Origin of the sequence: Streptacidiphilus sp. MAP12-33 (genome assembly GCF_041261265.1) — a bacterium.
Taxonomy (GTDB): domain Bacteria; phylum Actinomycetota; class Actinomycetes; order Streptomycetales; family Streptomycetaceae; genus Streptacidiphilus.
The window spans coordinates 57,548-113,352 of record NZ_JBGCCA010000025.1; the positions used below are offsets into that span (position 1 = coordinate 57,548).

The 55,805-nt window shown below is 72.6% G+C and carries 57 protein-coding genes (2 of these 57 running past the window's edge); 36 read left to right on the top strand and 21 right to left on the bottom strand.

Translation table 11 applies throughout. The features are described from left to right. From ABH931_RS23930 to ABH931_RS23955, 6 genes are all read left to right on the top strand, one after another. Positions 1-1,599: the 3' portion of a DEAD/DEAH box helicase gene (locus ABH931_RS23930; protein WP_370116757.1), read on the top strand. It extends 1,290 nt beyond the left edge of the window; 1,599 of the gene's 2,889 nt are visible here — the last part of the coding sequence; its start codon lies beyond the left edge, outside the window; the stop codon is at positions 1,597-1,599. A 7-nt stretch (positions 1,600-1,606) separates the two neighbouring features. Beyond that, the gene (locus ABH931_RS23935) at positions 1,607-2,290 is read left to right on the top strand and encodes a lytic transglycosylase domain-containing protein (protein ID WP_370116760.1); all 684 of its coding nucleotides are present in this window, start codon (positions 1,607-1,609) and stop codon (positions 2,288-2,290) included. Between the two features lie 60 nt (positions 2,291-2,350). After that, entirely contained in the window at positions 2,351-3,004 is a 654-nt protein-coding gene (locus tag ABH931_RS23940; protein ID WP_370116763.1) for a PadR family transcriptional regulator, read from the top strand. A 207-nt stretch (positions 3,005-3,211) separates the two neighbouring features. After that, a complete protein-coding gene (locus ABH931_RS23945; protein WP_370116766.1) occupies positions 3,212-4,273 on the top strand; it encodes an ATP-binding cassette domain-containing protein in 1,062 nt (353 codons plus the stop codon). Continuing rightward, positions 4,270-5,049, top strand: coding sequence for an ABC transporter permease (locus tag ABH931_RS23950; protein WP_370116769.1), 780 nt, complete (start codon positions 4,270-4,272; stop codon positions 5,047-5,049). The genes ABH931_RS23945 and ABH931_RS23950 overlap by 4 nt, the downstream gene beginning before the upstream one ends. Positions 5,050-5,087: 38 nt before the next feature. Beyond that, a complete protein-coding gene (locus tag ABH931_RS23955) occupies positions 5,088-5,702 on the top strand; it encodes a TetR/AcrR family transcriptional regulator (protein WP_370116772.1) in 615 nt (204 codons plus the stop codon). Positions 5,703-5,756: 54 nt separating this feature from the next. Here ABH931_RS23955 and ABH931_RS23960 read toward each other — a convergent pair whose 3' ends face one another. Beyond that, positions 5,757-5,885 (bottom strand): hypothetical protein, encoded by a 129-nt coding sequence (locus ABH931_RS23960; protein WP_370116776.1) that lies wholly within the window; start codon positions 5,883-5,885, stop codon positions 5,757-5,759. A gap of 96 nt (positions 5,886-5,981) precedes the next feature. Here ABH931_RS23960 and ABH931_RS23965 point away from each other — a divergent pair, with 96 nt between their 5' ends. Next, on the top strand, positions 5,982-6,878 hold the full coding sequence (locus tag ABH931_RS23965; protein ID WP_370116779.1) for a hypothetical protein: 897 nt from the start codon (positions 5,982-5,984) through the stop codon (positions 6,876-6,878). Here ABH931_RS23965 and ABH931_RS23970 read toward each other — a convergent pair. Next, positions 6,857-8,068, bottom strand: a complete 1,212-nt coding sequence (locus tag ABH931_RS23970; RefSeq protein WP_370116782.1) for a serpin family protein — start codon at positions 8,066-8,068, stop codon at positions 6,857-6,859. The two genes, ABH931_RS23965 and ABH931_RS23970, sit on opposite strands and share 22 nt — an antisense overlap. 92 nt (positions 8,069-8,160) lie before the next feature. Between ABH931_RS23970 and ABH931_RS23975 the strand changes: the two genes are divergently transcribed. Next, positions 8,161-8,757 (top strand): SMI1/KNR4 family protein, encoded by a 597-nt coding sequence (locus ABH931_RS23975; protein WP_370116785.1) that lies wholly within the window; start codon positions 8,161-8,163, stop codon positions 8,755-8,757. Positions 8,758-8,770: 13 nt separating this feature from the next. Here ABH931_RS23975 and ABH931_RS23980 read toward each other — a convergent pair whose 3' ends face one another. Further along, on the bottom strand, positions 8,771-10,042 hold the full coding sequence (locus ABH931_RS23980) for a multidrug effflux MFS transporter (RefSeq protein ID WP_370116788.1): 1,272 nt from the start codon (positions 10,040-10,042) through the stop codon (positions 8,771-8,773). A gap of 188 nt (positions 10,043-10,230) precedes the next feature. On the opposite strand from ABH931_RS23980, the gene ABH931_RS23985 reads away from it, so the two are divergent. After that, positions 10,231-12,288, top strand: coding sequence for a phosphocholine-specific phospholipase C (locus tag ABH931_RS23985; protein WP_370116790.1), 2,058 nt, complete (start codon positions 10,231-10,233; stop codon positions 12,286-12,288). 19 nt (positions 12,289-12,307) lie between these two features. Here ABH931_RS23985 and ABH931_RS23990 read toward each other — a convergent pair whose 3' ends face one another. Further along, complete coding sequence (locus ABH931_RS23990; protein WP_370116793.1) at positions 12,308-13,786, bottom strand: MFS transporter; 1,479 nt, start codon at positions 13,784-13,786, stop codon at positions 12,308-12,310. A 381-nt stretch (positions 13,787-14,167) separates the two neighbouring features. On the opposite strand from ABH931_RS23990, the gene ABH931_RS23995 reads away from it, so the two are divergent. Next, a complete protein-coding gene (locus ABH931_RS23995; protein ID WP_370116795.1) occupies positions 14,168-14,608 on the top strand; it encodes an ATP-binding protein in 441 nt (146 codons plus the stop codon). On the opposite strand, the gene ABH931_RS24000 is transcribed toward ABH931_RS23995, so the two are convergent. The 3 genes from ABH931_RS24000 to ABH931_RS24010 form a co-directional block, all read right to left on the bottom strand. Next, entirely contained in the window at positions 14,598-16,658 is a 2,061-nt protein-coding gene (locus tag ABH931_RS24000; RefSeq protein WP_370116798.1) for a phosphocholine-specific phospholipase C, read from the bottom strand. The genes ABH931_RS23995 and ABH931_RS24000 overlap by 11 nt on opposite strands. A gap of 163 nt (positions 16,659-16,821) precedes the next feature. Then, positions 16,822-17,424: a hypothetical protein gene (locus ABH931_RS24005; RefSeq protein ID WP_370116800.1), complete on the bottom strand. Its 603-nt coding sequence runs from the start codon at positions 17,422-17,424 to the stop codon at positions 16,822-16,824. Positions 17,425-17,583: 159 nt separating this feature from the next. Continuing rightward, on the bottom strand, positions 17,584-18,432 hold the full coding sequence (locus ABH931_RS24010) for a patatin-like phospholipase family protein (protein ID WP_370116802.1): 849 nt from the start codon (positions 18,430-18,432) through the stop codon (positions 17,584-17,586). A gap of 89 nt (positions 18,433-18,521) precedes the next feature. Here ABH931_RS24010 and ABH931_RS24015 point away from each other — a divergent pair, with 89 nt between their 5' ends. The 7 genes from ABH931_RS24015 to ABH931_RS24045 all read left to right on the top strand — a co-directional run bounded on the left by ABH931_RS24015 (position 18,522) and on the right by ABH931_RS24045 (position 23,872). Continuing rightward, positions 18,522-19,199, top strand: coding sequence for a hypothetical protein (locus ABH931_RS24015; RefSeq protein ID WP_370116804.1), 678 nt, complete (start codon positions 18,522-18,524; stop codon positions 19,197-19,199). A gap of 122 nt (positions 19,200-19,321) precedes the next feature. After that, the gene (locus ABH931_RS24020; protein WP_370116807.1) at positions 19,322-20,179 is read left to right on the top strand and encodes a thioredoxin domain-containing protein; all 858 of its coding nucleotides are present in this window, start codon (positions 19,322-19,324) and stop codon (positions 20,177-20,179) included. Next, positions 20,179-20,829, top strand: a complete 651-nt coding sequence (locus ABH931_RS24025) for a vitamin K epoxide reductase family protein (protein WP_370116809.1) — start codon at positions 20,179-20,181, stop codon at positions 20,827-20,829. The genes ABH931_RS24020 and ABH931_RS24025 overlap by 1 nt, the downstream gene beginning before the upstream one ends. Positions 20,830-21,040: 211 nt before the next feature. Beyond that, positions 21,041-21,409: a hypothetical protein gene (locus tag ABH931_RS24030; protein WP_370116812.1), complete on the top strand. Its 369-nt coding sequence runs from the start codon at positions 21,041-21,043 to the stop codon at positions 21,407-21,409. A 213-nt stretch (positions 21,410-21,622) separates the two neighbouring features. Further along, on the top strand, positions 21,623-22,378 hold the full coding sequence (locus tag ABH931_RS24035) for a formylglycine-generating enzyme family protein (protein ID WP_370116814.1): 756 nt from the start codon (positions 21,623-21,625) through the stop codon (positions 22,376-22,378). A 14-nt stretch (positions 22,379-22,392) separates the two neighbouring features. Continuing rightward, entirely contained in the window at positions 22,393-22,776 is a 384-nt protein-coding gene (locus ABH931_RS24040) for a DUF6221 family protein (protein WP_370116817.1), read from the top strand. Positions 22,777-23,032: 256 nt separating this feature from the next. Further along, positions 23,033-23,872 carry an SAM-dependent methyltransferase gene (locus ABH931_RS24045; RefSeq protein WP_370116819.1) on the top strand — a complete coding sequence of 280 codons (840 nt, stop codon included), beginning with the start codon at positions 23,033-23,035 and terminating at the stop codon, positions 23,870-23,872. 13 nt (positions 23,873-23,885) lie between these two features. Here ABH931_RS24045 and ABH931_RS24050 read toward each other — a convergent pair whose 3' ends face one another. Further along, positions 23,886-24,671, bottom strand: coding sequence for an alpha/beta fold hydrolase (locus ABH931_RS24050; protein WP_370116822.1), 786 nt, complete (start codon positions 24,669-24,671; stop codon positions 23,886-23,888). Positions 24,672-24,692: 21 nt separating this feature from the next. Next, a complete protein-coding gene (locus ABH931_RS24055) occupies positions 24,693-25,064 on the bottom strand; it encodes an antibiotic biosynthesis monooxygenase (RefSeq protein ID WP_370116824.1) in 372 nt (123 codons plus the stop codon). Between the two features lie 172 nt (positions 25,065-25,236). Between ABH931_RS24055 and ABH931_RS24060 the strand changes: the two genes are divergently transcribed. Further along, entirely contained in the window at positions 25,237-25,977 is a 741-nt protein-coding gene (locus ABH931_RS24060) for a maleylpyruvate isomerase family mycothiol-dependent enzyme (protein WP_370116827.1), read from the top strand. Between the two features lie 135 nt (positions 25,978-26,112). Here ABH931_RS24060 and ABH931_RS24065 read toward each other — a convergent pair whose 3' ends face one another. The 4 genes from ABH931_RS24065 to ABH931_RS24080 form a co-directional block, all read right to left on the bottom strand. Beyond that, the gene (locus ABH931_RS24065; protein WP_370116830.1) at positions 26,113-27,189 is read right to left on the bottom strand and encodes a UbiA family prenyltransferase; all 1,077 of its coding nucleotides are present in this window, start codon (positions 27,187-27,189) and stop codon (positions 26,113-26,115) included. Further along, complete coding sequence (locus ABH931_RS24070) at positions 27,186-27,419, bottom strand: hypothetical protein (RefSeq protein ID WP_370116833.1); 234 nt, start codon at positions 27,417-27,419, stop codon at positions 27,186-27,188. The genes ABH931_RS24065 and ABH931_RS24070 overlap by 4 nt, the downstream gene beginning before the upstream one ends. A 73-nt stretch (positions 27,420-27,492) precedes the next feature. After that, positions 27,493-29,130 carry an amidohydrolase gene (locus ABH931_RS24075; RefSeq protein WP_370116835.1) on the bottom strand — a complete coding sequence of 546 codons (1,638 nt, stop codon included), beginning with the start codon at positions 29,128-29,130 and terminating at the stop codon, positions 27,493-27,495. 69 nt (positions 29,131-29,199) lie between these two features. Further along, positions 29,200-29,952, bottom strand: coding sequence for a TetR/AcrR family transcriptional regulator (locus ABH931_RS24080; protein WP_370116838.1), 753 nt, complete (start codon positions 29,950-29,952; stop codon positions 29,200-29,202). 297 nt (positions 29,953-30,249) lie between these two features. Between ABH931_RS24080 and ABH931_RS24085 the strand changes: the two genes are divergently transcribed. Further along, entirely contained in the window at positions 30,250-30,789 is a 540-nt protein-coding gene (locus tag ABH931_RS24085; RefSeq protein ID WP_370116960.1) for a hypothetical protein, read from the top strand. A 32-nt stretch (positions 30,790-30,821) separates the two neighbouring features. Here the strand turns inward: ABH931_RS24085 and ABH931_RS24090 are convergent, their stop codons facing one another. The 3 genes from ABH931_RS24090 to ABH931_RS24100 form a co-directional block, all read right to left on the bottom strand. Beyond that, positions 30,822-31,973, bottom strand: coding sequence for an acyl-CoA dehydrogenase family protein (locus ABH931_RS24090; protein WP_370116841.1), 1,152 nt, complete (start codon positions 31,971-31,973; stop codon positions 30,822-30,824). Between the two features lie 11 nt (positions 31,974-31,984). Further along, entirely contained in the window at positions 31,985-33,031 is a 1,047-nt protein-coding gene (locus ABH931_RS24095) for a sensor histidine kinase (RefSeq protein WP_370116963.1), read from the bottom strand. 67 nt (positions 33,032-33,098) lie between these two features. Then, the gene (locus ABH931_RS24100; RefSeq protein WP_370116844.1) at positions 33,099-33,797 is read right to left on the bottom strand and encodes a response regulator transcription factor; all 699 of its coding nucleotides are present in this window, start codon (positions 33,795-33,797) and stop codon (positions 33,099-33,101) included. 86 nt (positions 33,798-33,883) lie between these two features. Here ABH931_RS24100 and ABH931_RS24105 point away from each other — a divergent pair, with 86 nt between their 5' ends. The 4 genes from ABH931_RS24105 (at position 33,884) to ABH931_RS24120 (ending at position 37,855) form a co-directional block, all read left to right on the top strand. After that, positions 33,884-34,924, top strand: a complete 1,041-nt coding sequence (locus tag ABH931_RS24105) for an endonuclease/exonuclease/phosphatase family protein (protein WP_370116847.1) — start codon at positions 33,884-33,886, stop codon at positions 34,922-34,924. Positions 34,925-35,063: 139 nt separating this feature from the next. Further along, positions 35,064-36,527 carry an MFS transporter gene (locus tag ABH931_RS24110; protein WP_370116849.1) on the top strand — a complete coding sequence of 488 codons (1,464 nt, stop codon included), beginning with the start codon at positions 35,064-35,066 and terminating at the stop codon, positions 36,525-36,527. A 2-nt stretch (positions 36,528-36,529) separates the two neighbouring features. Further along, positions 36,530-37,249 carry a TetR/AcrR family transcriptional regulator gene (locus ABH931_RS24115; RefSeq protein WP_370116852.1) on the top strand — a complete coding sequence of 240 codons (720 nt, stop codon included), beginning with the start codon at positions 36,530-36,532 and terminating at the stop codon, positions 37,247-37,249. 408 nt (positions 37,250-37,657) lie between these two features. Beyond that, positions 37,658-37,855, top strand: coding sequence for a hypothetical protein (locus ABH931_RS24120; RefSeq protein WP_370116855.1), 198 nt, complete (start codon positions 37,658-37,660; stop codon positions 37,853-37,855). Positions 37,856-37,870: 15 nt separating this feature from the next. On the opposite strand, the gene ABH931_RS24125 is transcribed toward ABH931_RS24120, so the two are convergent. Further along, on the bottom strand, positions 37,871-38,797 hold the full coding sequence (locus ABH931_RS24125; protein ID WP_370116966.1) for a 5'-3' exonuclease H3TH domain-containing protein: 927 nt from the start codon (positions 38,795-38,797) through the stop codon (positions 37,871-37,873). Between the two features lie 208 nt (positions 38,798-39,005). On the opposite strand from ABH931_RS24125, the gene ABH931_RS24130 reads away from it, so the two are divergent. Further along, on the top strand, positions 39,006-39,917 hold the full coding sequence (locus tag ABH931_RS24130) for an oxidoreductase (RefSeq protein WP_370116858.1): 912 nt from the start codon (positions 39,006-39,008) through the stop codon (positions 39,915-39,917). Between the two features lie 18 nt (positions 39,918-39,935). On the opposite strand, the gene ABH931_RS24135 is transcribed toward ABH931_RS24130, so the two are convergent. From ABH931_RS24135 to ABH931_RS24145, 3 genes are all read right to left on the bottom strand, one after another. Further along, positions 39,936-42,020: a prolyl oligopeptidase family serine peptidase gene (locus ABH931_RS24135; RefSeq protein WP_370116861.1), complete on the bottom strand. Its 2,085-nt coding sequence runs from the start codon at positions 42,018-42,020 to the stop codon at positions 39,936-39,938. A gap of 84 nt (positions 42,021-42,104) precedes the next feature. Beyond that, entirely contained in the window at positions 42,105-42,836 is a 732-nt protein-coding gene (locus ABH931_RS24140; RefSeq protein ID WP_370116863.1) for a gamma-glutamyl-gamma-aminobutyrate hydrolase family protein, read from the bottom strand. 260 nt (positions 42,837-43,096) lie between these two features. Then, a complete protein-coding gene (locus tag ABH931_RS24145; protein ID WP_370116865.1) occupies positions 43,097-43,873 on the bottom strand; it encodes a FadR/GntR family transcriptional regulator in 777 nt (258 codons plus the stop codon). Positions 43,874-43,955: 82 nt separating this feature from the next. Between ABH931_RS24145 and ABH931_RS24150 the strand changes: the two genes are divergently transcribed. From ABH931_RS24150 to ABH931_RS24170, 5 genes are all read left to right on the top strand, one after another. Continuing rightward, a complete protein-coding gene (locus tag ABH931_RS24150; RefSeq protein ID WP_370116868.1) occupies positions 43,956-45,329 on the top strand; it encodes a glutamine synthetase family protein in 1,374 nt (457 codons plus the stop codon). Positions 45,330-45,338: 9 nt separating this feature from the next. Next, complete coding sequence (locus ABH931_RS24155; RefSeq protein WP_370116871.1) at positions 45,339-46,718, top strand: aldehyde dehydrogenase; 1,380 nt, start codon at positions 45,339-45,341, stop codon at positions 46,716-46,718. Between the two features lie 8 nt (positions 46,719-46,726). Then, a complete protein-coding gene (locus ABH931_RS24160) occupies positions 46,727-47,518 on the top strand; it encodes a 3-oxoacyl-ACP reductase (RefSeq protein WP_370116873.1) in 792 nt (263 codons plus the stop codon). A gap of 127 nt (positions 47,519-47,645) precedes the next feature. Then, on the top strand, positions 47,646-48,668 hold the full coding sequence (locus ABH931_RS24165) for a DUF2510 domain-containing protein (RefSeq protein WP_370116876.1): 1,023 nt from the start codon (positions 47,646-47,648) through the stop codon (positions 48,666-48,668). A 29-nt stretch (positions 48,669-48,697) separates the two neighbouring features. Beyond that, the gene (locus ABH931_RS24170; protein ID WP_370116878.1) at positions 48,698-49,438 is read left to right on the top strand and encodes an SseB family protein; all 741 of its coding nucleotides are present in this window, start codon (positions 48,698-48,700) and stop codon (positions 49,436-49,438) included. A gap of 216 nt (positions 49,439-49,654) precedes the next feature. On the opposite strand, the gene ABH931_RS24175 is transcribed toward ABH931_RS24170, so the two are convergent. Then, the gene (locus tag ABH931_RS24175) at positions 49,655-50,014 is read right to left on the bottom strand and encodes a DUF1844 domain-containing protein (RefSeq protein WP_370116881.1); all 360 of its coding nucleotides are present in this window, start codon (positions 50,012-50,014) and stop codon (positions 49,655-49,657) included. A 419-nt stretch (positions 50,015-50,433) separates the two neighbouring features. Here ABH931_RS24175 and infC point away from each other — a divergent pair, with 419 nt between their 5' ends. The 7 genes from infC to pheT form a co-directional block, all read left to right on the top strand. Further along, entirely contained in the window at positions 50,434-51,216 is a 783-nt protein-coding gene (gene infC / locus ABH931_RS24180; protein WP_370116968.1) for a translation initiation factor IF-3, read from the top strand. Between the two features lie 133 nt (positions 51,217-51,349). Continuing rightward, positions 51,350-51,544: a 50S ribosomal protein L35 gene (gene rpmI, locus ABH931_RS24185; protein WP_370116883.1), complete on the top strand. Its 195-nt coding sequence runs from the start codon at positions 51,350-51,352 to the stop codon at positions 51,542-51,544. Positions 51,545-51,637: 93 nt separating this feature from the next. Next, positions 51,638-52,030: a 50S ribosomal protein L20 gene (gene rplT / locus ABH931_RS24190; protein WP_042418653.1), complete on the top strand. Its 393-nt coding sequence runs from the start codon at positions 51,638-51,640 to the stop codon at positions 52,028-52,030. 135 nt (positions 52,031-52,165) lie between these two features. Further along, on the top strand, positions 52,166-53,032 hold the full coding sequence (locus ABH931_RS24195; protein ID WP_370116887.1) for a TrmH family RNA methyltransferase: 867 nt from the start codon (positions 52,166-52,168) through the stop codon (positions 53,030-53,032). Positions 53,033-53,099: 67 nt separating this feature from the next. Further along, a complete protein-coding gene (locus tag ABH931_RS24200; RefSeq protein WP_370116890.1) occupies positions 53,100-54,233 on the top strand; it encodes an ATP-binding protein in 1,134 nt (377 codons plus the stop codon). Positions 54,234-54,525: 292 nt separating this feature from the next. Further along, entirely contained in the window at positions 54,526-55,635 is a 1,110-nt protein-coding gene (pheS, locus tag ABH931_RS24205) for a phenylalanine--tRNA ligase subunit alpha (RefSeq protein WP_370116893.1), read from the top strand. Continuing rightward, on the top strand, positions 55,635-55,805 hold the 5' end (the start) of the coding sequence (gene pheT, locus ABH931_RS24210) for a phenylalanine--tRNA ligase subunit beta (RefSeq protein WP_370116896.1). Its footprint extends 2,349 nt past the window's final position; the window shows 171 of its 2,520 coding nt (coding positions 1-171); the start codon lies at positions 55,635-55,637; the stop codon falls past the right edge of the window. The genes pheS and pheT overlap by 1 nt, the downstream gene beginning before the upstream one ends.

A 55,805-nucleotide genomic window follows, 5' to 3' on the forward strand; every position in this document is an offset into this window, starting at 1 on the left:
ATGGAGAAGCTCGTCAAGTGGAACGGGGAGACCCACGCCGACGTCACGCCGGGTGAGTACACCCAGCTGACCGGCCGGGCCGGGCGCCGCGGCATCGACGTCGAGGGCCACGCCGTGGTGCTGTGGCAGTCGAACCTGGACCCGTCCGCCCTCGCGGGTCTGGCGGGCACGCGTACCTATCCGCTGCGCTCCTCGTTCAAGCCGTCCTACAACATGGCCGTCAACCTCGTCTCCCAGTTCGGCCGGCACACCGCCCGCGAGCTGCTGGAGACCTCCTTCGCGCAGTTCCAGGCGGACCGCTCCGTCGTCGGTATCGCGCGGCAGGTGCAGCGCAACGAGGAGGGCCTGGCCGGCTACCGCGAGGCGGTCACCTGCCACCTGGGCGACTTCGACGCGTACATGGGCCTGCGCCGGGCCCTGAAGGACCGCGAGCAGTCGCTGGCCCGCGAGGGCCAGGCGCAGCGCCGGGCCAGCGCGTCCGACTCGCTGGAGAAGCTGCGCCCCGGCGACATCATCCACGTGCCGAGCGGCCGGTTCGCCGGGCTCGCGCTGGTGCTGGACCCGGGTCTGCCGCCGGTCTCCCGGCACGGCACCCGCGGCTACGGCAACGGCCGCGGCCACGACTACCAGGACGGGCCGCGCCCGGTCGTGCTGACCGCCGAGCGGCAGGTCAAGCGCCTCGCGATGATCGACTTCCCGGTGCCCGTCGAGCCGATCGAGCGCCTGCGGATCCCCAAGTCCTTCAACCCGCGCAGCCCGCAGTCCCGGCGGGATCTTGCCTCGGCGCTGCGCCAGAAGGCCGGGCACATCGATCCGGAGCGTACGCGCCGGGGTCGCGCGGCGGCGGCGGACGATCCCGAGATCGCCCGGCTGCGGGCCGAGCTGCGGGCACACCCCTGCCACGGCTGCGACGAGCGTGAGGACCACGCCCGCTGGGGCGAGCGCTACGACCGGCTCAAGCGCGACACCGAGCAGCTCGAGCGCCGGATGCGCTCGCGCACCCACACCATCGCCCGCACCTTCGACCGGGTCTGCGCCCTGCTCGCCGACCTGGACTACCTGGAGGGCGACTCGGTCACCGAGCACGGCAAGCGCCTGGGCCGCCTCTACGGCGACCTGGACCTGCTGGCCTCGGAGTGCCTGCGCGAGGGCGTCTGGGAGGGGCTGAGCCCCGCCGAGCTCGCGGCCTGCGCCTCGGCACTGGTCTTCGAGTCGCGCGGCGACGACGACCCGAGCGCGGTCAAGCTGCCGGAGGGCAAGGCCCGTCCGGCGCTTGACACGATGCGGCAGATCTGGGGCCACCTGGACGCCCTGGAGGAGCAGCACAAGCTCTCCACCATGGAGGGCTGGGTGCGGCGCGAGCCCGATCTCGGCTTCGCCTTCACGGCCTTCCGCTGGGCCTCGGGCGACTCGCTCGACAAGGTGCTGCGCGAGGCCGACCTGCCGGCCGGCGACTTCGTGCGCTGGACGCGCCAGCTGATCGACGTGCTGGGCCAGATCCAGAACGCGGCCCCGGCCGACGGCGAGGTGCGCGCGGCCGCGCGCAAGGCCGTCGACGCGGTCCGGCGCGGCATCATCGCCTACTCGTCGGTGGGGTGAGCCGGCGGTGGCACGGCGGGGACGTTCGGCCTGGGGTGCGTGGGCGGTCGTCGCGCTGGCGGGCGTGCTCGTCTGGGCGGTGATGCACGGTCACGACGGCGGCGCCTCGGCCGACGCGACGGCCTCGCCGTCCGCGTCGGGCGCGCACGCCGTCGCCGGCCACCCGTCACCGAGCGCCTCCGCGTCGGGCAGCTGGTACACGGGCAGCTACGACCCGTCCCAGTTCGCCGCCCAGGTGCGGGCCCGGGCGCACGAGGCGGGGGTGGATCCGCAGCTGGTGATGGCCGTGCTCTACAACGAGGACTACAAGCCGCACGACCCGGCCTTCGAGCGGTCCTGGCTGAAGCTGAAGCCGACCGCCTCCCTCGGCGTCGCCAACATGCACGAGGCCACCTTCGACCAGGTGAAGCAGGGTCGTCCGTTCGCCTCCCGCTCCTGGCTGGAGCTGCCCGACGACCCGGACCTGGCGATCCGCGCCGAGGCCTGGTACCTGCACGACCTCGCCGCGCAGCTCCCGGCGCACCATGTCCCGGCACTGACCACGGACGAGCTGCTGGCCCTCGGCTACAACACCGGCCCCGGCAACATGCGCGCCTTCGCGCGCGGTGTCGCGCTCGGGCCGCAGGCGCAGCAGTACCTCGACACGACGCGCTCCAACTGGGAGAAGGCCGGGAAGGCTATCGCGATATAGCGTATTGACACGCGCTATACCCGTGCTCATATACTCGTCTACGAGTAAGGAGGTGGCGCGATGGCGAAGCGCAAGCTGAGCAACCCGCTGGCACTGGCGGTGCTCTCCATGTGCGCCGAGACGCCGCGTCACCCGTACGAGATGGCCCAGGTGCTCCGCCAGCGTGGCAAGCAGGCAAGCATCAAGATCAATTTTGGGTCGCTCTACACCGTGGTCCAGAACCTGGAGAAGCACGGCTTCATCGAGGCCGCAGGCACCGAGCGGGACGGCCGCAGGCCCGAGCGCACGGTCTACGGCATCACCGAGGCCGGCCGCGCCGAGCTGCACGACTGGCTTTCGGAGCTGCTCAGCGTCCCGGTCAAGGAGTATCCGCAGTTCGAGGCGGGCCTCTCGCTGGCGGGCTCGCTCCCGCCGGACGAGGTCGAGGCGCTGTTGCGCAAGCGGCTCGCCACGCTGGATGACGGCGTGTCAGTGGCGGCTGCCACCCTGGAGGAGTGCCGGGCCGTGCTGCCCGACGTCTTCCTGGTGGAGGCCGAGTACGCGCTGGCCATGCAGCGGGCCGAGGCCGAGTGGCTGCGCGGACTGCTGCGGCGGATGGAGACCAACACCCTGAGCGGGCTGGACGGCTGGCGTGCCTACCACGCCACCGGCGCGCCGCCGCAGGAGTGGACGGACCTGGAGGAGCGCGCGAGCCGTCTTTCGCGCCCCGACTGACGCGAGCCGTCTTTCGAGCCCCGACTGACTCACGACACAACAGAAAGGGCCCCCGCCCGGTGCGGCAACACCGAACGGGGGCCGGAACCTCGCGACCGGCCTGCGGCAACAGGTGATTCGGTGCATACGAGGAACACGCATCCCCATCGTAGCTCCGGATCCCCCGTCGTAGATCGGCATCGCCGTCACGACCGGAGGAATCCCGTCATGAACACCGAAACCCGGAGGGCGTCGCTCGGCGCCGTCCCCGACCGGGCCGAGGGCGCAGCCGCCGTGCACGCCGTCGACCTGGTCAAGACCTACCACCCCAAGGGTCGTGGCAAGGCGCGGCCGGAGGGCGTGCGCGCGCTGGACGGGCTCAGCATCAGCGTCGAGCCCGGCATCGTCTTCGGCCTGCTCGGCCCGAACGGCGCCGGCAAGTCCACCACCGTCAAGATCCTCACCACCCTCGCCGCCGCCGACTCCGGCAGCGCCACGGTGGCCGGCTACGACGTCCGGCGCGAGCCGGACCGGGTGCGCCGCGCCATCGGCGTCGTCGCCCAGAAGTCCGGGGCCGATCCTGTCGCCACGGGCCGGGACAACCTCGTTCTCCAGGGCCGCCTCTACGGCATGCGCGGCACCGAACTGACCTGCCGGGTCGACGCGCTGCTGGAGCGGTTCGACCTCGCCGACGCCGCCGGGCGGCAGGTCAAGACGTACTCCGGCGGCATGCTGCGCCGCCTCGACGTCGCCATCGGGCTGGTCCACCGTCCGCAGGTGCTCTTCCTCGACGAGCCGACCACCGGCCTGGACCCGGAGGCCCGTACCGCGATGTGGGAGGAGATCGAGCGCCTGGCCGGGGCCGACGGCCTGACCATCCTGCTCACCACCCACTACCTGGAGGAGGCGGACAAGCTCGCCACCCGCCTCGCCATCGTCGACCGCGGTCGCGTGGTGGTCCAGGGCACGCCCGACGAGCTCAAGGGCGAGCTGCGCGGCGACGCGATCGCCGTCGAGCTGGCCACCCCCGTCGCCGACGAACTGCCCGTCATCGGCGCCATCGGCTCCGTCGAGGGCGTTCGCGACATCACCCTGGCCGGCCGCCGGGTCTCCGCCCGCGCGGAGAACGGTGCCGCCGCCGTCCCCGCCGTGCTCTCGGCGCTCGACCGGATCGGCCTCGCCGTCGCCGCTGTCACCGTCGCCCGGCCCTCGCTGGACGACGTCTACCTCCGCTACGCCGGCCGCAGCTTCTCCTCCGCGGAGAGCACCCTGGAAGGAGCGGGTCGATGAGCACCACCGTCGTCAGCGACACCTGGTTCATGACGCAGCGCCAGTTCATGGCGTTCCTGCGGCAGCCCGCCTACCTGATCATCACCCTGATCCAGCCGGTGATCTGGCTGTTCCTGTTCGGGGCGCTGTTCCGCAAGGTCGTGGAGATTCCCGGCTTCGGCTCCGGCTCCTACCTCGACTACCTGGTCCCCGGCGTCATCGTGATGAGCGCCGTCTCCTCCAACATGTGGGCCGGCATGGGCACCCTGGAGGAGATCGAACGCGGCACGCTGAACCGCTTCCTGATCACGCCGGTGCGCCGCAGCGCGCTGATGAACGCCAACGTGGTCATGCAGGCGCTGACCACGGCGTTCCAGTCCGTGATCATCGTGCTGCTGGGGTGGCTCGGCGGAGCCCACTACCCGGGAGGGGCGGCGGGGCTGGTCATCCTCGTCGTCGCCTCGTCCGTGCTCGGGACGATCTTCGGGGCCTTCTCGAACGCGCTCGGCATGCTGGTCCGTGAGCGGGAGTCGATCATCGGGATCAACACCTTCCTGTTGCTCCCGCTGACCTTCCTCTCCTCGGCGTTCATGGCGACGACCCTGATGCCGCACTGGATGCAGGTCGTGGCCCGGTTCAACCCGGTCAACTGGGCGCTGGAGGCCGGGCGCGCGGCGATGGCCGCCTCGCCCGACTGGTGGTCGGTGTTCAGCCACGGCAGCTGGCTGGTGCTGCTGTCCGCGGCGGCGGTCTGGCTCTCGATGCGGACCTTCCGCAGTTACCAGAAGTCGGTCTGACCTCACGTTCGACCGGTTGGGGCGGCAGAATCGGGGATGTGTCCGACACCCGTTCTGCCGCCCGTGCCCGCTATCACCACGGCGACCTCGCCAACGCACTCGCCCGCGAGGCGGTCGCCCTCGCCCGGGAGGGCGGCCCCGAGGCCGTCGTCCTGCGCGAGGCCGCCCGCCGCGCGGGCGTCTCGGCGGCGGCCGCCTACCGGCACTTCTCCTCCCACGAGGAGCTGCTGCGGGTCGCGAAGGAACGCGGGCACGAACTCCTCGCGGACGCCTTGGAGGAGGCGATCCCGGCTGACGCCGACCCGCGCGAGCGCCTGCGCGCCCTCGGCGCCGCCTACGTCGGCTTCGCCGTGGCGGAGCCGGGGCTGTTCCGCACCGCCTTCTGCCACGGCGTGCGTGAACTCGCCGTCGACGAGCGGGAGCTGGGGGAGTACCGGGCCTTCCGCATCGTCGCCGGAGCCCTGGACGCGCTGCTCGCGGCGGGCCTCATGCCCGCCGAACGCCGCCCCGGCGCCGAGTTCCCCTCCTGGGCGGCCCTCCACGGCCTCGCCCTGCTCACCATCGACGGCCCCCTGGCCGTCTGCGACGCCGCGACCCGCGCGGCGATGCTGGACGCGACGCTGGACCTGGTCGAGCGCGGCCTGACCAGCTGAGACCCTGACGCCGAACCCCTGACGCCGAACCCTGGCGCCTGTCGGTGGCCGCCGCTAGGGTGCGGCGGTGATCTTCAAGAAGCGGACGAAGGACTCCGGCTTGGCGGCGGCCGTCGCCGAGCTGGAGCAGGGCGTCGCGGAGCGCGACCCCCAGCGGACCGAGCGCGCCTTCGGCGCCACCATGCAGCCCTGCGGACCGGACCGAAGGGGGAGGGGGCCGAGTTCGGCGCGCGCCTCGCCGCCCTGCTCCCGGCCTTCCCGCCGGTCGGCCCCCGGCCGATGCTGGCGATGATGGCCGGCTTCTGCGTCGAACAGGGCGCCGACCCGGCGGCCTGCGCCGAGCCGATCCTGACGGCCGTGCGCGAGACGCTCACCGACGCACTGGAGTTCGCCCGCCGCTGGCGGGCCGCCGACGCCGACGCGGAGCTGCCGGAGCCCGACGAGCAGGCCGTCGACGACGCGATGCTCAGCCGCCTCGGCGGCGAGCACTACGAGGCGCTGCGCCTGGCCCTGGCGTGGTGCTCGCTCGACCAGTGGCAGCCGCCCGCGCTCGCGGTGCTGTGCCGCAGCGTGCCGGTCCGCCGGGCGGCGGCCGGCACCGCCGAGCTGACCGCACTGGTCCGCGCGGTCGCCGAGCTGGGCGCGCACGACCTCAAGTGCCTCGCCTACGCCCTGGAGGTCCTGGACGACGAGCCGTTGGTCGTGCTGCACCGCCCGTCGGGTACCGGGTTCGAGTTGCGCATCGGGGGCATCGGCGACAACTTCCAGTTGCACACCCTGCTGGCCCACGCCCTGATCGGTGGCGGCCACCTGCCAGGCCAGGCCCCGGACGCCCGGATCGTCGCCCTGTCCCTCGACGCGCCCTTCGCCCCCGACGCGGACCTCGGCGGCCTGCACGCCGAGGGACCGTTCAACCTGGTCGCCCCCGATGGCAGCTGGATCTGGAACGAGGGCAACCCGGCCGACATCCCGGTCGTGGACGGCCGCCGCCTGCTCGTCCTCGACCCGCTGCCGTACCGGCGCGGCTGGAACGCTGGCCGGTTCTTCCCGATGATGACGGCCTCGATCGCTGTGACCCGTGTGCTGCCGCCGGAGGAGACGCAGGCGTGGTTCGGGCACGTGGCGCCGCCCAAGGGCTTCGGCGCGGCGGCCACTCAGGCCCAGTCGTCCTCGTAGTCCTTCGGCTGCCCGACCCACCCGGCCGCCAGGACCAGCCGGGAGGTGCGGTGTACGGCGAGGAACCCGTGCGGGCGGTCGATGGTGAGCTCGACCTGCTTGACCCGGTAGGTCGGGCGCGGCACGAAGGCGCCGCCGACACTCAAGGCGATCGAGGTCACTGCCGCCGCCTCGAAGCCCTTCGCGGTGAACTTCGTCGTCGCCGACTGCCGGGCGGAGCCGACGGCGAGCGGTCGGCTCACGCTGATCCCGGAGAAGTGGCCGCGTGCGGCATCCCTGGCACTGGTCAGCCCGAAGACGGCGTGGTCGGCGAGCAGGTTGTGCTCGCAGGCCAGGTCGAACGGCACGACCGTGGTGGTGAGCTCGGGATCGCGGTCGAAGCTGCGGCCGTGGCGCACCGAAAGCCCCGGGCCGGGTTCGCCGAGTGGCAGCAGGTGCGCGCCGGTGCGCAGGCGCGGGTGGGCCAGCGCGTCGAGGCCGGCGGCCAGCACCGTGGCGGGTGCGGTGTGCTCCTCGCCGAGGAGCAGGTGGACGTCGATGCCGCCACGGCCGAGCACCCGCAGTTCGGTGACGGCGGCGTCGGCCGTCTCCAACAGCGCGGCGCGGTCCAGCACGCTGGTGCTACGGACGAGCGCTGCGATGTCCCGGCCCGCCCACGGGCCGTGCTCGACGACGTGCGCGGTCTCCCAGAACGGCTGCAGCCAGCGGCTCCTGGCGAGCAGGCCGCTCGCCAGGACCAGCATGGTGTCCTCGTCCACCTGGACCGGCAGCTCCGGGATCCGCCCGTCCGTAGCGTCCTTCGCCCACGTGTCCAGACGCGGCTTGTCGACGGCCGGGTCGCCGCTGATCGCGCCGTGGACGCCCTCCGGCAGCCCGAGCGCCCAACCCGGCTCCAGCTCCAGCGCTTCCCGCGTCCACAGCCCCAACGCGGCGCAGACGCCGGGCATACGCCGCAGCGCGGCCATCAACTCCCGCGCCCCGCCCATCGCCCCGGCGGCCGGCAGCCCGACGGCCTCCTCCAGTTCCGCCCGCGCGCCCCCGTCCGCGCCCGCGGCGAGCGCCGCGAGCAACGGCCAGACGCCGACGGGGGAGAAGACGGTGTCCCGGGTCACCGCGTCGGCGGGCAGCAGGGCCTGTGCCCACCGCGCCGTCAGGGCGCTGACCGCCCGAACCACTCCCGCCGACGCCATGCCGATACCTGCCCGTCTCTCGTCGTGCGATGAGCGGAGAGTCTGTCGGCCGACTGCGGGCACGGCAACCGAATTCACTACGCTGTCCGTCCATGACCGAGACCCTGCACCAGGCCTGGACCCGCTTCGCCTCATGTCTGGTCAGGCAGGCGCCGGCTTCCTACACGGCACTGCGCCCGCCCGCGTCGGCGGAGCGCCTCGCGGCGCTGGAGGCGGCGCTGGGCTTCGCGCTCCACCCCGAGCTGCGGGGCCTGCTGGAGCTGCACGAGGGAGCGTCGCGCACGTCTGTTGGCTTCCTGCCGCTGTCGCACCGCCTCTGCGCGGCGGTCGAGATCGCCGAGATCAACGCCATGTTCGCCGACTACGAGCAGGAGAACCGCGACGCGGGCGTCTGGGAGGACGAGGACGCCGTGATGGGGCACCCGCACCAGTGGGTCCCCTTCGCGCACTCCATCGACGGCGGGCTCGCCTTCGTCGACCACCGGCCGGGCCCCGGATACGGGATGGTGCACGAGTTCGGCATGGGCTTAGGCGATTGCGAGACCACGGTCTGGGCGTCGGGCCTCACAGAGCTCTTCGCCGCACTGGCCGATTCCGTCCGCAGCGCAGAGCCGTTCGGCGTCTTCCGGCCCGCACCGGGGGAGACCCCGGCGGGTGAGCGGGTCCTGAGCTGGGACGTGCGTCGCTGAGGCGCCTCGCGCCTCAGGCCCGCTGCCGCACCAGCAGGGCGTACGTCAGCACCCCGGCAACGGCGAACGACGCCGCCACGACGGCCATCGGCAGGGCGGTGCCGCTGCCGCCGAGGCCGACGAGGGGGGCGGCGAGGCCGCCCGCGCCGTACTGGAGGAGGCCGACGAGCGCGCTGGCCGCGCCGCGGCGGCCGGCGTGGCCGTCCATGGCGCGGGCGGTGCCGTTGGGCCCGATCAGGCCGATGCTGGAGACCAGGACGAAGAGCCCCGCCAGCACGCCCGGCAGGCCCCAGCCGAAGTGCACGGAGGCCAGCAGTCCGAGCCCGCCCGCCGCGCTGAGGGCGAGGCCCGCGCGCAGCAGGGTCTCGACCGTGAAGCGGCGCAGCAGCACGGTGTTGAGCTGGCCGAGGGCCACGATGCCGAGCGCGTTGGCGCCGAAGACGAGCGAGAAGGTCTGCGCGCTCAGGCCGTAGACGCTCTGCAGCACGAACGACGAGCCGGAGATGTAGGCGAACATCGCCGCCAGCGCGAAGCCGCCGGAGAGCGCGTAGCCGACGAAGGCCCGGTCGCGCAGCAGCGTGCCCATGGTGCGCAGGGTGTCGCCGAGACCGCCCGCGCGGCGTTCCGTCGGCGGCAGGGTCTCGCGCAGCCCCAGGGTGGCCGCCGCCGTCAGCGCGCAGCCGATCACCGAGAGGGCCACGAAGACGCCGCGCCAGTCGGTGATCCGCAGCAGTTGTCCGCCGAAGAGCGGAGCGAGGATCGGTGCGCTGCCGTTGACCAGCATCAGCAGCGAGAAGAACCGCGCCGCCGCGACGCCCTGGTACAGGTCGGAGACGACGGCCCGGGAGATGACGATCCCGGCGCCGCCCGCCAGCCCCTGCACCATCCGCAGCCCGGTCAGCGCGGTGACGGACGGGGCCAGCGCGCACAGGACCGAGGCCGCGGCGTAGGCGGCGAGCCCGATCAGCAGCGGGCGGCGGCGTCCCCACCGGTCCGCGAGGGGTCCGGCCAGCAACTGGCCGAGCGAGAGGCCTATCAGACAGCTCGTCAGGGTCAACTGCGCGGCGGAGTCCGAGGTGTGGAAGTCGGCAGCGAGCTGCGGCAGGCCCGGGAGGTACATGTCCAGGCTGAGCGGTCCGAAGGCGGAGAGCGCGCCGAGGATCAGCACCAGGCGGAGGGAGCCCTGCCGGTCCGTACCGCCGGTGGCGGTCTCGGAGGCGTGCTCCAGGCGGGTGGAGTCCACGGTGGTCGGCTCCTCGGGGGTGGGTTGTTCGGGGCGGGGCACCCACACAATACCTTCCCGGGAAGGTAGTAGCTCTCACTGTCCGCCCGGTGAGAGTAAGTAACGAATTAATAACGAGTCTGGGCCAAACAGTAGGCTCCGCTTCATGTCCCTGCCACCTTGGACCGGGATCCGCGTCATCTGCGGGCCCGATAGTCCCCAGGTCGAACTCTCTCGCTCCGGAGGACCCAGTGGCGCCTGTCACCCGCCGTACTTTCCTCGGATCCGCCGCCGCCCTCGGCGCGGCTCTGGGTCTGGAAGCCCTGCCCGGTACCACGTCGCGCGCCGCCGCGGCCACCACGGGCACGATCACGGACGTCAAGCACGTCGTCGTGCTGATGCAGGAGAACCGCAGCTTCGACCACTACTTCGGCACCCTCAAGGGCGTGCGCGGCTTCGCCGACAAGGCCACCGTGCAGCTCTCGGGCGGCTACAACGTCTTCAACCAGCCCAACGGCAGCGGCCGCCAGTACCCGTGGCAGATGAGCACCACCGCCCCGGCCTCCGGCCAGACCTCCGAGCAGATCGCCCAGTGCGACGGCTCGCTCGACCACTCCTGGTCCACGCAGCACAAGGCGTGGAACAACGGCAAGATGGACTCCTGGGTCTCGGCCAAGGGCACCGTCCGCACCATGGGCTACCTCAGCCGCTCGGACATCCCCTTCCACTACGCCCTCGCGGACAACTACACGATCTGCGACGCCTACCACTGCTCGATCCTGTCGGCGACCGGCCCCAACCGCACCTACCTGTGGTCGGGCTGGATCGACCCGGCCGGCACCGCCGGCGGCGCCGCCTACGACGGCGGCTCCGAGTCCGGCCTGCACTGGACGACCTACGCCGAGGCGCTCCAGAACGCGGGCGTGAGCTGGAAGGTCTACCAGAACGCCAACGACAACTTCGGCGACAACGCCCTGGCCTACTTCACCCAGTTCACCGGTGCCTCGACCTCGAGCCCGCTCTACCAGAACGGCATGGGGTCCGTCCCCTCGACTGGCTCGACGCCGGACGACATCGCCAACGCGATCAAGGCGGATGCCGCCAACGGCACTCTGCCGCAGGTCAGCTGGGTCGTCGCCAACCAGGCCTTCTCGGAGCACCCCGACGGCCCGCCGAGCGACGGCGCGCACTTCGTCAACCTCGTCGTCCAGGCGCTCGCTGCCACCCCGGACGTCTTCGACTCGACCGTGCTGTTCCTCAACTACGACGAGAACGACGGCTTCTTCGACCACGTCCCGCCGCCGGCCGCCCCCTCGGGCACGGCCGCCGAGTTCTACTCCGGCACCAACATCGGCCTCGGCTTCCGCGTCCCGATGATCATCGTCTCGCCGTGGACCCGCGGCGGCTGGGTCGACTCCCAGGTCTACGACCACACCTCCGTGCTCCGCTTCCTGGAGACCTGGACCGCGGCGCTGGGCACCCCGGCCACCTGCTCGAACATCTCCGCCTGGCGCCGCCAGGTCTGCGGCGACCTCACCGGCGCCTTCGACTTCACCAACCCCGTCTACGGCGCGCCGAGCCTGCCCGCGACGAGCACGGTCTTCGGCCAGGCCAACTGCGACCCGCTGCCCAACCCCAGCCCGACCACCAACGCGCTGCCCACCCAGGAGTCCGGCACCCGTCCGGCCCGCGCGCTGCCGTACCAGCCGAACGCGTGGGTCGACCACATCGAGTTCGACTCGGGCGGCAAGACGCTGGTCTGGATCCGGATGGCGAACCAGGGTGCGCAGGCCACCGCCTACGCGCACTACTCCATCTACGCCAACGCCTACCGCACCGGCGGGCCCTGGCAGTACACCGTCGCCCCCTACGCAGGCGGCACCGACGGCACCACGATCGACTACTTCAACGTCGGCACCAACTACGGCAGCGGGAAGTACGACTTCACCTGCGTCGGCCCCAACCGCTTCCTGCGCCGCTTCACCGGCAGCACCACGGCCGCTGGCAAGACCTGCGAGGCGACCACGACCTACGCCGCCGCGCCCGACACGGGCAAGGAGGCGCTCTGGGTGCACCTGGCCAACACCGGCACCAGCGCGGTCACCTTCACCATCACGTCGAACAACTACCGCACCGACGGCCCGTGGACGTACTCGGTCGCGGCCGGGGCCACGACCTCGGACTACTTCAACGCGGTCGCCAACCAGAACGGCTGGTACGACTTCACGGTCACCGTCAGCTCCGACTCCTCCTGGAGCCGCCGGGTCACCGGTCACATCGAGACCGGCGCCGCCAGCGTCAGCGGCTGACCCCGTCCTGCTGAGGGACTCAGGACCGGTTCGGCGGTGCGTCCAGTCCGCAGCTGTGCTGCGGCGCCGCCGGGCCGGCCTCGTCCTCCGGGGCGGCCGCCCGGGCCGGGTTGCGGATCAGCACCGCCGCCATCAGCCCGCTCAGCACGCACAGCGCGCCGGAGACCAGCACGGCCTTGTGGAAGCCCGCCGAGAACGTCGGCGGGTGCAGGTAGGCGGAGCCCGTGATCCCCGCGATGGCGGGGAGCACGGCCACCGCGATCAGTGAGGCCGCGCGGGCCACGTCGTTGTTCACCGCCGAGGCCATCCCCGCGTGCTGCGCGGGCGCCGAGGAGAGCGCGGTCGAGGTCAGCGGCGCGACGGTGGCCGCCAGCCCGAGCCCGAGGACAAATACGCCGGGCAGCACCTCGGTGAGGTAGGAGCCGTTGCCGGTCACCCGCACCAGCAGGGCGAGCCCGATCCCGGCCAGGCACGGCCCCACGCTCATCTGCAGCCGCGGCCCGATCCGCCCCGCGAGAGCGCCCGAGCGGGCGGAGAGCGTCAGCATCAGCAGCGTCACCGGCAGCAGCGACACCCCTGCCTCAAGGGGGGAATAGCCGGAGACCTGCTGCAACTGGATGGGCAGCAGGAACAGTACCCCGCCGAGCGCCCCGTACAGCACGAAGGTCACCGCGTTGGTCGCGGTGAACTGCCGTGAGGAGAAGACCGCCAGTGGCAGCATCGGATTCTTGGCCCGGGTCTGCCACCACAGGAACGCCCCCAGCAGCGCGACGCCCAGCAGCAGCGACGCCAGGACCTCCGCGCTCTGCCAGCCCCGGGACGGCCCCTCGATCAGCCCGTAGGTCAGCCCTACCAGGCCTAGCGTGACCAGCAGCCCGCCCAGTACGTCGACCCCGGCCCCATCCTCCGCCTCAGGAGCGCGCGACTCCGGGACGTGCCGGATCGCGAGGACCACGACGAGCGCGGCCAGCGGCAGGTTGATCGCGAAGATCAGACGCCAGGAGGCGGCCTGCACCAGCCACCCGCCCAGGAACGGCCCCACGGCCGTCGCCACCCCGCTCAGCCCGGACCACGCGCCGATGGCCCGGCCGCGGTCCTCCGGCACGAACGAGGCTTCCAGGATGGCCAGGCTTCCCGGCGTGAGGAGTGCCGCGCCGACGCCTTGCAGGGCGCGGGCCCCGATGAGGGTGGTCGCGTTGGGCGCGAGCCCGCAGAGCGCGCTGGCGAGCGCGAACCACACGACGCCGATCAGGAAGACCTTCTTGCGCCCGTACCGGTCACCGAGGGCGCCGGCCACCAGCAGCAGGCCCGCGAGGGTCAGCGTGTAGGCGGTCACCACCCACTGCAGATCCGCCAGCCCGACGTGGAAGTCCCGCCCGATGGCCGGCAACGCGATGCCGACGACCGTCGCGTCGATCGCGGCCAGCCCCGAGCCGAGCACGGTCGCCGCGAGCACCCACCGCCCGGGCCCGGAGGCGTAACGCAGGGAAGGCGTCATACACGAAGGCTATGCGTTGCCCTATCCGTGGGCGCGAGGAACCGCGCGACAATCCCCCAGCCTTCGGCCGGAGGGACCCCCTCCGTGGGCATGGAGATCCCGAGCGGAAAGGGCCATCCGCCCCGGGAGGGTTCTCGCGCCCACGCAGGGAGCACCTCTGGGGCACCTCCCGGCCGAAGGCTGGGGGAGGAGCCGCACATCGGCAGGGCCCCGCACCCCTGAGGTGAGTGCAACGCGGGACCTTGGTCCCCACGTCTGCGGCCCTAGGCCGGATGAACGCGGCGTCGTGGAGCCGTAGCGTCGAAGACGAGGACGCGGCGCCGGCGTGTGGTGCCCTGGTGCCGCGTCCCGTTCCTGCCGCCCGACCAGCCGAGGAGAGCCATGCCTGCCACCGCTCGCGACCACCGCACGCCGGCCGCCGTTCTCACTCTGCCCCGCCACGCCCGGGCGGCGGCCCAGGCCCGGCACACGGTCGCCGCGCTCGCCCACTACGACGAGGACGTCGCCGACCGTGGCAAGCTGCTCGTCACCGAGGCCGTCGCGAACGCGGTGGAGCACACGGACGGGCCGTCGGTGACCGTCGAGGTCCGCGTGGACCACCTCACCGGCGGGATGTTCTGTGCCGTCTTCGACACCGACCCGGCCCTGCCCGTGCCGGACGGACCCGTCGTCGCCTGCACCGCCGAGTCGGGGCGCGGGCTGGCGCTGATCAAGGACCTGAGCGACGACTGGGGGTACTTCCGGGTGCAGGACGGCAAGTGGGTCTGGTTCCACCTCCGTCCCGCACCCGCGGCAGCAGGGACCTCCGAGGTCAGCCGCTGACGCTGGCCGCGCCGGTCTCGATGTGGCCGGTGGCCCGGCGGCTCCAGGAGGAGTCGGCGTCGACGGTGACGGTGAAGTCGTACCAGCCGTTGTCGTACGCGACCGCGTTGAAGTAGTCCGAGACCGTCGCGCCCGCCGCGACCTGGTAGGTCCACGGGCCGTCGGTGCGGTAGTTGGTGGAGGTGATGGTGTAGGTGACGGTGCTGGTACCGGTGTTGGTCATCTTGAACCAGACGGCCTGCTGGCCGGTGTTCGGCGCGGTGGCGTAGTACGTCGACGCCTCGCAGCCCTTGCCCGCGCCGTTCGCGTTGCCGGTGAAGCGGCGCAGGAAGCGGTTGGGGCCGACGCAGGTGAGGTCGTACTGGCCGTCGCCGTAGCCCGAGCCGATGTTGAAGAAGTCGTTGGCGGTGCCGTCGGTGCCGCCTGCGTACGGCGCGACGGTGTACTGCCAGGGGCCGCCGGTGCGGTAGGCGTTGGCGTAGATGGAGTAGTGCGCGTAGGCGGTGGCCTGCGGGCCCTGGTTCGCCATGTCGATCCAGAGCAGGACCTTGCCGCTCGCGTCGTACTCGATGTGGTCGACCCAGGCGTTCGGCTGGTAGGGCAGTGCGCGGGCGGGCTTGGTGCCGGGCTCCTGGGTGGGCATCGAGTTGGTGCCGGGGGCCGGGTTGATCTGCAGGTTCGCCGTGGCCTGGCTGATCGTCGCGCTGGTGTCCGGCAGCGAGGGCAGCCCGTAGACGGGGTTGGTGAAGTCGAAGGCGCCGGTGAGGTCGCCGCAGACCTGGCGGCGCCAGGCGGAGATGTTCGAGCAGGTGGCCGGGGTGCCCAGCGCCGCGGTCCAGGTCTCCAGGAAGCGGAGCACGGAGGTGTGGTCGTAGACCTGGGAGTCGACCCAGCCGCCGCGGGTCCACGGCGAGACGATGATCATCGGGACGCGGAAGCCGAGGCCGATGTTGGTGCCGGAGTAGAACTCGGCGGCGGTGCCGGAGGGGGCGGCCGGCGGCGGGACGTGGTCGAAGAAGCCGTCGTTCTCGTCGTAGTTGAGGAACAGCACGGTGGAGTCGAAGACGTCCGGGTTGGCGGCGAGCGCCTGGATCACCATGTTGACGAAGTGCGCGCCGTTCTCCGGCGGGCCGTCGGGGTGCTCCGAGAAGAGCTGGTTCGAGACCACCCAGCTGACCTGCGGCAGAGTGCCGTTGGCGGCGTCCGCCTTGATCGCGGCGGCGATGTCGTCCGGCGTCGAGCCGGTCGAGGGGACCGAGCCCATGCCGCGCTGCGCCAGCGGGCTGGAGCTCGCCGCGCCGGTGAACTGGCTGAAGTAGGCCAGGGCGTTGTCGCCGTAGTTGTCGCTCGCGTTCTGGTAGACCTTCCAGCTCACGCCCGCGTTCTGCAGCGCCTCGGCGTAGGTCTCCCACTTGAGGTTGGACTCCGACCCGCCGTCGTAGGCGGCGCCGCCCGCCGTGCCCGCCGGGTCGATCCAACCCGACCACAGGTACGTGCGGTTGGGACCGGTCGCGGACAGGATCGAGCAGTGGTACGCGTCGCAGATCGTGTAGGCGTCGGCCAGCGCGTAGTGGAACGGGATGTCCGAGCGGTTCATGAAGCCGAGGGTCCGCACGGAGCTCTTCGCGGAGACCCAGTTGTCCATCTTGCCGTTGTTCCAGGCGGAGTGCTGCGTCGACCAGGAGTGGTCGAGCGAGCCGTCGCACTGGGCCAACTGCTCCTTGCTGACGCCCCACCACCACGTGCTGGTCTCGCTGAGCTGCCACGGGTACTGGCGGCCGCTGCCGTTGGGCTGGTCGAAGACGTTGTAACCGCCCGACAGCTGGATGGTGGCGCGGTCGCCGAACCCGCGCACGCCCTTGAGCGTGCCGAAGTAGTGGTCGAAGCTGCGGTTCTCCTGCATCAGCACGACGACGTGCTTGATGTCGGTGATGGTGCCGGTGGTGGCCGCGGCGGCGCGGGGCGCGGCGCCGGGCAGGGAGTCCAGGCCCAGGGCTGCGCCGAGGGCGGCGGCGGAGCCGAGGAAAGTACGGCGGGTGACGGGGGCCACGTGAGTCCTCCGGGGCGAGACGGTTCGACGAGGGGACTGTCCGGCAGCCGGATGACGACTGACCGGTAACAAAGTGGCAGGCGAGTGAAACAAAGCGAACGGTTGGACCAGACTTGTTATCGAACGGTGATTATGGGGCGCATGGGGCGTAGCTGATTTGGCATCAGGAATGTTGCACGGAAGCCGATCCGGCGGAGGGGTGGGCGCCGCGGGTGACGCGGGCGACCGCCAGGGGCAGCAGGGCGGCGACGGCCGCGCTGTCGGCGCGCGGCATCGGGACGGTGGACAGGACCACCAGGAACGGCCCGATCCGCACCACCTCCGCGTCCGCGTAGCGGACCACGCCCGGGTCGGTGCGGTACGTCTGGCGGGCCCGCACCACGAGACTCTCGTCGCCGAGGCGCGGACCCGCGGCCACGGAGAAGAGGGTGGTGGTGCCGTCCGCCGACACCTGCTTCGAGCAGCGTCGCGCGAGCGCGCGGACCGCCGTGAGCGCGTCGCGCGCGCCGTGACCGGGGAAGACGTAGAGCGTCTCGGTGCCCGGGATCGGTCCACCGGCGACGCTGTGCCCGCCGGCGAACCTGGCGAGGGCGGAGGCGCCCGCCGCCGTGGCGCTGTCGTCGACGACGTCCTCGCCGAGCAGCACCTGGCACCCACGCGGCGGGGTCACCCCGGCGGGGCTCCCCGGTGCGGAGTCGACCTCGGCGGCCTGGAGTTTCCAGCCGTGCGGCAGAGAGGCGGGCAGGAGCAGTCCGCGCAGTGACACGGCGGGCACGGGCGGCGCGGGCCGCGTCGTCACCGCCACCGGCCCGCGCGGCGGCCCCCCGCACCCCGCGAGCATGGTCCCCACCACCACGGCAAGGAGCCCACCCCGGAGCCGCCCACCTGCACGCATCCCGCCTCCCAGCCGAAGATTCGGGGCAGGTTACCAGCCGGTCGCCTCACGCCAGGTGGCCGCGACGGCGGCGGACGCCGTGCGGGCCTGGTGGAGACCGGCCGTGGCGGAGGCCGGGCGGGTGGAGGGGTCGAGGGGGTTGGCGCCGAACGCCGTGAGTGAGGCCTCGTCCGGGACGACGGCCGCGACCGTCGCGCCCTGGCGCCGCAGCAGGGCGAGCTCGTCGTCCAGCTCCGGGAACGGGAGCGGGGCCAGGACCAGGACGGCGTCGTGGCCGGCCGCGAGGTCCGCGTTGGTCGCCGAGCGCGCGCCGCCGTCGAGGTACCGGGTGGTGCCGATGGTGGCCGGCGGCCAGACCAGGGGGACCGCGCAGCTCGCGGTGACCGCGTCGGCGAGGGTCACCCCGGACGTCCGGTCGAAGACGACGTGCTCGCCGGTGAACGCGTCGACCGCGACGATCCGCACGTCGCTCTCGGGCCAGGACGGTGAGGGCAGGCGGCCCGCCACCACCTCGCGTCGGTCCGACTCCGGCACGGTGTCCGCCGCGACCGCGCGGCGGCCCAGCTCGCGCGTGCGTGCCACCGGGTCGGGAAAGCCGGTGAACAGCTCCGCCCAGAGCTCCGCGAACCGGCCGAGCTCGAACTCGACCGTGAGCTCGCGGTTCATCAGCGCGGACTCGCGCTGCCGGGCGAGCAGCTCCGGGAGCGAGAGGCCCTGGTTGAGCTGGGCGGCGACCGTCGACCCGGCCGACGTGCCGATGATCACATCCGCGTCCGTGACGTCGAGGCCCTGTTCGGCGAGCCCGGCCAGGACGCCGGTCAGCCAGGCGATCCCGGCCACCCCGCCCCCACCGAGGACCAGTGCGCGCCGACCGCTCATGTCGTTCCCCTCTCCGTGATCTTGGCTTCCGGCGAGTGTTCCACGAGGCGGGCTGTCCTGGTAAGGAATCCTTTGCCATACTCCGGGGGATGGACGGAACAGGGATCAGGCTCCTGCGCGCGGCGGTCTTCGCCGCGCTCTCCGTCCTGCTCCCGACCGGGGCGCGGCTGGCGGTGACCGGGCAGCCGGTGCCGGTGGACGTCGCGCTGCTGGCCTTCGGGGCCTGCCTGCTCACCGCGCTCGCGGTGTTCCGCGGCGAGCGCCGCTACGGGGCGATCGCGCTCACCCTGCTCCCGCTCCAGGTCGCGATGAACGCGCTGTTCAACGCCGGGCAGCAGAGCTGTCCGCCGGGGCCGGGCGCCGGTCCGGGGCTCCATGGCTGGGGTGTGCTCGCCTGTGGCGGGGGCTCGATCCGGCCCGGGCTGCTGGGTCTGACCGAGCAGGCGCCGCGCGCGCTGATCGAGCTCAGCGGCGGCCAGGCGATGCTGCTCCTCTTCGTGCACCTGCTGCTCGCGCTCGTCGCCGCCTGGTGGCTGCGGCGTGGCGAGGCGGCCCTGTCCGCGCTGTTCGGAGCCGTCGCCCTGACGGTCCGGCCGGGCGTCCGCGCCCTGCTGCTGCGGCTCTCGGCGCCGCTCGCCCTGCCGGTGCCCGCCGCGCGGCCCTGCCCGCCGGCAACCAGTCGCCGCGCCAAGGCACGCGGCCCGCAGGAGGCGCAGCCGCGCACCGCCCCGCGCCGCGGTCCGCCGCTCCTGGCCCGGGCCTGCTGAGCAGCACCGCGTCCTGACCTCGCGTACCCGGCTTTCGGCCGGCTCGCCTCGCTGTGCTGTCCCGTCACGGCCCGTTCCCTCACCTTCCTTCTCCCTGCATCACCACCCGTGTGAGGACGGCCATGAGCACCAACAACACCCGCAACACCCGTAACGCCCGCAAGCAGGACCAGGCCGACGCGCGCGAGCGCCTGCGCACCGCCCGCGCCGCCGAGGAGCAGCGCCGTCAGCGCGCCCGGCGCGTGGGCCTCGGCGCGGCGGTCGCCGCGACCGTCGCCGTGATCGCGGTCGGCGGCGTCGTGGTCAGCAACCTCGGCAACAACTCCTCCGGCACGTCGGGCGGCAGCCACTCCAGCGGCGACCAGGCGGCAGGCTCGCAGAAGCTGGTGGTCCCGGCCCACGTCTCCGCGACCGACAGCACCGTGATCGTCTACGGGGACCCGAAGGCCAAGCACACCCTCGACGTGTACGAGGACTTCCGCTGCCCGATCTGCGACAAGCTGGAGGGGGCCGACGGCAGGACGATCCAGGAGCTCGCCGACAACGGCACCTACAAGATCCAGTACCACATGGCGACGTTCCTCGACGACAACCTCGGCGGCACCGGCTCGATGGACGCGCTCCAGGTCGCGGGCGCGGCGCTGAACGAGAGCACGGCCAAGTTCAAGGCCTTCCACGACGTCCTGTACGCCAACCAGCCCGAGGAGACCACCGACGGCTTCGGCGACCTGGGCCACCTCCTGGACCTCGCCGGCAAGGTCCCGGGCCTGGTGACCCCGGAGTTCACCAAGGCGGTCAAGGACCGCGTCTACGCCCCGTGGGCGGCCAAGGTCTCCCAGGCCTTCAACGCCAGCGGCGTCCAGGGCACCCCCACGCTCAAGCTGGACGGTCAGCAGCTGAACGTCTTCGACAGCTCGGGCAACCCGATCAGCGCGAGCGCGTACACGGCGCTGATCCAGAAGACGGTCGGAGCGAAGTGATGACGGTGAGAGAGGTGGCGGTCCCCGCCGCCGAATCCGAGGGCGGCTGGGCCTCCACCCGGGTCGCCGCCTCGCGCGGCTACGCGCTGCTGCTGGTGATCGCCGGCCTGTTCGCGCTGGGCGCGGCCTCGGTGCTGACCCTGGACAAGATCCGGCTGCTGGAGAATCCGAACTACGTCCCCAGCTGCAACATCAACCCGATCATCAGCTGCGGCTCGGTGATGCGCACGGCCCAGGCGTCCGCGTTCGGCTTCCCCAACTCCCTGCTGGGGCTCGCCGGCTTCGCGGTCGTGGTGACCATCGGCGTTGTCGCCCTGACGGGGGCGCGGCTGCCGCGCTGGTTCTGGCTCGGACTCCAGGCGGGGACGCTCTTCGGCGTCTGCTTCATCGGCTGGTTGATCGACCAGACGCTCTACAGCATCGGCGCGGTCTGCCCGTACTGCATGGTCGTCTGGGCGGCGATGATCCCGCTCTTCTGGTACACCACCCTCCACAACCTCCGCACGGGGACCATCCCCCTCCCGGCCGGAGGCCGGGAGCGCGTCGAAGCCGCCGCCGGCTGGTACTGGATCGTCCCGTTCGCGGCGTACCTGCTGATCGTCGTCCTGGTCCTGGACCGCTTCTGGTACTACTGGTCGACTCTTCTCTAGGCGTGGGGCCAACGTTTTCTGACGTGGCCATGTGCTGCTGAAATGGCTGGTCGCTCCGGCCCGTCACCCACGGGTCGGGCCGACCGGCTTCATACGCGCGGCCCTCCGGGACGCGGCACTTGAACGCGACCGTGGACGGCAAGCCGGGATTTGAAGAACACTCCTGATCAACGCAGAGACAGCGTGTACCGATCGATCCAGGAGGAATCCCGTGAAGGCTGCACTTTTCTCGAAGAAGCTGATGTTCGTAGGCGGTACGGTTGCCGGTCTTCTGGCGCTCACCGCGACAAGTGCCTCGGCGAGTGCCTACTACGGCGGCGACACCGTCAGTCAGAACTGCCACGCCTACATCATCGGTAGCGGTTCCAGCTCCAACTGGGCCATCGGTGTGGTCAGCGGCAACGTGAACTGCGAGGTGCGTCTCTGGCAGCGGAACGTCAACACCGGCGGTCAGACCAGCACGGCCTGGGGCTATGGCCAGACCACCGCTCTCTACCACAACGACGGCGTTCACCAGCTCCGGGTCGAGCTGTACGACGGCGTTTCCGGTGCGGACGGGTTCGGGGTCTGGGTCGGCTAGAAAGTCCGGCCCATTGGGTCAATGATCGTAGACGATCAGTGATTTCGGGGCGGATTATTCTGTGACGTCCTCGAAAGTCTCGTTGATCAGTTCGATGGCCTGGCGCAGCGGCTTGAACAGAGCTGCGCCGGGCTTTTCTCGTTTTCCCGTACGTTCGGCGACTGGACGCGCGGTCAGGCGTGAAGTGGGGCCGGACTGTTAGGGTCCGGCGCCATGTGGAGCGAGGAGAGTGTGGCCGGGCGTCCGGCGTGGCGGCACGTGGCGTCCGGGGTGGTGTTCCGGGAGGTACCGGGTGGCACGTTTCTGATGGGGCTGTCGGACGCGGAGGCGGACGCGCTGCGCGCGATCGAGCGCGACGGTGGGTTCGACGAGGACCCTGAGCCCTTTCTGGCGGCCGCGGACACCGCGCGACCGGTGCGGCGGGTGCGGGTCGAGCCGTTCCTGCTCGCCCGGCATCCGTTGACGGTCGACCAGGTCCGACACTGGCTGCCCGGCTACGAAGACGACTACACCGGCGACGGCCACGGCACGGCGCGACTTGAGGACGATCTGGACGAGCTGCTCGCCGCGCTGCCGTTCCGGCTGCCCAGCGAGGCCGAGTGGGAGTACGCGGCGCGCGCCGGCACCACGACGCTGACCTTCCGCGGTGACCACCGGCCCCACGAGGACCAGGTCATCCACGCCTTCGCCGACCCGGAGCGCACGGCCGCCGCCGAGAACGCGTTCGGGCTGGCGGCCATGGGCTCGGCGAACGAGATCTGCGCCGACGTCTGGATCGCCGGCTTCGCCGGTGCGCCGTCCGACGCACGGCCCCGGACCGGCGACGGGCTGCGGGCGGTGCGCGGTGGCGCGGCCGACGTCCACCCGTGGCAGGGCTGCGACGAGTGGCTGCTGCTCCTGTCCGCCACCCGGTACGCGCACGCCGGCTTCACCGCGGTGCGGCCGGCCGCGCCACTGCCACCGCGGTGAGTCACAGTGGACCCATGAGCGTCGTGAACGAGCACCCCGCCGTTGCCTTCCTGCGGGAGGCGCACGAGCAGGCCGAGGCGCGGGCGCGGGCGGCGAGCGAGCCCGCCGTGCTGCTGTGGCCCTCGCAGCCGGTCGAGTTCCTGCTGGCGGGCCAGGAGGTGTCGACGCCCGAGACGCGGGCAGCGGAGGCCCACATCCGACTGCACATGCCGGAGGCCGTGCTGCGCCGGGTCGAGGCGGAGCGCGCCGTGCTCGCGGACCACGCGGACGTCGCGGACGGAGCGGGCCGCTGCGCGGTGTGCGCGGAGCCGGGGTCGGCCACGCGGCTGGCCTGGCCGTGCCCGACCGTGCTGGGCCTGGCCCGGGCGTGGGGGTGGGTCCCAGCGGTCACCAGCTGACCCGCCTCGTCGACCCGGATGTTCTCGAAGGCCGGGTCGTCGAGCGCGTCGGGCGCGGCCACGTCCATGGCGAGGCCCGCACGCAGGTACTCCCACATGCGGCCCACCAGCGCCGGGTCCACGATCGTTCCCCCGTCGGTCGCAGTCTGTGGCGGTGTCCGGGCGGAGCCTGCCGAGCCTGGCCGGGAGCCGACTTGCCCGTCGGGTGAACTCCATGGAATCGTCGCGTTGTTGACCTTGAACGGGGGAGGCCTTGGTGGTGCAGCCGGACTGGACCTGGGTGGACGAGGATCCCGGGTGGCGGCCCGCCGTGATCGACACCAGCGTGGCGCACTCGGCACGGATGTACGACTACTGGCTCGGCGGCAAGACCAACTTCGCCGCGGACCGGGCGCTCGGCGACGAGGTGGAGCGGATCATTCCGACCATCCGTTTCATGGCCGGGGAGAACCGCCGCTTCCTGGGCCGGGCGGTGCGCCGGCTGATGCGGGAGGAGGGGATCGACCAGTTCCTCGACATCGGGACGGGCATCCCCACCGAGGGCAACACCCACGAGGTCGCCCAACTGGAGAACCCTGACGCGCGCGTCGTCTACGTGGACAACGACCCGATCGTGCTGGCCCACGCCCGCGCGCTGATGGTCGGCTCGCCGACCGGCCGGACCGCCTACGTGCACGCGGACCTGCGCGAGCCCGAGGCGATCCTGCGGCACCCCGCGCTCGCGGAGACCCTCGACCTGTCGCGGCCGGTGGGGCTGATGCTGGTCTCGGTGCTGATGCTGCTGCAGGACGCCGAGGACCCGTGGGCCCGGGTGGCGGAACTCAGGGACGCGCTGCCGGCGGGGAGTTGCCTGGTCGTCAGCCACGTCACCGGCGACTTCGACGAGAAGGCGGTCTCCACCGTCGCCGAGGCCGAGAACGAGGGCCGCCTGCCGCTCGCACCGCGCGGGCGCGAGGCGGTGGCCCGGTTCTTCGGCGACTGGGAGCTGCTGGAGCCCGGCGTCGTCCCGGTGATGGCCTGGAGCCCGGACGGCCACGCGCCGGAGGACCCCGAGGCGGCGTACTACTGGGCGGGCGCGGCGCGCAAACCCCGCTAGGTCAGTCCGTGGATCAGTCCGTCGGCGCGTCCAGGAAGTCCAGCACCAGGGGGCTCGCGACATCGCGGAACTCCTCGAAGTAGGCGTGCCGGGCGTCGGGGATCAGGTGCATCCGGGCGTCCGGGATGCGCCGGGTGAGCAGCGGGGCGTTGGCGGCGGGGTTGAAGACGTCGGCCGCGCCGTGGACGACCAGGGTCGGGGCGGTGATGTCCGGCAGCACGTCCCACGCGTCGTGGCGGCGGCTCGCGGTCAGGTGGCGTCCGCGCGCGTACGCGGGCATGCCGGGGTCGCCGGTGGTGCCGTACGGGCCGGGGTGGGTGGCCAGCCAGCCGGGGGTGTACATCAGGTCCAGCAGCGTGGCGTGGGCCGCGTGGTGGTCGCGCGAGGCGAGGGCGGTGCTGACGGCGCGGTCCCGCTCGAGGCCGTGCGGTCCGCCGGGGGAGGTGCACCCGAGGACGAGCCGGCGCACCCGGCGCGGATGCCGGGCGGCGATCCACTGGGCGACCCGCCCGCCCATGGACGTGCCGTACACGTCGGCGCGGTCCAGGCCGAGCGCGTCCAGGACGGCGATCACGTCCTCCGCGAAGCCGGGTGTGCTGTAGGGCTCGTCGGGCTTGCCGCTGTCACCCGTGCCGCGGTAGTCGACCGTGACCGTCGTCCGCTCGGCATCGAAGTCGGCGCGGACGCTGTCCCACCAGCGGTGGCTGTTGGACTGGCCGGAGAGCAGGACGAGCGGCGCGCCCGCGCCCTGGACCTGGTAGGCGATACGGGTCCCGTCGGGCGCGGTCGCGTGCGGCATGAGTGTGGAACTCCGGTACGGTCAGTCGGTCTTGGGGCCGGTCTGCTGGACGACCTCGAAGGACCACAGCGAGGACCCGGTCGCGGCGGGACGCGGCGCCTCGCCGCCGTGGGCGCCCGGACCGCCCTGGCCGCCCTGGCCGCCCTGACCACCTTGGCCGCCGCCCGCGTGGGCGGCCTGCATGGGGCCGGCCATCCAGTTCTGGTACGCCTCCTCGGAAGCCCAACGCGTGTACACCAGGTACTGGTCGGTGCCCTCGACCGGGCGCAGCAGCTCGAACCACTCGAAGCCGTCGGAGCTCTCCACCGTGCCTGCGCGGGAGGCGAAGCGCTGCTCCAGCGTGGCGCGCATCTCCGCCGGGACGGTGAGTGCGTTGATCTTGACGATGCTCATGGCCCCATCTTGCCAGGCCGGCCGGTGGCGGCGGGGCAGGGGCGGGCGCAGGGGAGTGTCTGGCGGGGCGTCACCCCCGGCCCTGCCGGGCGGGGGGGCGTCCCGGTGATGTTCGACGCAACCGGTCCGCGAACGGTTCCGCCGGGGGTCGGCCGGTCCCTAGAGTGCCGGTATGGCAGATGATCTTCTCGACGACCCCGAGGTCCTGTCGGCGCGCGTGGGCGAGTCGGCCGCCCGGTTCGCCGGCGCGGTGGCGAACCTGACGGACGAACAGGCCGCTGCCGATTCGGCGTTGCCGGGCTGGAGCCGTGGGCACGTGGTCACCCACGTCGCGCGCAGCGCCGACGTCTACCGATGGCTGCTGGGCCTGGCCCGGACGGGCGTCGAACCGGGCCCCCGCGCGGACGGAGCCTTCTTGGAGCGTGCCCTGCGCGAGGGGGCGGGGCGGCCGGCGGCCGCGCTCGCCGCGGATCTGCGGGGCAGCCTGGACGCGCTGTCGGCGGAGGTGGCCGCGATGCCCGCCGACCGGTGGCCCACGCTCGTCACGGCCCTCGCCGGCTGGCGCCACCCGGCGTGGTTCGTGCTGCACCGGGCCCGCCGCGAGCTGGAGACCCACCACACCGACCTCGCCGTCGGTTACCCGTCCGCCGACTGGCCCGAGGACTACGTGCGGTGGGCGCTGGAAGGGACCCTGACCGGCCTGGCGACCCGCGGCTTCCCGCTCGCCCGCGTCCAGGCGCCGGACCTCGGCCGGGTCTGGGAGCTCGCACCCGAGGGCGCCACCGTGACCGCTCCGGGCCACGCCGTCCTGGCCTGGCTCGCCGGCCGCGCCACCGGCGCGCCCCTCACCACGGACGGCCCTGTGCCGACCCCGCCCCCCTGGCCCCAAGCACCCGTCCCCGGCTGGGGCTGAACACGCGCGGGCCGGCGCCCGGGTCTGGGCCCCTGCTCGGGTTGGGGCTGTTCGCGTGCGCGTGCCCCGGCCCCAGAGGAGTGACCGGGGCGCAGGCAGGGGTCGGTCCCGCGCTGTGCGCGGGCCCGCCGCGCGTCAGCGCGTGGCCGTGGTCGGCTCCGGGTCGGCGGGGGCGGGGGTGGTCGGCTCCGGGAGGCGGAGCGCGAGACTGCCGCGGGGGCCGTGGCGGAGCATGGAGCGGGCCTGGCCCAGAGTCAGTGCGGTGAGGGCGAGCGGCAGGAGCCCCTGGGCCCAGCTGGGCCAGTGCGCGGCGGGCACTGCCTCGTGGGCCAGCAGGACCAGCAGCAGGCCGCGTCCCACGATCGCGACGGCGCTGATGCGCAGTGCCTCCCGGCGGGGGTGCGCGTCCCGGGCGATGCCGCGCAGCAGCCAGAGCGCGGTGACGAGGAGCACCGCCGTCGTACCGGCCAGTGCCGCGTCCGGGTGCGGTGCGCCCGCCAGCAGCAGCACGGCGCCCCCCGTCCAGCACAGGGCGCTGAACTGGCAGGTGGCGACCCGACCGTGGCGCACCAGGAAGGTGCGCTTGCCGAAGAGCGCGTCACCGCGCACGTCCCGGAAGTCCTTGAGCAGGATGCGGCCGATGAATCCGACGTAGAGGCCGGCCGGCAGCAGCGGCCCGCCGAGGCCGTCACCCGGGTGCGCGGCCAGTCGGCCGACGAAGTAAGGGACCGCCACGTAGCAAGCGGGCAGGATCACCGCCGCCACCGCGCCCCGCGACGCCAGCCGGAACGGCGGCAGCGAGTAAGCCGCGCTGACGGCGAGGCCCGCCGCCAGCAGGAGCCCCGCTCCCACGCCGAGCGTAGCGGCCGAACCCAGTGCCACGACTGCCGCCACCGCCGCGACGACGCCGAGCTCACGCCGGAACCCGGCCCCACCGTCCGAGGCCTGGCCGCCGAAGACCAGGGGCCGGCTCGGGTCGCCGGGCAGGTTGACCCGGTCGATCCGCTCGTCGGCGAGGTCGTTCACCGCGACGGAGAAGAGCAGGAACGCCGCTACGGGCACGAGCACCCGCGCGACCAGCAGGTGGTCCTCGCCGTGCCCGGCACCGGTCAGCCCGAGCAAGGCGTAGACCGCGAGCAGGACGAAGACGGGCGGGCGGCTCAGCGCGAGCAGCAGCCGGAGTCTGGTGCGCAGGTCGGGAGCGGTCCTCACTTGTTCTTCCCCCAGCTGTTCATGGCGGTGACGAAGCTGATCACGAGACCGACCAGCACCAGCCCCAGGAGGACGCAGACGACGGCGGCGAGGATCCCGATGACCTCCCAACCCGACCTGTCCGAACGAATCCGTTCGGGCCTGACCGGGTTCGTCTGGCTCGGGTCCAGCCAGGACGGGGCCGGCCGGTAGCCGGAGGAGTCGTCGGGTGGCGGTGGGTGATCCTGCATGCGTGCCTCCTGGGGTGAACCCAGGAAGCATCGCGCGCATCCCCCACCGGCACATGAGTACGCGTACTCACCTTCAGGCCAGCCGGGCGTCCCGGTGCGTCGGGTGGCCCGCGAGGACCGTCAGCAGGACCGGCAGCGCCGCCAGTTCGGCGTCCGGGACGGTGAGCGGGTTGTCCGCGAAGACGGTGAGGTCGGCCCGGTGGCCGAGGGCGATGCGGCCGGCACGGTCCTCGTCGCCCGCGACCCAGGCCGGGTTGAGGGTGTAGCCCTGGAGGGCCTGGAGCGGGGTGAGGGCCTGCTCGGGGCCGTGCGGGGGCAGCGAGAGGTCGCCGGGGCGGCGGTGGCGGGCGCCGGCCATGACGCCCAGCGGCGGGAACGGTGCGATCGGCCAGTCCGAGCCCAGCACGACCCGCACACCCGCGTCCCACAGGTCGCGGCAGCGGAACGCGCGGGAGGCGCGCTCCTCGCCGAGGCGGCGCGACCAGTTGTCGGTGTGGTCGGCCCGGGTGTACTCGCAGCAGTGCGTGGGCTGCATCGACGCGGTGACGCCGAGCTCCGCGAAGCGGGCGACCGTGTCGTCCGGCACGGTCTCGATGTGCTCGACGCGGTGCCGGACGGCGCCGCCCTCGGGGTGCGCGGCGCGGGCCCCGGCGACGGAGTCGAGCACGTGCCGCACGGCGGCGTCGCCGATCGCGTGCGTGTTGGTCGGCACCCCGGCCGCGTGGAGCTGGGCGACGACGCGGCTGTAGGCCTCGGGCTCGGGCCAGAACGCGTGGGTGGACTGGCCGTGGCAGTCCGGCTGCTCCAGCCAGGCGGTGCCGTTGTCGATCGTGCCGTCCATGAAGAGCTTCACACCGGCCACCTGCCACAGCGTGCCGCCAGTGCCCTGCTGCCGGATCAGCCGTCCCACGGCCCGCTCGTCGGTGCCGGGCTGGGCGATCGGGGCGACGCGCAGGCGGACCGCCAGCTCACCGCGCTCCTCCAGCTCGCCGTAGATCGCCAGGCTGTCGCCCCCGGCGTCCATGACGTGCCCGCCGGTCAGACCGGACGCGGCCATCCGCCGCAGCACCTCGGCGGTGGCGTCACGCACCTCGTCGCGGGTGGCCTTGGGGGCCGCCGCCTCGACGACCTCGCAGGCCGCGTCCTCCAGCAGCAGGCCCGTCGGCCGGCCGGCCGCGTCGCAGACGATCTCCGCGGCCTGCTCGAAGCGGCGCGGGCCGTCGACGCCGGCCAGTTCCAGCGCGCGGACGCTGGCCAGCTGGGAGTGGCCGTCGAAGAGGTCGAGCAGGGCGGGGACGCCCTCCAGCACCGGGCCGACGGAGGCGGCCGCGACCGGCTGGTCGCCGAAGCTGTTCGGGTCCAGGCCCCAGCCGCGCAGCCAGGCGCCGGGCGCGAGCGCGCGCGCGGCGGCGGCCAGGGCGGCGCGGGCGCCGTCCAGGTCGGTGCAGCCGGAGAGGTCCACGCCACGGGTGCGCTCCGCGCCCGAGACCGGGTGCAGGTGGCCGTCGACCAGGCCGGGGGTGACCACCGCGCCGCGCAGGTCGACCACCGTGGTGGCCGGTCCGGCGAGGGCGCGGATCTCGCGGTCGTCCCCGAGGCCGACGATCGCGCCGTGGGCGGCGGCGAGGGCGGTCTGCGGCAGGAACGCGCCGGTGGCCGGGTCGAGCAGGCGGGCGCTGAGCAGGACGAGGTCGGGCTGGTCGGAAGGCACGGAGGGGGCTCCTTGGAACGGTGGGGGTGTGCGCGGCGCGCCGCGCGCCGTCCGGCGGGGCGGACGGGGTCAGGCGGTCGGTGCCGTGTCGGCCGGGGTCCGAGCCGTCGTCGGTGCGGTCGGCGGCGGTGTTCGAGGCGCCGGGGTCGGGGTGGCCGCCGTCGGCGTCGGTGCGGCGTTCCTCGCGGCGTCGACGAGGTCGAGCAGGCTGCCCGGGGTGAGGCCGAGCGCGCGCTCGGCCGTGATGACCGCCATGTTCGTGACGGCGGGCGGCCGGTCGCTGCGGTCGGTGTTGGCGTGCACGCCTAGACCGTCGAGGACGACCAGGATCTGGATCGCCGCCACGGCCGGGTCCTCGGGGTGGAAGGTGCCCTCGGCGGCGCCCTCGCGCAGCAGCCGGGTCAGCCGGTCGCGCCAGGCGGCCTCCTGCACCGCGACCCGCTCGGCGAGCACCGGCCGGAACCGGCTCAGGTGGCGGGCGTTGAGCCAGAGGCGGCTCATGTCGTCGTACCGCGGGCCGGTGCTGCGGGCGAAGAACCCGGCCAGGGAGACGAGGGCGCTGCCGGCCGGTCGTTCGGCCGGCATCAGCTCCTCCAGTTCCTCGCCGGCGGCGGTCCCGAACGCCTCCGCGACCAGTTCCTCCGCCACCGGGAAGTAGTGGCTGATCAGACCCGGCCGCACGGCGAGGTCGTCGGCCACCCGGCGCATGGTGATGCACTCCAGGCCCTCGGTCAGGGCGATCGTGGCCGCGCGGGCCACGATCTCGGCACGGCGCGCCTCGGGGCTCTTGCGGACCCGCTTGGGTGGAGCGCTCGGCGGCATGCCCTGAACGCTATTGGATGCATGACCAATAGGCAAGCCCGCGCCTTCGGCGGGCTGCGGCTCCCTCGACTCGCGGGGGTCGGCGGGCGGTGAAGGTGTCATGGGTCCACGATTCCACGCGTGGCGCCGTCCTTCGTCCTCGCGGATCTCCGCGCGTTGACCGACCGGCTACTGACCCGACATCAGGAGTTCCGTGCCGCGACCTTCCGGGTCTCCACCGCCCAGTGGTGTCATGTACCCAACTTTCAGGAACCTCCCAGGAAAGTCCCCACAGAAACGGAGCCGTCCGTGCCCGCGATGCCCGTCACCGCTGTCCGGCGCCTGTCCATATCCGCCGCCGCCCTGGCTCTCACGACCGGCGGACTCCTCCTCGGGGCGGGCTCCGCGCACGCCGCCGCCACGTGCTCGCAGGACTACCTGCCGCTGCCGGACCCGACCTGCACGCCGGGCGCGACCAACCCGGACGTCACCCAGGACACCATCGACTCCACGATCTGCGTCTCCGGCTGGACGGCCACCGTGCGCCCGCCGACCTCGTACACCAACGCGCTCAAGAAGCAGCAGATCGCCGAGTACGGCTACAGCGACACCAACCTGTCCGACTACGAGGAGGACCACTTCGTCCCGCTGGAACTCGGCGGCGCCCCGCGCGACCCCAGGAACCTGTGGCCCGAGCCCCACTACGCCACGGGCGGGGGCTACACCTCCACGGGGAAGGACGGCGTCGAGACCAAGCTCAAGAACGCCGTCTGCAGCGGCCGGGTCCAGCTCGCGGACGCGCAGAACGCGATCGCGACGGACTGGACCACGGCGTTGCAGACCCTCGGCCTCGCCTGACGCCGCCCTGCTCCCGCCCCGGGCCTGCCGCGCTACTCGCCGAGATCGAGGGAGCGTCCGATGATCTCCTTCATGATCTCCGTCGTGCCGGCGTAGATCCGGGTCACCCGGCTGTCCTGCCAGGCCCGGGCGATCGGGTACTCCAGCATGTAGCCGTAGCCGCCGTGCAGTTGGACGCAGCTGTCGACGACGCGCCCCTGCAGCTCGGTGCACCACCACTTGGCCTTGGCCGCGTCGACGACGGTGAGCTCGCCGTCGTTGAGCGCCAGGACGCAGCGGTCCAGGTAGTGCTGGGCGATCTCGATCTCCGTGGCGAGCTCGGCGAGCCGGTGCCGGATGACCTGCTGGGTGCCGATCGGCTTGCCGAAGGCCTTGCGCTCGCGGACGTAGCGGACGGTCCAGTCGAACGCGGCGGTCGCCTGGGCCAGTCCGGAGACGGCGACGGAGATGCGCTCCTGCGGCAGGTTGCGGGTGAGGCCGAAGAAGCCCTCGCCCTCCACCCCGAGCAGGTTGGCCACCGGCACCCGCGCGCCGGTGAAGACCAGCTCGGCGGTGTCCTGCGCGTGCAGCCCGACCTTCTCCAGCTTGCGTCCGCGTTCGAACCCGGGGGTGTCGCGCTCGACGACCAGCAGGCTGAGCCCGCGGTGCGGGTGCTCGCCGGTGCGGACCGCGACGATCACCAGGTCGGCGTTGATGCCGTTGGTGATGAAGGTCTTGGCGCCGTCGACGACGTAGTGGTCGCCGTCCCGGACCGCCTTGGTGCGGATGCCGGCGAGGTCCGAGCCGGTGCCGGGCTCCGTCATCGCGACCGCCGTGACCAGCTCGCCCGAGGCGATGCCGGGCAGCCAACGGGCCTTCTGCTCCTCGGTGGTGAGGTCGAGGAAGTACGGCAGGCAGACGTCCGCGTGCAGCGCGGGGCCCAGGATCGCGGGCGACACGGCGAGCCGGGCCGCCTCCTCCTGGAGGATCACCTGGTAGCGGAAGTCCGCGATGCCGGCCCCGCCGAACTCCTCGGGGATCGCGATGCCGAACGCGCCCAGGCTGCCCAGCCCGGTGAAGAGCGAACGCGGCACGATCCCGGCCCGGTCCCACTCGTCGTAGTGCGGCACGACCTCCTTGTCCAGGTAGGCGCGAACGCTCTCTCGGTACGCCTGGTGCTCGTCGTCGAACAGGATGCGCTTCATGGTCCGCCAACCTATCCGGCGCCGGGGAGTTCCACCGTGACCCGGAGGCCGCCGCCGGAGCGCGGGGTGAGCGTGAGCGACCCGTCGTGCGCGCGGGTGATCGTCAGGGCGACGGCCAGGCCGAGCCCGACCCCGGCGTGGTCGGAGCGGACGCGCTCGGTGCCGCGCCGGAACGGCTCGGTGAGGGTCGCGGCCACGTCCGGGCCGATCACCTCGCCGGTGTTCTCGACCGTGAGCACCACCCGGCCCCGGCCCGGGTCCGTGCTCGTGCTGACCCGCACGCCGCCCCCGTCCGGCCGGTTGTGCACGATCGCGTTGTGGACCAGGTTCGTGGTCAACTGCAGCAGCAACGCCTGAGATCCGTCCGTGGTGGCGACGTCGCCCGCGGTCTCCAGGGTGATGCCGCGCTTCTCCGCCAGGGGCAGCAGCGTCTCGACGGCTTCCTCCGCGAGCAGCGACAGGTCGACGCGTTCGCGCGCGAAGGAGCCCTGCCCGGCGCGGCTGAGCAGGAGCAGGGCCTCGGTGAGGTCGATCGCCCGGGAGTTGACGGCCCGCAGACGGCCGACCAGCTCGGCGTGGTCGTGGTCGGGGTCGGCCTGGGCCACGTCGAGCAGGGCCTTGGAGACGGCCAGCGGGGTCCGCAGCTCGTGGGAGGCGTTGGCCGCGAAGCGGCGCTGCTCGGCGACGTGCGCTTCGAGTCGGTCCAGCATCGAGTCGAAAGCGTCGGCGAGTTCGCGGAACTCGTCGCCGCGGCCGGGCAGCCTGATCCGGTGCCCGAGCGATCCGGCCGTGGCCCGGCGGGTGGCGTCGGTGATCCGGGTCAGCGGGGAGAGCATCCGGCCGGCCAGCAGCCAGCCCCCGACCAGCCCGAGGACCAGCAGGAAGGCCAGCACCGCCGCCGCCTTCGGGGCGAACACGTGCAGCAGGTTCCTCCGCACGGGAAAGACCGAGCTCACGGGGGTGCCTCCGGTCGAGCCGGGGACGATGAACGCTCGCTCGGGGACGTAGCGCAGCAGGAACAGCCAGACCGCCCCGAGCAGCAGTGCGCCCGCCAGCATGAGGAACCCGGTGTAGCTGAGGGTCAGCTTGAGGCGGACGCTCGGGCCAGGGGGCCGCCGGTCCCGGTCAGCCACGGGCGTCCGCCTCCGGTCCGAGCGGCGGTGGCGTAGCGTCGATGCGGTAGCCGACGCCCGCCACGGTCGCGATCACCCACGGTTCGCCCAGACGCTTGCGAAGCGCCGAGACGGTGATCCGCACGGCGTTGGTGAAGGGATCGGCGTTCGCGTCCCACGCGCGCTCCAGCAACTCCTCGGCGCTGACCACGCCCCCCTCGGCGGCGACGAGCACCTCCAGGACGGCGAACTGCTTCCGGGTCAGCGCGACGTAGCGGCCCTCGCGGTGGACCTCGCGGCGGAACGGGTCCAGTCGCAGGCCCGCGATCTCGCGCACGGGCGGTCGGCTGTGGGCGCGCCTGCGGTCCAGTGCCCGGAGCCTGAGCGCCAGCTCCTGCATCTCGAAGGGCTTGGTCAGGTAGTCGTCGGCGCCGAGTGCGAAACCGGAGGCCTTGTCGTCGATCCGGTCGGCGGCGGTGAGCATGAGGATCGGCATGCCGCTGCCCGAGGCCACGATGTGCCGGGCGATGTCGTCCCCGGAGGGCCCTGGGATGTCACGGTCGAGCACGGCGATGTCGTAGACGTTGACGTCCAGTAGCTCCAGCGCGGCGTCTCCGTCGCCCGCGATGTCGGACGCGATGGCAGCCAGCCGCAGCCCGTCGCGGATGGCCTCGGCCAGGTAGGGCTCGTCCTCGACGATCAGCACGCGCATGCCCCGATGCTACGAGGTGGCCTGTGTCGGCGCCGTATGGGAAAACCCGTACGCGGCGACAACATCGCATCGCGTCGACTGGTGGCATGATCCGCACTCCGCTCTCCCCGCTCTCCCCGCCCTCCTCGCCCTCCTCGCGCACCGGCCGCTGGAAGGGCGGCCGGCTCCTCACCGCGGCGGCGCTGCTGCTCGGGCTGACGCTGCTGTTCCACGCGTGGATCCCGAACGGGTGGACCGGGAACCTCGGCAGCCTGGTGGAGACGGTCCTGCCGTGGCTCGGCCTGTTGGTTCCGGTGCTGCTGGCCCTCGCGGCGTGGCGGCGCTCCGCGACCGCGGCGCTCGCGCTGCTGCTGCCGGCTGTGGTGTGGCTCTGCCTCTTCGGCGGGAACCTGTACACCGGGGTGTTCGGGGCCCCGTCCCAGGGCAGCCCGGACCTTACCGTGGTCGAGCAGAACATCAACGCGAACAACCCCGACCCGACCCGCACGGCCCGGGCGCTGGCGGCCACCGGCGCCGACCTGCTGGCCCTGGTGGAGCTGACCCCGCAGGCCACCGGTACGTACGAGTCGCAGCTGGCCGAGGCGTACCCGTACCACGCGGTGCAGGGCACGGTCGGCCTGTGGAGCAAGCGGCCGCTCTCGGACGCCGTGGCGATCGACGTCATGGACTACGGCCCGCTGGCCGCCAGGAAGCCGGTGGCCGCCAAGTCGGCTGCCAACCGGGCCCTGCGCGTGACGGTGGCGACGGACCGAGGTCCCCTGACGGTCTACGTCGCCCATCTGGGATCGGTGCGACTGATGCCCCGAAGGGGCTTCTGGACCGCCTCGCGCGACATCGGCGCGCAGGCGCTCGGCCGGGCCGTCGGGGCCGACCCGAGCCGCCGGGTGCTCCTGCTCGGCGACCTGAACGGCACGACGGACGACCGTGCGCTCGCCCCCCTCACCGCGCGCCTGCACTCGGCCCAGGACTCGGCCGGCTCCGGCTTCGGCTTCACCTGGCCGGCGGCGTTCCCGCTCGTCCGCCTCGACCAGATCCTCGTCCGCGGGGTGACCGCGACGGACGCCCGGGTGCTCCCGGCCACCGGCAGCGACCACCTGCCGGTGGCCACGGGAATCCGGCTGACGTGATGCGCCCCCTGCGCGCCGAGCGTGTCCCTAAGCGCCGTGTCAGTGCATCCGGTCCAACCGGAGAGCACTCTCCGCTTCGTGCTAGACTCCGTATGCGGAGTCAAATCTCCGGTTAGCCTGCCCGCTGGAGACCTGACCTATGGCCAGAACCAAGAACCGACCGCACTACAACGTCACCTTCGCGGTGCTGGTGCTCGGCGTCGGCGCGTACGCGCTGTTGCAGTCGATGATCGTGCCGGTGCTGCCGACGCTGATCGAGCACCTGCACACCTCCCAGTCCACGGCCACCTGGCTGATGACCGGGTACCTGCTGTCCGCCTCCGTCGCCACCCCGATCCTCGGGCGCATAGGCGACAAGGTGGGCAAGGAACGGATGCTGATCGCCACGCTGCTGGCGCTCACCCTCGGCTCCGCGCTCGCCGGGCTCTCGAACTCCATCGGCCTGATGATCGTCGCCCGCGTGATCCAGGGTCTCGGCGGCGGCGTGCTGCCGCTGGCCTTCGGCATCATCCGCGACGAGTTCCCGGCCGAGAAGGTGCGCGGCGCGGTCGGCACCACCGCCGCGCTCACCGCCGTCGGCGGCGGCATCGGCCTGATCCTGGCCGGTCCCATCACCAACAACATGGACTACCACTGGCTGTTCTGGCTTCCCATGATCATGACTGGGCTGGCCACCGTCGCCACCTTCCTGTTCGTGCCGGAGTCCCCGGTGCGCACCCCCGGCAGGATCAGCTGGACCGCGGCGGGCCTGCTGTCCGCCTGGCTGGTCACGCTGCTGCTGGCCGTCAGCGAGGGCCCGACCTGGGGCTGGGGCGGCGCCCGCGTGCTCGGCCTGTTCGCCGCCACCGTGGTCTTCGCCGCCCTGTGGATCCTGGTCGAGCTGCGCTCCGCCGAGCCGCTGATCGACATGCGGATGATGCGCATCCCCGCCGTGTGGACCGCCAACCTGGTGGCGCTGCTGTTCGGCGTCGGGATGTACACCACCATGACGTTCCTGCCGCAGCTGGTGCAGACGCCGTCCAAGCTGGCCGGGTACGGCTTCAGCGCCAGCGTCACCCAGTCCGGCCTCTACATGCTGCCGATGACCGTGGCCATGTTCGTGCTCGGCACCTGGACCGGCCGGCTCTCCGCCCGGTTCGGCTCCAAGGCCGTGCTGGTCGCGGGCAGCCTGGTGACCGTCCTCCCGTTCGTGCTGCTGGCGGTGGACCACTCCCGCGTCTGGGAGCTCTACCTCTCCTCCTCGCTGCTCGGCATCGGTCTGGGCCTGGCCTTCTCGTCGATGTCGGCCATCGTGGTGGAGGCGGTGCCGGCCGAGCAGACCGGCGTGGCAAGCGGCATGAACGCCAACATCCGCACCATCGGTGGTGCTGTCGGCAGCGCCGTCGCGGCCAGTATCCTGGCCTCCGGCGTGACCCCCACCCACCCGTTCCCTCAGGACTCCGGGTACACCGACGTCTTCTGGCTCCTCACGGCGGGCGGCGTCCTCGCCGCCGTCGCCAGTCTGCTGATCCCGGCGGTCCGTCGGGCCCCGCGCATGGTGGCCGCGGGCGAGTCGGCGGACCAGCAGCAGGCCGATGTGAACGCAGCTTCACTGAACGGATGATCATGAGCGACTCCCAGGGCCGGACCGCGGCGGCCACGGCCGCCACCGCCGCCGCGACCGCTGCCGCCGCCTCGACGGGCAAGGGCCTTCGCCGCGACGCGGCGGAGAACCGGGCGCGACTGCTGCGGGCCGCCTGGGAGGCCTTCGCCGAGCACGGGCCGGACGCCGGCGTGGAGGAGATCGCCCGCCGCGCCGGCGTCGGCATGGGCACGCTCTACCGGCGCTTTCCCACCAAGGACGCGCTGATCAACGAGCTCAGCGAGGTCATCTTCGAGTCCATCCTGGAGTACGCCCGGATGTCGGCCGCGCTGGGCGCGGATCGCGCGCCCGGGCAGGCGAGCGGGCTGGAGGAGTCCCTCTTCCACATGGGCGAGGTGATGGCCGGTCACCATGGCTGCCTCGCCCTGCTGTGGCAGGCGTCCCCGCCCTCTCAGGACGAGGAGCGCCGCGGTGAGCTGTGGCGGCTGATGGGGCAGATGCTGGACCAGGCGAAGGCTGCCGGCGACGTCCGGGCCGACATCACCCTCACGGACGTCTACCTCTCCGTGCTCGCGCTGCGCAGCCTGATCGACGACACCGCCGGCCAGGCCCCCGACCTCTGGCGCCGTTACCTGGAGGTCGTCCTCGCCGGCTTCCGCCCCGCCCCCGGCGCGCGCCCTCTGCCCCACCGCCCGGCCGACGACTCCCTGGTCTTCCGCGGCCTGCCCAAGCGGCGCCACTGACGCGCGAGCCGGCGGGCGCCCCGGCGAGCGAGCCGGGGCGCGGGCGGCTCGTCGGGCGGCGGAAGGACCCGCGCCGCGCTCGGCTGGCTCCTGCTCCTGGCCGGCGTCGCCCTGATCGCGATCGCCTGGGTCGTCGGCGGCAACGGCGCCGTTCCCGGCCTGTCGGGCGTGAGCGGCCTGGCCGCGGTGGCCGCCGGCTCGCCGTGCGCAGCACGGGCAAGGCCTACCCGGGAGCCACCCTGGACCGCGACCAGCCCGCGGCCACCCGCAATCCCCACCGGATATTCACCCGCTGACGCCGGGTCCGACCGAGTACTCCTACTCATGACCCGCCCCCCTGGCGGCGAGACACTGCCCACGGCAGTGCGCCACGGAGGGGGAGAGATGAGAGATCAAGGCTCGGACGCCATGCTGGTGACGCTGATGCTCACGCCGTTCGCGCTCGCCGGCTTTTTCGTCCTGCTGCTTGCGGGCAGCGGTCCGTGGTCCGTGGTTGGCATGGTCGTCACGGGCATGATCGCGCTGGCGGGGCTCTACCTGGTGCTCTTCGCGGTGGTTTTCGGCGTGGCGTACTCACGCTTCCAGCGTCGCCAGTCCGGTCGCTGACGGCGGCCTGAACCGTCACATGGGCTTGCCATGGTGGGCGAGGGCGTCGAGGACGCGGGTGAGGGAGGTGCCGAGGCCCCAGCGGGTGGCGAGCTGCTCCAGAGCCTGCGGGTCGCGGGGGGCGGCGGGCAGGGTGGGGTCGAGGTCGGCGGGGAGGGGGACGTCGGCGGCGACGCGGACGACCTTGGGGGCGACGGCGAGGTAGTCGGCCGCGTCGAGGATGCGCTTGCGCTGGGTGGGGGTGAGCTTGGCGGCCGGATCGGCGGCGGCGGCCTCGATGCCGGCGAGGTCGCCGAACTGGGCGATGAGCTTGGCGGCCGTCTTCTCGCCGACGCCGGGGACGCCGGGCAGGCCGTCGCTCGGGTCGCCGCGCAGGGCGGCCATGTCGGCGTACTGGGCGCCGGTGACCGCGTACTTCTCCATCAGCAGCGCGTCGTCGGTGAGTTGCAGGGTGCCGACGCCCTTGATCGGGTAGAGCACGCGCACCGAGCGGACGTCGTCGACGAGTTGGAACAGGTCGCGGTCGCCGGTGACCACGTCGACCGGGCCGGTGGCGCGGGCGGTGAGGGAGCCGATGACGTCGTCGGCCTCGTAGCCGGGCACGCCGACGCGGGCGATGCCGAGGGCGTCGAGGACGGCGGTGATGACCGGGACCTGGGGGGCGAGGGTGTCCGGGGTCTCCTCCTCGCCGGCTTCGGCCGCGGCCGGGTCCTCCGCGACGCGGTGGGTCTTGTAGCTGGGGATCAGGTCGACCCGCCACTGCGGGCGCCAGTCGGCGTCCATACAGGCCACCAGCTGGTCCGGGGCGTGGTCGGAGACCAGGCGCGCGATGAAGTCCAGCAGGCCGCGCACCGCGTTGACCGGCTCGCCCTGGGGGGAGCGGACCGAGTCGGGAACGCCGAAGTAGGCGCGGTAGTACAGGCTCGCGGAGTCCAGCAGCATCAGGGTGGGCGCAGCGGTGGTGCCGGCGGCGGTTCGGCTCATGCGCTCATCTTGCCGCACGGCGGTGACAGCGCCCGGTCGGACGCGAGGGAGGAGGCGGGGAGCCGGCCCGCGTCCGGCGCTGCTTGACAGCGCGCGGGCGTGGGAGCACCATCGAGCACACCTCAGTGTTAACAACGTTCACTTAGTCGAATCCGGAGGGCCCGCGATGGCCTGGAGCGCAGCCGACGTCCCCGACCAGAACGGCCGGGTGGCCGTCGTCACCGGTGCCAACAGCGGGCTCGGCCTGGAGACCGCCAAGGTGCTCGCCGCCCGCGGCGCCACCGTGGTGCTCGCCTGCCGCGACCCGAAGCGTGCCGCCGCCGCGGCCGAGGTGGTCGGTGCTCAGGGTGGCAAGGCGGAGCTGCTCGCCCTCGACCTCGCCTCGCTGGACTCCGTGCGCGCCGCGGCCGCCGAGCTGCGCGAGCGCTTCGACCGGATCGACCTGCTCGTCAACAACGCGGGAGTGATGTTCCCCGCCTACGGGCGGACGGCGGACGGGTTCGAGCTCCAGCTCGGCACCAACCACCTGGGCCACTTCGCCTTCACCGGCCTGGTGCTGGACCGGCTGCTCCAGGTGCCGGGCTCGCGCATCGTGGTCGTCGCCAGCCTGGCCCACCAGTTCGCGCGCGGCGGGGTGAACTTCGAGGACCTGCAGTCCGAGCGCCGCTACAGCCGGATCGGTGCCTACGGCCAGTCCAAGCTGGCCAACCTGCTCCACGCCTACGAGCTGCAGCGTCGGCTCGCCGCCGTCGAGGCCCGCACGATCGCCGTCGCGGCCCACCCCGGCTACTCCAGCACCGAGCTGACCCGCCATCTGCCCGGCTGGATGCAGCCCGCCAACCGCGCCCTGGTCGAGCCGTTGCTCGCCCAGCCCGCCGAGCAGGGCGCCCTGCCGAGCCTGCGCGCGGCCACCGACGCCGAGGTGAGCGGCGGTCAGTACTACGGCCCGAGCGGCTTCCAGCAGATGCGCGGCGCGCCGAAGCTGGTCCGTTCCACCCCCGCCTCCTACGACACCGCCGCACAGCAGCGGCTGTGGACGGTGTCGCAGGAGCTGACGGGCGTCACCTACCCGGTCTGATCAGCGCCCGGCAGTGAGTCAGAGCAGTTCGGGGCGCTGCCACTCCTCGCCCAGCACGTGGTGGGCGAGGAAGGCCAGCACCGTGGCGTACCAGACCTTGGCGTTGTTGGGCTTGAGCACCCAGTGGCCCTCGTCGGGGAAGTAGAGGAACTTGGCCGGGACCTCGAAGCGCGCCAGGTCGCTCCAGAGCGACAGGCCCTCGCCGATCGGCACCCGGTAGTCCTTGTCGCCGTGCACCACCAGCATCGGGGTGCGGATGCCGGCCGCGCCGCGGTGCGGGGAGGACTCCAGGTAGCGGTCGGGCCGCGTCAGCGGGTCGCCGAAGTGCCGGCGCCAGTAGAAGGTGGCGTCGGTGGTGCCGCCGAAGGCGTCCAGGTTCCACAGGCTGGCGTGGGTGACGATGGCCTTGAACCGGTCCGTCCGGGTGGCGATCCAGTTGGCCATGTAGCCGCCGAACGACCCGCCCATCATCGCGGTGCGGCCCGCGTCCACCTCCTCGTGCGTGAGCGCCGCGTCCGTCAGCGCCATCACGTCGCGGTAAGGGGTGCCACCCCAGTCGCCCCAGCCGCGCTGGTGCATGTGCTGGCCGTAGCCGGTCGACAGGGCCGGGTCCGGCAGCAGCACCGCGTAGCCCGCCGCGGCGAAGACCCACGGGTTCCAGCGCCAGGTCCACGCGTTCCAGCTGGCCTGCGGGCCGCCGTGGACCCAGAGCAGGAAGGGGGCCGGACGCTCCGCCGAGGCGTGCTCGGGCAGCACCAGCCAGGCGCGCAGCGCCTGCCCGTCCTCGGCGGTGGTCCGCACCTCGACCAGGCGGCCCGGCATCGCGCCCACCCCCGCGGGCGTGGGCAGTTCGTGCGGCGTCTGGTCCGGCGTGACGGCGTCCAGCCGCACCGGGGTGGGCGGCTGGTCCACGGAGCCGCGCAGCGCGTAGAGCGTCGAGCCGTCGGGGGAGACGCACACGTCGGTGTAGGCACCCGAGGCGGTCAGGCGGGTGACCGTGCCGTCGGCGGTGTCGAGCCGGAACACCGGGGCGTGGCCGAGCTCGTCGGCGACGAAGAAGACGGCGCTGTCGCCGGGGACCGGGGAGGGGACGACGCTGGTCGGCCAGTTGTCGAAGCCGGGCGCCGGGTCGTGGCCGAGGCCCTGCGCGTCCGTCACGTCCGGGACCAGCCACAGGGTCGTCGCACCACTGTGGTCCCAGCCGGCGACCTTGGCGCGCCGGCACAGCAGCGCGCGGGAGTCCGCGGTGAAGACGGGGGAGCCGAACTCCGCCTCGTCCGTGGCGATCCGGCGCACCTCCTTGCCCGTGGCGGCGTCCGCGACCACGATCGTTTCGCGGAACTCGCCGCGCGCGTCCGCGTCCTGGGCGACGTAGGCGATCAGCGTGCCGTCCGGCGAGACCGCGACGGACGGCTCGAAGACGTTCCCGGTGCCGCAGTCCACGAGGGGCGCGTCGAGTTCGGGTCCGGCCGAGGCGGCGGAGGCGGCGGTGGCGAAGACGTGCGGGGTGTCCGGGCCGAGGTCGTGGTCCCAGAAGCGCACCAGCGGACTCTCGTGCAGGACCGCCGAGACCTTCGCCTCCTTGCGGGCCTTGCGCAGCGCCGCGTCGCGCTCGGCGTCCTCGGCCCCCGGCAGCAGCCCCGCGACGACGGCCAGCCGGTCCGCCGCGCGGGCGACGGCGTAGCCGCCGACGCCGCCCGGCCGGGCCAGCAGCCGCTGCGCCTCGCCGCCGCCCGCCGGCAGCGCCCACAGGGCAGGCTCCTCCTCGTCGGCTTCGCCCTTCGCGGGATCCGCCTCCGGGCGGGCGGAGAGGAAGAGCAGGCTCCCATCGGCCCGGAACGCCGGCGCGGACTCTCCCTTGGCCGAACGGGTCAGCCGCCGCGGCGACCGCTCGCCCTGCGGGTCCAGCTCCCACAGGGAGGTCAGGTACCGGGTCCCGTCCGCCGAGAGCTCGGCGACGGTGGTGACCAGCCGGTCGCCGTCCGGGGAGAGGGCGAGCCCGCTGAGGCGGCGCGCCGCGAGGAAGGTGTCGAGCGAGTGGAACGGGGTCGGCGGCTGCGGTCGGGACTGCTTGCTGTCGTGTGCGCTGTTGGTCGTCGACATGCGGACAGTCTCGTCCGCGAGGTGCTTTCCGGGCCAGGTGACGTCCCTGGCTTTCGCCGTCGGCGCAGCGGCCGCTCGGCGCGGTCAGCGCTGCGCGGCGGCGACCAGGGCCTGGGCGAGCCGGGGGTCGTCCCCCTGCTCCGGATGCCACTGCACGGCGAGGAGGAAGGGCGCGTCGGGTGCGGTGTCCGCCGACTCGACGGCCTCGACGATCCCGTCCGAGGAGTGGGCGGAGACTCGCAGCCCCTGCCCGAGGGCGGCGACGCTCTGGTGGTGGTAGGTCGGCACGTCGAGCTTCTCGGTACCGAGGATCGCCGCCGTCCGGGTGCCCTCGACGGCGGCCACGGTGTGACATCCGTAGCGGCCCAGCTCGGGCGAGTGCTCCTCGCTGCCACCGAGCAGATCCGGCAGATGCTGCGTCAGCGTGCCGCCGAGGGCGACGTTCAGCAGCTGCATGCCGCGGCAGATGCCCAGCAAGGGGACGCGCTGGTCGACGGCGGCGTGGATCAGCGCGAGCTCCCACGCGTCGCGGGCGAGGGAGTCCGCGGTGGGCGGTTGCGTGTGCGGACCCTCGGCCTCGCCGTAGCGCGCGGGGGCGACGTCGGGTCCACCGGCGATGACGAGCCCGTCGAGTCGGGCGACCACGTCCGCGGCGGCGTCCGGGTGCTCGTCCGGCGGCAGCATCGCGGCGAGCCCGCCGCCGGCCCGCACCAGGGCGGAGTACCGCCTGGGCACGAGCTCGGCGGGGGCGTCGTGCCAGACGCCCCAGGAGGCGGGGGAGACGTAGGTGGTGACACCGATCAGCGGGCGTGACACGGACGGAACCTCCGGGACTCTACGGATTGGCTGGAACAGACGGGACGTTGCACTCCCCCAGGGCGCGGGGCTCTGCCGATGTGCGGCTCCTCCCGGCCTTCGGCCGGGAGGAGCCGCCTGCGTGGGCGCGAGCAACCCGCCCGGGGCGGATGGCGCTGCTCGCACGGGATCTGACCCCACGGGGTGGCCTGTCGCGCCACACGGCGGAGCCGCACATCGGCCGAGCCTCGGGCCCCTGGGGGGTTGCAACTGAAGCTCGGTCATGAAAGGAACCCGCGCAGGAGCGCCGCGGTCCCCGCGAGGTGTTCGCGCATCGCGGCGCGGGCGCGGGATTGGTCGCCGGTGAGGATGGCGTCGATCAGTTCCTCGTGCTGGCGCTGCGAGTGCTGCAGGTTCGGGGGCAGCAGGGGTATGCAGTCCAGCAGGTCGTTGACCGTGGCGCGCACCGCCGCGTACTGCGCGGCGACCGACGCCGAGCCGCTGAGTTCCGCGATGGCGAGGTGGAGCCGGGTGTCGAGGCGGCGGTACTCCTCCAGCGAGGCCGCACCCGTCTCGGACAGGAGCAGCCGCAGCCGCTCCGCCTCCGCGCCCGTGGGCCTGCGCGCAGCGCACAGCTCGGCCGCGCCCAGCTCCAGGACCTGACGGAAGAGGAGGGTGTCCTCGAGGCGGTCGCCCAGCGCCTCCACGCGGCGCCGCAGCGCCTCGCCGTCGCTCGCCGCGGCCGGCACCGGCGCGGGGGCCAGGACGAACGCGCCGCCGTAGCGCCCGCGGCGGACCTCCAGCACACCCGCGTCCTGCAGCACCTTCAGCGCCTCCCGCAGGGTCACCCTGCTGATCTGGAGCCGGTCGGCGAGCTCGCGTTCGGGCGGCAGCCGGTCGCCGACCGGCACCAGGCCGAGCCGGATCAGCTGCAGCACCTTCTCGACGGTCTCCTCGAAGGTGTTGCCGGAGCGCACGGGGCGCAGCACCGCGGCATACGGGTCCGCTGTGTCGGCCGCCTCACGCACGGTTCCGCTCGACGCGCCATTTTCGATCATGGCACCCCCTTCCCTTCCAATGGTACAAGGCCATACCTTTAAAGCGCCCGACCTGGTCCAGATGCACCCGGAGGCACTACCCATGACTTCTCAAGCGCCCGCACGCCGGGGGCTGCTGAGCCTCGACGCGCTGCGCGACCTGGTCGCGTCAGGAGAGATCCACACCGTAGCCGTGGCCTTCACGGACATGCAGGGCAGGCTGCAGGGAAAGCGGTTCGCGGCCGGTCACTTCCTCGACGAGGTCGTCGCGCACGGCACCGAGGGCTGCGCCTACCTCCTCGCCGTCGACGTCGAGCTCAACACCGTGGACGGCTACGCCATGGCCTCCTGGGAGAGCGGCTACGGCGACTTCGCCCTCCTGCCCGACCTCGGCACGCTACGGCTGACGCCGTGGCAGCCCGGCACCGCGCTCGTCACCGCCGACCTGGCCTGGGAGGACGGCTCGCCCGTCGCCGCCTCGCCCCGGCAGATCCTGCGGCAGCAGCTCGACCGTCTCGCCGAGCTCGGGCTGACCGCCTGGGCCGGGACCGAGCTCGAGTTCATCGTCTTCCGTGACACCTACGAGCAGGCCTGGGACCGCGGCTACCGCGGACTGACCCCGGCCAACCAGTACAACGCCGACTACTCGCTCCTCGCCACCGCCCGGATCGAGCCGCTGCTGGCCCGGATCCGCAACGAGATGGGCGCCTCCGGCATGGTCGTCGAGTCGGCGAAGGGGGAGTGCAACCTCGGGCAGCACGAGATCGCCTTCCGCTACGACGACGCGCTGACCACGTGCGACCAGCACAGCGTCTACAAGACCGGCGCCAAGGAGATCGCCTCCCAGGAGGGCATGGCGCTCACCTTCATGGCGAAGTACAACGAGCGCGAGGGCAACAGCTGCCACGTGCACCTCTCGCTGCGCGACGCCGAGGGCAGGCCGGCCTTCGCCGACGAGCACGGGCACATGTCCGACCTCATGCGCCACTTCCTCGCCGGTCAGCTCGCCGCGATGCGCGAGCTGACGCTCCTCTACGCGCCCAACATCAACTCCTACAAGCGGTTCCGCCCCGGCTCCTTCGCGCCCACGGCCGTGGCCTGGGGCAAGGACAACCGCACCTGCTCGCTCCGCGTCGTCGGCCACGGGCCCTCGCTGCGCTTCGAGAACCGTGCGCCGGGCGGCGACGTCAACCCCTACCTCGCCGTCGCCGCCATGATCGCGGCCGGTCTGCACGGCATCGAGCAGCGCCTCGAACTCCCCGAGGCCTGTACCGGCAACGCCTACGAGGCCGACTACGCCCACCTGCCGACCACGCTGCGCGAGGCGGCCGAGCTGTGGACCGGCAGCGAGCTGGCCAAGGCCGCCTTCGGCCCCGAGGTCGTCGCCCACTACGCCACCATGGCGCAGGTCGAGCAGGACGCCTACGACTCCGCCGTCACCGACTGGGAGCGTTTCCGCTCCTTCGAGCGCATGTGAGCACCCGACATGACTGAACTTCTCCCTGATGTTCTGCGGGTATTGAATCCCGCCACCGAAGAGCTTGTCGCGGAAATCACCACCACGTCACCCGAACAGGTGGACGCCGCGGTCGAACGTGCGACGAAGGCCCAGCAGAGCTGGGTCTCCTTCGCCCCCGGCGACCGCGCCCGCCTGCTGCGGCGCTTCGCCGACGGCGTGGACGCGGCCGTCGACGAGCTCGCCGACCTGGAGGTCACCGAGGCCGGGCACACCCTGGGCAACGCCCGCTGGGAGGCCGGAAACGCCCGCGACCTGCTCGAATACGCCGCCGGCGGGATCGAGCGGCTGATGGGCCGGCAGATCCCGGTGGCCGGTGGCCTCGACGTCACCTTCCACGAGCCGCTCGGCGTCGTCGGCGTCATCGCGCCGTGGAACTTCCCGATGCCGATCGCCGCCTGGGGCGTCGCACCGGCGCTCGCCGCGGGCAACGCGGTGCTGCTCAAGCCCGCCGAGACCACCCCGCTCACGGCACTGCGGCTGGAGCGGATCGCGCTGGACGCCGGACTGCCCGAGGGGCTGTTCCAGGTGCTGCCCGGCCACGGGCGGATCACCGGCCAGGCGCTCGTGGACCACCCCGGCATCCGCAAGATCGTCTTCACCGGCTCGACCGCCGTCGGCAAGCAGATCATGGCCCGGTGCGCCGACAACCTGAAGCGGGTCACCCTCGAACTCGGCGGCAAGAGCCCCAACATCGTCTTCGCCGACGCCGACCTGGCCCGTGCCGCGGCGGCCGCGCCCATGGCCTTCCTGGACAACAGCGGCCAGGACTGCTGCGCCCGCACCCGGATCCTGGTCCAGCGCGACGTCTACGAGGACTTCCTCGCCCTGGTCGCCCCCGCGATCGAGGCCGTCCGTGTCGGCGACCCGCGCGACGCCGCCACCGAGATGGGCCCGCTCATCTCCGCCGTCCAGCGCGAGCGCGTCCGCTCCTACCTGACGGACGACGTGCCCGTCCTGGCCCAGGGCACCGCGCCCGAGGGGCCCGGCTTCTGGCAGGCCCCGACGCTGCTCGCCCCCGAGGACCCGGGCAGCCGCGCCGCCACCGAGGAGATCTTCGGCCCCGTCGCCGTCGTGCTGCCGTTCACCGACGAGGCCGACGCGCTGCGCCTGGCCAACGCCACCCGCTACGGCCTCTCCGGCTCCCTGTGGACCCGGGACATCGGCCGGGCGCTGCGGATGGCGCGCGGTGTCAACGCGGGCAACCTCTCCGTCAACTCGCACAGCTCCGTGCGCTACTGGACGCCGTTCGGCGGCTTCGGCGAGTCCGGACTCGGCCGCGAGCTGGGCCCGGACGCGCTCGCGCACTTCACCGAGACCAAGAACGTCTTCATCAGCACCGAGGAATAGGAAGAGCCGTGACCCACCAGCAGGAAGAGACCGTCTGCCGCCGCCTGGTCGGCCGCACCGCCGTCGTGACCGGCGCCGGCTCCGGCATCGGCCTGGCCACCGCGCGCCGCCTGGCGTCCGAGGGCGCCAACGTCGTCTGCGCCGACGTCGACCCGACGGCGGGCAAGGCGGCGGCCGAGGAGGTCGGCGGCACCTTCGTCCAGGTCGACGTCACCGACGCCGAGCAGGTCGAGGCGCTGTTCAAGACGGCCTTCGACACCTACGGCAGCGTCGACATCGCCTTCAACAACGCGGGCATCTCCCCGCCCGACGACGACTCCATCCTCACCACCGGCCTCGACGCCTGGCGCCGGGTGCAGGAGGTCAACCTGACCTCCGTCTACCTGTGCTGCAAGGCCGCGCTGCCCTACATGCAGCGGCAGGGCAAGGGCTCGATCATCAACACCGCCAGCTTCGTGGCCAAGATGGGCGCCGCCACCTCGCAGATCTCCTACACTGCCTCCAAGGGCGGCGTGCTGGCGATGTCCCGCGAGCTGGGCGTGCAGTTCGCCCGCGAGGGCATCCGCGTCAACGCGCTCTGCCCGGGGCCGGTGAACACCCCGCTGCTGCAGGAGCTGTTCGCCAAGGACCCGGAGCGCGCCGCGCGCCGCCTGGTGCACATCCCCGCCGGCCGCTTCGCCCACGCCGAGGAGATCGCGGCCGCCGTCGCCTTCCTGGCGAGCGACGACTCGTCCTTCATCACCGCCAGCGACTTCCTCGTCGACGGCGGCATCTCCGGCGCGTACGTCACCCCGATGTAGGCCCCTTCACCGTGTACCTGGGGCGGTGGCTGGACTCGCCGCCGTCCCAGGCTCGGTGACCGCCTCCCAGCCGGCCGACAGCGCCAGCTGACCGCATGCTTATCGGCCCACCTGTACGGTGCCGGATGTGAGTGAGACTGCGCCCCCCGCCGCCGGCTGGTACCCGGACCCCAAGCCCGCGAACCCGGACACCCCGGGCGAACGCTGGTGGAACGGCTCCGAGTGGACCGTGAGCACCCGCACCGATGACACGACGGTGTTCATCTCCGGCGAGCCCCCGGTCGACCGGGCCCCGCGCCGGCGTCCCGGCCCGGTCCTGGTCGGCGCGGTCGCGGCGATCGTCGGCCTGGGGGTCGGCTCGCTGGTCACGTACCTCGCCATGGACGGCAACAACAACGGGCAGCAGTCCGTGAGCGTCCGCGGCAGTGCGCCGAACGGCGGTGACGGCGTGAATCCCTTCGGCGGCGGCAACGGCGGCTCGGGCGGTAGCGGCAGTGGTGGCCTGGGTGGCGGTAACGGTGGTCTGGGTGGCGGGAACGGCGGCTCGGGCGGCAGCGGCAGTGGCGGCCTGGGCGGTGGGAACGGTGGCTCGGGCGGTGGCAGTGGCTCCAACGCGGCCGTCGACGTCGCCGACGGGCTGAGCATCACCCTCCCCTCCGGCTGGACCGGCGGCACCACCACGGACGGGCACGCCTCCGGCTCCTTCGGCACCTACACCTGCGCCGGTTCCACCGGGAGCTCGAACAACACCTGCTCCTACGCCGGCGTCGACACGGTCACCCTCAGCGCGTCCGTCAGCGGCGGCGCCCAGGCCGCCGCGGAGGCGGACATCGCCGCGGCGGTCAAGGACTCCTACGGCGACGTGACCGGCCACCAGGTCCTGGAGGAGAAGGCCGTCACCGTGGCGGGGCGCTCCGGCTACCTCGTGCGGTGGCAGGTGAACGCCAAGGTCGGCAACAACGGCACGGTCGAGACGGTGGTCTTCCCGGACAAGGCCGGTGACAAGCTGGTCGCGCTGCGCCTGGGCTTCGATGTCGCGAGCAAGGCGCCGAGCCTGTCCGTGATGGACCAGATCGTCTCCGGGGTCACCGACTTCTCCGGCGGCTCCCTGGGCGGCTCCACCGGCGGTCAGGCTCCGGGCACGAGCTGATCCCCGAGCGCTTCGCGTAGTCTCACGGGGTGGAGCGGAAGAACATCCCTGACCCGGGGTTCGCGGGTGACGACGGTACGGCGGACCCTCGACTGGCGGCGGCGCTCGCGGCGTACGCGGCGGAGCGCACCCAGGAGAACGAGGAGCGGGTGCTCGCGCTGCTCGCGACCGCACGGCTGATGGTCCCCATCGTCGCGGTCCTCGGCGAGGTCGAGGTCGACGAGCACGGTCACCAGCACGAGAAGACCAGCGACATGGCCGTCCCGACCATCGAGGCGCCCGACGGCCGCAAGGGGCTTCCCGCCTTCACCTCGCTCGCGTCCCTCGCCGCGTGGCGCGCCGACGCGCGCCCGGCACCCGTCCCGGCGTCCCAGGCGGTCCAGGCCGTCTGGTCCGAGCACGCGGACACGCTGCTGATCGACCTGGCGGGCCCGGTCTTCTTCGAGCTCTCCGGCGCGGCCCTGCGCGCGGTCGCGGAGGGCCGCGCCCACGTCGCCCCCCTCCGCGACGCGGGCGTCGCGGACGAACTGCGCGCGATCCTGGACAAGCACGCCGTCGTCCTGCGCGCCCACCTGCTCGCGAGCGAGCAGGCGGACGCCCAGCTCGTCCTCATCGTCGCCCCGGATGCCACCCCCGCCACCCTCCAGGCGGTCGCCGCCTCCCTCGCCGACAGCGAGCTGCTCCGCATCCGCCTGGACCGCGGCCTCGACCTGGCGGTCGTCACGCCGGGCGGCAACGAACCCGCGAACGCTTTCTACGCACGGACGTAAGGGGTAGGGGCTTTGCTGATACGCGGCTCCTCGGCCTGGGCGTGAGCAACCACCCGCGTGCGGATGGCCCTGCGCGCCCCCGGCCTGCATGTCAGTGGCTTGCCGCGCCCACGCAGGGGGTACCTCGGGGCACCTCCCGGCCGAAGGCTGAGGGAGGAGCCGCATGTCGGCACAGCCTCGCGCCCCTGGGTTGCAGCCTGGGGGTGCGACGACCTCTCAGCTGTAGACCGGCCCGGTGAACTTCTCGCCGGGGCCCGTGCCCGGGGCGTCCGGGACGAGGGAGGCCTCGCGGAAGGCGAGCTGGAGGGACTTGAGGCCGTCGCGGAGCGGGGCCGCGTGGAAGTTGGAGATCTCCGGGGCACCGGCGGTGACCAGGCCCGCCAGGGCCGTGATCAGCTTGCGGGCCTCGTCGAGGTCCTTGTGGGCCTCGCCGCCCTCCGCGAGGCCCAGGTTCACCGCGGCCGCGCTCATCAGGTGGACGGCGACGGTGGTGATGACCTCGACGGCGGGGACGTCCGCGATGTCGCGGGTGAGGTCGTCGAAGTCGGGGGACTGGGGGGAGGGGGAGTCGCTCATGGGCCTCAGTCTGCCGGAACCACCCCCGCGAGCGGGAATTCTGCGGTACGGCGGGACGCTGCTATGCTTGCAGACTGAGACCGGCCAGGTACCGCTCCGCCGCTACGGCTGACGCAGTCCCGGCCCGCAAGTGGAGGCTCCGACTTCCCACCCGCACCGACCTCACGGTCGTCGGGTCAAATGGTCCAAGACGAGGCGATCCCGCCTGCACCCGTCCGTCCGGACGAGGTCAAGAGGGTTTGCTCCGTCGGTTGTGCCATGGATGGAGCTCCGCCTGCGCGTCATGCGGGGCTTTTTTCGTGCCCGCGGTGCTATGAGAAGCATAGGTACCGCGGCACGCATGAAGCTCTGTGTGGCGGTACCCAGCCAGCTAACGCGGCTGCCGCCCGGCAGTCCGTGGGTGCAACCGAGGAGGATCCATCAGCACCGAGCCCCGCATCAACGACCGGATTCGCGTCCCCGAGGTGCGACTCGTCGGTCCTAGCGGCGAGCAGGTCGGCATCGTGCCGCTTGCCAAGGCGCTTGAGCTCGCGCAGGAGTACGACCTCGACCTGGTCGAGGTTGCTGCGACCGCACGCCCGCCGGTGTGCAAGCTCATGGACTACGGCAAGTTCAAGTACGAGTCGGCGATGAAGGCCCGTGAGGCGCGGAAGAACCAGGCGCACACGGTCATCAAGGAGATGAAGCTCCGGCCGAAGATCGACCCGCACGACTACGAGACCAAGAAGGGTCACGTCGTTCGGTTCCTCAAGCAGGGCGACAAGGTCAAGATCACGATCATGTTCCGTGGCCGTGAGCAGTCCCGTCCCGAGCTGGGCTTCCGGCTGCTGCAGCGCCTGGCGGAGGACGTTCAGGAGCTCGGCTTCGTCGAGTCCTCGCCGAAGCAGGACGGCCGAAACATGATCATGGTTCTCGGTCCGCACAAGAAGAAGACCGAGGCCATGGCCGAGGCCCGCGAGGCCCAGGCCGCCCGCAAGGCCGCGGCTCAGGCCGGCGTCGTCCCGCGCCGCCAGGGTGGCGCGGACGAGGCTGCCGACGAGATCGACGACATCGACGACGTTGACGAGCTCGACGACGTTGACGAGCTCGACGACGAGCTCGAGGACGACGAGGCCATCGAGGCCCCGGCGGAGGAGCAGCCCGAGGCTGTCGCCGACGCCGAGACGCCGGCTCCGGCCGGCACGGAGGCCGCGGCCGGCTGACCGCCGGACGCGCCTGCACCACCGGCTCTCCGAGTTCCCACCCGGAGAGTCCCTGTCAGAAACGAAGCGCTCCCGCTCGCCCCGCCGCAACGCGGAACGGGCGGGAGCGGACCGACGAGGAGAGTACGGCGACATGCCGAAGAACAAGACGCACTCCGGTGCCAGCAAGCGCTTCAAGCTCACGGGCACCGGCAAGATCAAGCGCCAGCGCGCCGGTCGCCGCCACTACCTCGAGCACAAGTCGTCCGAGCTGACGCGCCGCCTGGCCGGCACCGTCATCGCGGCCCCCGCCGACGCGAAGAAGATCAAGAAGCTTCTCGGCAAGTGATCGCGGCCCCTCGGGGCCTGCTGATCCTTTTCGACCACATTCGTAAACCGGGCCGTGTGACATCCACCGCGGTCCCTTTGAAGGAGTAATAACGTGGCACGCGTCAAGCGGGCAGTGAACGCCCACAAGAAGCGCCGGGTCATCCTGGAGATGGCGAGCGGCTACCGTGGCCAGCGCTCGCGCCTGTACCGCAAGGCGAAGGAGCAGGTCACCCACTCGTTCGTCTACAACTACAACGACCGCAAGAAGCGCAAGGGCGACTTCCGTCAGCTCTGGATCCAGCGCATCAACGCGGCCGCCCGCGCGAACGGCATGACCTACAACCGCCTGATCCAGGGCCTGAAGGCTGCCAACATCGAGATCGACCGCAAGATGCTGGCCGAGCTGGCCGTCAACGACTCCGCCGCGTTCGAGGCGCTGGTCGAGGCCGCCCGCAAGGCGCTGCCGGCCGACGTCAACGCGCCGAAGGCCGACGCCGCCGCCTGAGCTGCCTTCGCGGTAGCGCAGTAGCACCTCCACCCGCAGGGTGGAAGCAACCGGGCCCGCAGGGGGTGACCTCCTGCGGGCCCGACCCGTTCTGCCGGTCTCCGGTTCTCCGGTCTTGGAGTGATGATCACCGCGATGTCCCTGCCGCACACGTCGTCCCAGCCCGAGCTCACCTCGCTGCGCTCGCCCCGGGTCAACGCCGCCCGGCGGCTCTCCCGTCGCGCCCAGCGCGGCAAGGAGCGGCGTTTCCTCGCCGAGGGCCCGCAGGCCGTGCGCGAGGCCGTGGACTTCGGCACCCTCCCGGACGGTACCCACTCCGTGGTGGAGATCTACGCCACGCTGGAGGCGGCCGAGCGCCACGCCGACCTGCTCGACCGCGCCCGCGCCGAGCGCGTGCCGGTGCTGACCGCGACCGACGAGGTCATCGCCGCCGTCTGCGACACGGTCACCCCGCAGGGCGTCGTCGCCGTCTGCCGCTTCGTCGACACCTCCTTCGAGGCCGTCCTGGCCGCCAAGCCGAAGCTCGTCGCGCTGCTCGCCAACGTCCGCGACCCCGGCAACGCCGGCACGGTCCTGCGGACGGCCGACGCGGCCGGTGCCGACGCGGTCGTGCTCACCGACGCGTCCGTGGACCTCTACAACCCCAAGGCCGTGCGCGCCTCGGTCGGCAGCCTCTACCACCTCCCGGTGGCCGTCGGCGTGCCGGTCGAGCAGGCCGTGGCCGGACTGCGGGCGGCGGGCATCCGCGTGCTGGCCGCCGACGGCGCGGGCGAGCGCGACCTGGACGCCGAGCTGGACGAGGGCACCCTCGGCGCGCCGACCGCCTGGCTCTTCGGCAACGAGGCCTGGGGCCTGCCGGAGGCGACGCGTGCGCTGGCGGACGAGGTGGTGCGGGTCCCCATCCACGGGCATGCCGAGAGCCTGAACCTCGCCACGGCCGCCGCCGTCTGCCTCTACGCCTCCGCGCGCGCCCAGCGTGCACCCGGAGGGTGTCGTTCCTGACTGCCGTGGGTAGGGCCGTTTCGCTAGGGTGGCCATTCCGGGGGCAGGGGGAGCGGAGGTGGGGCGCATGGCGGGCCGGCTACCAGGGCAGCGCGTCGCGCCGACCGAGCCCTCGCAGGCGCCGTCCCAGACGCTGTTCGACCCCGAGGAGCTCCCCGACGGGCTGCTGATCGCCGACGAGCACGGCCGCGTGGTCCTGTTCAACGGCGCGGCCGCCCGGGTCACCGGCCTGACCGCGGACGCCGTCCTCGGCCGCCCGCTGGACGAGGCGCTGCCCCTGGAGGACCTGGAGGGCCGCCGCTGGTGGCAGCTCACCGACCCCTACGGCGGCCTCGGCATCCGCACCCGCCAGCCGGAGCGCAACCTGCTGCTGCCCGGTCCGGGCGGCCGCGAGGTCCTGGTCTCCGCGCGCTACGTCCGCGACGGCGGTGGGTGCGGGCCGGTGCGGCGCGTGGTCGTCTGCCTGCGCGGGACGGAGGCGCGGCGCCGCACCGAGCGCAGCCACGCCGAGCTGATCGCCACCGTGGCGCACGAGCTGCGGTCGCCGCTGACCAGCGTCAAGGGGTTCACGGCCACCCTGCTGCAGAAGTGGGAGCGGTTCACCGAACCCCAGCGGAAGCTGATGCTGGAGACGGTGGACGCGGACGCGAACCGGGTGACGCGCCTGATCGCGGAGCTGCTGGACATCTCCCGGATCGACTCGGGACGGCTGGAGGTGCGCCGCCAGCCGCTGCGCCTGGAGGGCGCGGTGCGTCGGCATGTGGACGGGCTGGTCGCCGCCGGGGTCGCGGCGGAACGTTTCTCGATCCGCGTCGAGGAGCCGCTGCCGCTGTTGTGGGCGGACGCGGACAAGATCGACCAGGTGCTGGGGAACCTGCTGGAAAATGCCGTGCGGCACGGCGAGGGGACTGTCACCATCGAGGTCCGACCCGCGAAGTCCGAGGAGGCCTCGGGGCGGGTGCGCGAAGGGACGGCGGTGACGGTGAGCGACCAGGGGCCAGGCATCCCCGAGGAGTCGATCCCGCGCGTCTTCACCCGTTTCTGGCGCGGCAGCAAGCGCGGCGGCACGGGTCTTGGCCTCTATATCGTCAAGGGCATCGTCGAGGCGCACGGCGGAAGCATCCGCGTCGACCGCGGACCCGAGGGCGGAGCGAGTTTCCGATTTATTCTGCCGCCCGGGATCCCTGAGGTACTGGTGTAGCAACATCAGGGGCGCGAGGAACTGCGCGACCCACCCGAGGCGGTAGAGCACACCCAATGCGCAGGGCCATCCGCACGTCGGTGGTTTCTCGCGCAGTCCCCGCGCCCCTGAGGGTGCAACTGGCCGTGGGAGCCGAAACTGACCCGGCTTGTCGCGCCCAAGCGGCGGAGCCGCAAATCGGTCCGGCCTCGCGCCCCTGGATAGGCGGCGATCCGGACTGCGAAATGGATCCGTCCGCAAACCCATTAGACTCGGCCATTGGCCGCGCGTTGCCGCAAACGGGAAGAGAGAGATGTCCGCACCCAACAAGTCGTACGACCCCGTGGAGGTCGAGGCCTTGAAGCCGGAGGAGATCGAGCGCCTGCGCGACGAGGCGATCGCCGCCTTCGCCGCCGCGACCGATCTCGACGCCCTGCACGAGGCCAAGGTCGCGCACACCGGTGACCGCTCTCCGCTCGCCCTCGCCAACCGTGAGATCGGCGCCCTGCCGCCCGCCGCCAAGGCCGCCGCGGGCAAGCTCGTCGGCGCCGCGCGTGGCGCGGTCAACAAGGCCCTTGCCGAGCGCCGGACGGCGCTGGAGGCCGAGCGGGACGCGCGCGTGCTGGTCGAGGAGGCCGTGGACGTCACGCTGCCGTACGACCGCGCCCCGCGCGGTGGCCGGCACCCGCTGACGACCTTCGCCGAGCGGCTGATGGACGTCTTCACGGCCATGGGCTACTCCGTCGCCGAGGGCCCCGAGGTCGAGGCCGAGTGGCTGAACTTCGACGCCCTCAACATGGGTCCGGACCACCCGGCGCGCTCCACCCAGGACACGTTCTTCCTCAAGGACGCCGACTCCGTCGTGCTGCGCACGCACACCTCCGGTGTGCAGATCCGCTCCCTCCTCGCCGCCGCCGAGCCGCCGGTCTACGTGATCTGCCCGGGCCGCGTCTTCCGCAGCGACGAGCTGGACGCCACGCACACCCCCGTCTTCAACCAGGTCGAGCTGCTCGCCGTCGACGAGGGCCTGACCATGGCGGACCTCAAGGGCACCCTCGACCACATGGTCGCGTCGCTCTTCGGTGAGGGCATCTCCACCCGCCTGCGCCCGAACTACTTCCCCTTCACCGAGCCGTCCGCCGAGATGGACATGGTCTGCTTCGTCTGCCGCGGCGAGTCCGTCGGCAACCCGGACCGTCCCTGCCGGACCTGCTCCTCCGAGGGCTGGATCGAGCTCGGCGGCTGCGGCATGGTCAACCCGCGGGTGCTGGTCGCCTGCGGCATCGACCCCAACAAGTACAGCGGCTTCGCGTTCGGCTTCGGCATCGAGCGCATGCTCATGTTCCGGCACAACGTCGAGGACATGCGAGACATCGTCGAGGGTGACGTGCGTTTCACCCTTCCGTTCGGGATGGAGATCTGATGCGCGTCCCGCTTTCCTGGCTGCGGGAGTACGTCGACCTCCCCGCCGGTGAGACCGGCCGAGACATCCAGACCAAGCTGATCCGCGCCGGCCTCGAGGTCGAGGGCGTGGAGCAGCTCGGCGCGGACCTCAAGGGCCCGCTGGTCGTCGGTCAGGTCCTCGCGATCGAG

Coding starts and splice junctions, on each gene's coding strand:
- ABH931_RS24060 (WP_370116827.1), top strand. CDS start 25,237: ATGGCAGATGATCTTCTCGACGACCCCGAGGTCCTGTCGGCGCGCGTG.
- ABH931_RS24175 (WP_370116881.1), bottom strand. CDS start 50,014: ATGAGCGACTCCCCCTCCCCCCAGTCCCCCGACTTCGACGACCTCACC.
- ABH931_RS24040 (WP_370116817.1), top strand. CDS start 22,393: ATGAGCGTCGTGAACGAGCACCCCGCCGTTGCCTTCCTGCGGGAGGCG.
- ABH931_RS23960 (WP_370116776.1), bottom strand. CDS start 5,885: ATGGTGGCGCCGAAGGCGCGCTCGGTCCGCTGGGGGTCGCGCTCCGCG.
- ABH931_RS24135 (WP_370116861.1), bottom strand. CDS start 42,020: ATGTCGACGACCAACAGCGCACACGACAGCAAGCAGTCCCGACCGCAG.
- ABH931_RS23965 (WP_370116779.1), top strand. CDS start 5,982: ATGCTGGCGATGATGGCCGGCTTCTGCGTCGAACAGGGCGCCGACCCG.
- ABH931_RS24070 (WP_370116833.1), bottom strand. CDS start 27,419: ATGCAGGATCACCCACCGCCACCCGACGACTCCTCCGGCTACCGGCCG.
- ABH931_RS24115 (WP_370116852.1), top strand. CDS start 36,530: ATGAGCGACTCCCAGGGCCGGACCGCGGCGGCCACGGCCGCCACCGCC.
- ABH931_RS23970 (WP_370116782.1), bottom strand. CDS start 8,068: ATGGCGTCGGCGGGAGTGGTTCGGGCGGTCAGCGCCCTGACGGCGCGG.
- ABH931_RS24100 (WP_370116844.1), bottom strand. CDS start 33,797: ATGCGCGTGCTGATCGTCGAGGACGAGCCCTACCTGGCCGAGGCCATC.
- pheS (WP_370116893.1), top strand. CDS start 54,526: ATGTCCGCACCCAACAAGTCGTACGACCCCGTGGAGGTCGAGGCCTTG.
- ABH931_RS23990 (WP_370116793.1), bottom strand. CDS start 13,786: ATGACGCCTTCCCTGCGTTACGCCTCCGGGCCCGGGCGGTGGGTGCTC.
- rpmI (WP_370116883.1), top strand. CDS start 51,350: ATGCCGAAGAACAAGACGCACTCCGGTGCCAGCAAGCGCTTCAAGCTC.
- ABH931_RS24110 (WP_370116849.1), top strand. CDS start 35,064: ATGGCCAGAACCAAGAACCGACCGCACTACAACGTCACCTTCGCGGTG.
- ABH931_RS24120 (WP_370116855.1), top strand. CDS start 37,658: ATGCTGGTGACGCTGATGCTCACGCCGTTCGCGCTCGCCGGCTTTTTC.
- ABH931_RS24090 (WP_370116841.1), bottom strand. CDS start 31,973: ATGAAGCGCATCCTGTTCGACGACGAGCACCAGGCGTACCGAGAGAGC.
- ABH931_RS24020 (WP_370116807.1), top strand. CDS start 19,322: ATGAGCACCAACAACACCCGCAACACCCGTAACGCCCGCAAGCAGGAC.
- ABH931_RS23945 (WP_370116766.1), top strand. CDS start 3,212: ATGAACACCGAAACCCGGAGGGCGTCGCTCGGCGCCGTCCCCGACCGG.
- ABH931_RS24155 (WP_370116871.1), top strand. CDS start 45,339: ATGACTGAACTTCTCCCTGATGTTCTGCGGGTATTGAATCCCGCCACC.
- ABH931_RS24050 (WP_370116822.1), bottom strand. CDS start 24,671: ATGCCGCACGCGACCGCGCCCGACGGGACCCGTATCGCCTACCAGGTC.
- ABH931_RS24125 (WP_370116966.1), bottom strand. CDS start 38,797: ATGCTGCTGGACTCCGCGAGCCTGTACTACCGCGCCTACTTCGGCGTT.
- ABH931_RS24150 (WP_370116868.1), top strand. CDS start 43,956: ATGACTTCTCAAGCGCCCGCACGCCGGGGGCTGCTGAGCCTCGACGCG.
- ABH931_RS23975 (WP_370116785.1), top strand. CDS start 8,161: ATGACCGAGACCCTGCACCAGGCCTGGACCCGCTTCGCCTCATGTCTG.
- ABH931_RS24105 (WP_370116847.1), top strand. CDS start 33,884: ATGATCCGCACTCCGCTCTCCCCGCTCTCCCCGCCCTCCTCGCCCTCC.
- ABH931_RS24085 (WP_370116960.1), top strand. CDS start 30,250: ATGCCCGTCACCGCTGTCCGGCGCCTGTCCATATCCGCCGCCGCCCTG.
- ABH931_RS23950 (WP_370116769.1), top strand. CDS start 4,270: ATGAGCACCACCGTCGTCAGCGACACCTGGTTCATGACGCAGCGCCAG.
- ABH931_RS24200 (WP_370116890.1), top strand. CDS start 53,100: ATGGCGGGCCGGCTACCAGGGCAGCGCGTCGCGCCGACCGAGCCCTCG.
- ABH931_RS24095 (WP_370116963.1), bottom strand. CDS start 33,031: ATGCTGGCGGGCGCACTGCTGCTCGGGGCGGTCTGGCTGTTCCTGCTG.
- ABH931_RS24025 (WP_370116809.1), top strand. CDS start 20,179: ATGACGGTGAGAGAGGTGGCGGTCCCCGCCGCCGAATCCGAGGGCGGC.
- ABH931_RS24080 (WP_370116838.1), bottom strand. CDS start 29,952: ATGCCGCCGAGCGCTCCACCCAAGCGGGTCCGCAAGAGCCCCGAGGCG.
- ABH931_RS24015 (WP_370116804.1), top strand. CDS start 18,522: ATGGACGGAACAGGGATCAGGCTCCTGCGCGCGGCGGTCTTCGCCGCG.
- ABH931_RS24195 (WP_370116887.1), top strand. CDS start 52,166: ATGTCCCTGCCGCACACGTCGTCCCAGCCCGAGCTCACCTCGCTGCGC.
- ABH931_RS24130 (WP_370116858.1), top strand. CDS start 39,006: ATGGCCTGGAGCGCAGCCGACGTCCCCGACCAGAACGGCCGGGTGGCC.
- ABH931_RS23995 (WP_370116795.1), top strand. CDS start 14,168: ATGCCTGCCACCGCTCGCGACCACCGCACGCCGGCCGCCGTTCTCACT.
- ABH931_RS24145 (WP_370116865.1), bottom strand. CDS start 43,873: ATGATCGAAAATGGCGCGTCGAGCGGAACCGTGCGTGAGGCGGCCGAC.
- ABH931_RS24055 (WP_370116824.1), bottom strand. CDS start 25,064: ATGAGCATCGTCAAGATCAACGCACTCACCGTCCCGGCGGAGATGCGC.
- ABH931_RS24035 (WP_370116814.1), top strand. CDS start 21,623: ATGTGGAGCGAGGAGAGTGTGGCCGGGCGTCCGGCGTGGCGGCACGTG.
- ABH931_RS24010 (WP_370116802.1), bottom strand. CDS start 18,432: ATGAGCGGTCGGCGCGCACTGGTCCTCGGTGGGGGCGGGGTGGCCGGG.
- ABH931_RS23940 (WP_370116763.1), top strand. CDS start 2,351: ATGGCGAAGCGCAAGCTGAGCAACCCGCTGGCACTGGCGGTGCTCTCC.